The organism is Devosia sp. (genome assembly GCF_030689745.1).
Taxonomy (GTDB): domain Bacteria; phylum Pseudomonadota; class Alphaproteobacteria; order Rhizobiales; family Devosiaceae; genus Devosia; species Devosia alba.
Map to the genome: position 1 here is coordinate 1 of NZ_JAUYGL010000079.1, position 54148 is coordinate 54148.

Consider the following 54148-nt stretch of genomic DNA (forward strand, 5'->3'; position numbering starts at 1 on the left):
GGAATCAACCCTGCGAAGCGCCTCACAAGGGCAAAACCCTGCATTTGAAGGTGAAAAATGACCTGATTTTCGATTGAGACGCTGTTTTTTCAAATCATTGAGAAAATCAGCTCGGAAAACGGGACTACTTCAGACCTTCCCTAGGGTTGCTTACCGGTTTCTCCTCACGGTACCAGACGACGATGCCGGTATACCCGACGTCATCCACGCGTGTAGTTATCTGGTGATGCTGAACACGGTGCTGGCGGCTTAATGGAGCTCCCGGAAATGCTTTTCCCTACGAAAATGAGCGCGATACGAACGCCTGCTAAGGGGCACCGTAGGCCAACACTTTCAGCAACTGGTCGATTTCGGTCAGTTGCGATAGGCCGAAACCGACCCTGAGCTGCCGGTGGGAACCGGCAGAAATCGGCCAGAAGCGGATTTTCAATGGTGTCTATCAAGCCAGAGACGATTCAACCACCCAAACCCAACTGGTTTGTGTTGTTGCAAGGCTCCTGCGCCATCACTGTGCTACCATCTATGGTTCACAGCCGGCGTCAGGAACGTTCGGCATTCATAGTCACTACGGACGAACATGCCATGGATGATCAAGCACAAACTACACCTCATCCTAATACTGATACAGCGGTTAAAGCTTCTGAGGTTAAGTCGCTCGTTGTGTTGAACGCATGTGCCGCGAAGTTTTTCAAAAAAACGCTTGGTGGGCTGACTTTCTACGATAGCAACAGAGGCAACGACTGGGATCTCAAATCTCCGGTATGCGTTGACTTTGTAAATCACATTGGCAAGAAGTTTTCCAGGAGCGGGAGAATCTACGGATACGTAGACCCCAATATGCTCGCCGCTGCCGATAATTTTTCCAAATACTCTAGCAATCTCGATTTCAATGCCTTTGTCACCGGTGTTATGGAGCGGCTGTGCCATGAGGCGAACGACCCGGCCCGCCGCTCTCTCACTGAGGGCTATGTTGTATTTTCACACTACCAAGATTACCGGCAGGTAGATCATCTCTTGATTGTCATGCTTGGCAAAAGAGGTGGATATGATTTTGACGATGACAACAACCTCAACCCAAGAGGAACGGAAAGCCTAAACCTCCAAGATTTCCGTCAGGCCGCCTGTATGGACTTGACAGAGTTCAAAAAAAGCTTTCCACAAAACACAAGTGATTCCTACCTTTACTTTATTAAAGGGAATTCCAAAAGCGAATTCTTCAACGTCGCACTGGGTTGCTCTGATTCAATACCAGGAAAAGTCTGTGTTGATAACTTGAAAAACGCGCTTAGCGCATATTTTTCAGAGGAAGCAAGTACGCTGTCCTTGTCAGAGCGACGCACAATTCACACGCGCGTAGTTAGCTATATTGAAAATAAAGCAGGCGAGCGGGTAAATCTTTCAGAAATTCAGCACGTGATTAACAAATGCCTGAAAGAAGATTCGCCCCATCTCGGCGGGCTCATCAAATTCATCTCAGAAAACTCTGAACGTTTTAAAGTGAGTGAAGAGTTTCAGCCTTCTGGTGTCACCGCTAAAAGCATGGGGTATGTGGATCTTAAGCTTCCCTCCGGAGAATTCGTGGGTCGTTTGAAACTAGACGCTGTGGCCGTTGGTGACAGCGCTGCTGATCTTAGCGTCGACAAAGATTTCGTGTACCTGAAGGTGAAGCTCCCAAGCGACGTATCAAACAGGCTGAAGGGTATAAATGCTGACGATCCATCGTCAGGATCCCAGGATGCTTGATCGAATCTCGCTGGATGATGACCAGCTCATATTTGACACGCAGTCGCTGGATATGAAGGACGTTCATGAGTTCCTCAAAATTTATGGCTGCCATAGTCCCGAAAATCTGGACCTGATTAGGCATGACCTTTTCCTGCTGGAGCCGTCGGCATGGGATGAAGGATACGTGCCCTTCTTTGCCAGTGCTGAGGCAATGTGGCATACCCTACGGACGCGTAACAAAAAACCTGAACACATGCACATCATCGGCATGGATGAGGATCAGTCTGCTTCTATTTCCCGACTAACTGACCTGTATTTTTTGCTTAGAGAAACGCTCAAAACGCTTTGCCATAACAACGGCGACGAAAGCCAGACTCTCAAATACGTGTTCTACAGTTCGAAAGAATCACTTCTTACAAAGTTAGAAATATCGTACCTGATAGCATGTGACGATCTAATGGCCATCATTGTCGATGAAAAGGGGATTAAACATGCTCAAACAATGCATGCGGCAGTGATGGCGGATGAAGATGTTCATTGCGAAGAAAGGCGTCACGTTATGCGAGAAACGCTGACGGATTTCTTGAAAGATGAAAAAGACTGCAACATTCGCGTAATAATGGCATCCATTTCGAATTTCTACAAAAAATACAATGAGCGCTATAAGGTTTATGTAAGCAAATTTTCGGTAAACAAGATTCTCACTGAAATCGAAACTGATTGCGTTAGTTTTCTGGGCAAAGTCCAAGATGCAATCATGGCCCAGCAGACAAAGGCGTTTGCTATTCCAGGTGGTATCGTTGTGGCGGGCGCTATCTTGAAACCTGCTACCACCGCATGGGATTATCTCGTCATACTTGTGGGGCTAATTATTTCGACCTGGATGATCATTTCCTTAAATAATAACGTCGTCACCCATATCAACCTGCTTGCAGACGAATTTGAGCGCTCCACTAAAAAGTATGACGACATTGTTGTAGGCGTAGAGGAGATCCAAGAGAAACTTGAAGATTCACGAAAAAAACTTTCAACCTCATCTAAGTCCGCTGAATCCAAGCTTAATACGCTAACTCGCGTATGCTGGCTAATACTCATACTGGTAAGCCTGGTTTTGTTCAAACGTTTCTTGGAGACTTAATACCACTATTTTGGTCAAGTCACATGCAGGGCCGGTTCTTCTGTTTATGGCCAAAGCTGACTTAGTTTTGATCGTCTGCTTTTGGCCGTTTTCTGCCTGTCCCACCGCCAGCTTCGGAAGCGGACGCCCGAAAGCGTCCGTTTATGGCCCGCAGCGCTTAGATAAATGCCTGCCGAGCTACGCCGCGCGGGATGCGGTTTCTACCTGGCAGTTGCTCCAGACGTTGCTGCCATTCGGCGCGAGGGGTCAGGGTAGAGGTCGGCTTAGCCATTTCAGCAGTTGCGAGGACAGCCTTCGCTGCTTTTGCCGCGGCTCTAAGCTCAGCGAGGCTTGGTGTCTTACGTACAGGCTCAATAGCTCCCTTTTCAACGGTGCGAAGGCAGAGCTTGCATGAGACCTGAGTAACATCCTGGGTGCTGTTCAGGTTCGAGCCAGTGCGTCCGCATACAACATTTGCCTGGGACGCGGAGTAATGAATTGCCAACGTGTTGTCTCCTGCATTTTCGGGCGCAGGATTTTACACGGCGTCGATGGTGCCGCAAGCTGTTTGGGCATGAGCGAAGTCACGATCACGCAGAATGTCTCAGCGAAATATCGAGGCTCCCCTCGGCATAACGTGTGCGATCAAACCAGCCATTTTCTGCGCCAGACACTCGGAATGGTGCCGATCGCTAAGCAACTGGAGCAGCGGTGATCTGCCGTAAGAACACCTGCAATCGCAGATGTGTGTCCGCATCGAGTTGTCCGTCTCCGGCCAGAATCGGTCGTCGGCTCGTCTGTTAAATATGAGCTTTAGGCATGAGATACTCGTTCAACTTGCATATGACAAGCATCTAGAGACCGTATGATGCCAGTTTGGCAGTATGCTCCGGGCGCATCGCTATACGCGAAAACGGAATTGGAGGGTTGCAGTGGTCGAATATCAGGGAATGCGCTGGTTTAAAGCCGACTTTCAGGTACAGACACCTGAAGACAATCGGCATTGGGCCGACGACGATCTACGCCTTCACAACCGCCGCCCGATAGTCGACGGGAAGCCATGTGAGCAGAGCATTCAAGCAAAGGCCAAACAGTTCCTCCGGCGCTGTCATGAGCTCGACCTAGAAATGATCGGCATCACTGACCACAACTTCTCGGAGAAAACAGATCCGCGCGATTGGTTTCTTACCCACTTGGTGGAACAGAACAAATCAGTTGCCAGAGAGCTTGATCGAGCCCCCATCGCTATTTTTCCTGGTTTTGAAGTCGATATTGGCTACCACGTTCTTTGCCTGTTCAACCCAGCGACGAAGCAGCGACACGTTCAACGCATCAACATGATTCTCACAAAGCTTGGTTTGGCTGAGCATGAACGATTTCGGGCCGGTGAGCCGGTAAAACTCCGCCGCGGTGGACAAAATATCAGCTTGAAAGAGTTGCTTGAGGCCGTTCAAAAGGATCATGACGGGATAGTTATTGCTGCTCATGCTGACCAAGTAGATGGGATGTTGTCATCACCAAACAACATAGAGGATTATCAGTTACCTGACCTCCTCGCAGTTGAGGTGACAACCTACCCGATGCCACCAAAGTTCGAGTCGATCTTGGAGGGGCGTAACCCGCACTGGTCAAGGCGTGGCCGCCAACCAGCCTATGTTCAGTCATCCGATGCGAAATCGCTGAAGGTAGGCGATGACGGCCGTCCTACCGCCAATGCTTTAGGATACCGCTGGACATGGCTGAAAGCCTCGAAGCCCTCGGTCGCGGCACTACGACAAGCGTTTCTTGATGGAGCATCACGCTTACGGCTCCAGAACGCCAGGCCATCAGAAGAGCAAACCCACCCTAGAATCGTTTTCTTGAAATGCCGCGGTCTGAAGTTTCTCGCGGATCAAGAAATTGCCTTCTCACCGAATTTGAACACTGTAATTGGTGGGCGTGGAACCGGTAAGTCGACGCTGATGGAGCTACTTCGCTTCGCGTTTGCTAGGGACACGGGGGGGCAGTTTTCCGCTTCTACTAAGGCGAAGTTCGAGCGGCTCAGAGGGACGTTCTCGGGAGATGCAGAAATCCAGGTCGGCTGGGAAAGCGTACCCGGCCAGATTGACATCATCTCGCTTCGCCCCGATGCCCCTCACGAAATGCTGCAGGGTGAGGTGCACGATATCGCGGCCTACCTGAAGCAAGTTCCCATTCAGTTCTATAGCCAGCAGCAGCTCAGTGAACTTACCGACATCGGTGGTGAAGGTAGCTTGCTGGACATGGTGGATGAGGTCAGTAGTGCAGAGTTTCAAGCTTTGAAGGGGCGTGAAAATACCCTTCGAGCCGAAATTGTTCAGGTGTTCGCAGCTTCCGACCAGCTAGAGGAATTGCGAAAAGTAGAAAAAGAGCTGGCCCAAGAGCTGCAGGAGCTGAACCGGCAATGGCAGGCTCGAAAAGAGGTGCAGGCGGAGGCGCTTCAATACCAGCGGGCCGAAGCGGCACGGCAATATTTCGAAAAAGCGAAAGTACAGCTTGTTGAAGATACCGAATCGCTCAATGAGTTGGCTAAAGAGCTGTCTGACCGAGGTGTGTTGAACGATGGCAAGGTCGAGGCCTGGCCCAGAGCTGATTGGTTCAACGACTACACACGGGAAGCCGTAGCGCTTCGACAGAAGTATTCAGAGAAGATCGCCGCCCTAGCTGCCGCGATGCAGAAAGACGCGGATGAGCTGGAACAGCAACTCGGAGGCTGGGACTCTGTATCGGAAGAGCTGAACGCGATAAGGAGCGGGTTCCTGCGCGCCTGCCAAGAAAGAGGCCTTCAACCCCAAGACGTGGCACGCCTCCAGGAAATCGACAGGCTTCGTAAGATCAAACAAGGCAACCTTGAGGATCTACTAAAGAAAATCGAAGCCCTGACACCCGAGGTGGGGAGGCTTGGATCAATGCTGGACGAGTTACATGCGCTTTGGTCTAAACAGCTTGCAGTTCGCGTTCGAACTGCTCAAGAGATCACATGGAAGGCCAACCGCTCTATCAATGTGCTTCTTCAGCCGATGGCAGATGAAGTGCATTTCCAAGAGGTCTGGGAGGGCATGGCACCTGACGGCCGCGCCCGAATCGGCAGAGCATGGGCGCAAATCGGAACAGTGCTGTTCGCAGATTTTCAACAGCATCTGTCAGCCAGTAAGCCGGCATCATACTCTCCATGGCTGCATATCAAGACTGTGCTGATGAGCGAATCACCTATTCCACAAGAGTTGGCAGGCCTAACAGATGATATTCGCAAGCATTTCGTTGAGCAGAAAAGCAAGTGGCGGGCGGCACGTCTCACTCGCATAGAAGACACGGTCGATGTAGAGCTGTATCGCGCGGATGGAGCGCTCGTGGGAAGCATCCAAAACCGGGTGCTCTCAGAGGGTCAGAGAAATACCGCGATTCTCAAGCTCCTTCTCGCTCAAGGTGACGGCCCGATTGTGATCGACCAGCCTGAAGACGAGTTAGACTCAAATTTCATCTACCACGAATTGGTTCCTTTACTTCGCAAGGTGAAAAACCGGAGACAGCTCATTCTGACCACACACAATGCAAACCTGCCGGTGAATGCGGATACCGATCTGGTGTTCGCCCTGGATGTAAAGGATGGCCGCGGAACACAGCTAGCAATAGGCGGGCTTGACCAAACTAACTCGGCAAATGCGGTGCTGAACATTATGGAAGGCTCCGCAGAAGCCTTCAAAAGGCGCTTAGATAAGTACCATTTTTGACCTGACTATGCCTACTCGGCAGGGTGATGAATGCCTGAAGCTCATATGGGCCGGAGGCGGACCTTCACGACCGGCAGCAGTCGACGCCAAAGCGTGCGGACGTAGGGTTGTGCCTACAACCAACAATCATCCACCGTGGATTTCCCGTCGGCGACGTTGAGTGGGCGGTCCTTGAACGCGCTATTGATAGACACCGTATTCAAGGCGGGTCAGGAAGTCGGAAACAATTTCATAACCAAATGGGTTGCTCAACAGGTCTATCGGCGCATATCCATCAAGCCCCAGCGCGGGTGCTGTGATCCACCGTTGCGCTATTTGATGGGGACCGATTATTTCTTCAGCACGAGCGAGAACGTCCAGAAAATACCAGACGCATGTACTTTGGTACCCGCTTAATACCTTTTGAGAGTCACGTGCCGCTCGCCGTACCGTGTTTGAAGACATCCCAAGGACTTTGGCAACGATTTGCTCGTTACTTATCAGACCTAGGGCAGTGAGCGCCCGCGCGGCGTTCTTAACCGGGATGCCTTTCTCGATCAGATGAAAGAGGTGCATGGGCTCGCGTATGCACTCATCGCCCAGAAAGACTGCCTTCGCACTGAGTTCCTGTGGATGCTGATCTGACGATGTGGTTGTGGTCATCGGTGAGTACCTGGGGGAGGCAAACTGCCTCGCGTTCGTTCTGCCGTGCGGATGCCTAATGATCGGAGTTGTCCGAGCTATCGGGGCGGATGCGCCCGGCCATAGGGCCTGCGGGTTCCGTCCCCCGGCCTGTAGTAGCCGCAATGCGGAACATCCGGCGTTGCCAACCCGGCCCGCACACCCGGCAGGTCGTCGAGTACCAACTAACCCACAAACCGCACCTGTAGATGGGCTATCGCGCCTGCCTGGGCCTGCTCTCGCTGGCCCGCCAGTACGGTAATGCGCGCCTGGAAGCGGTGGTCAGCCGCGCTCAACTGCGCGCATTCAACGGCCGCACCGTGCGCAACCTGCTCAAGCAAGGGCTCGACTAGCAACCACTGCCCACGCCTGCTACGCCCGCGGCGCAGCCCACCAGCCACGAGAACGTCCGTGGCGCCGATTACTACACCCAAGAGGAGCTGTTCTATGATCACCCAACACACTCAGAGCCAGTTGCACCAACTTCGGCTCAAAGGCATGGCCCGAGCGTGGGAAGAGCAGTGGACGCTGCCGGCCAGCCACAGCTGAGCTTTGCTCGACCGCAAACTGGCATGGCGCGATAACAATCGGCTGGCGAGACTGCACAAACAGGCCACGCTCAAATACGCCAGCGCCTGCCCGGAAGACCTCGACCGCCGTCGAGGTCGTGCGCTGGACGAGCGCCTGATCGAGACCCTGGCCAGTGGCGACTGGATCCGCCAACAGCACACCCTGCTGCTGACCGGCCCGACCGGCGGCGGCAAAAACTGGATCTCCTGCGCGCTGCGCAACCAGGCCTGCAGCCAGGGCTGCAGCACGCTGTGCTCGCGCACCCCGCGGCTGCTGGAGCAACTGCACATCGCCCATGGCGACGGTAGCTTCGGGCGCACCCTGCAACAGCTGGTCAAGATCGAAGCATTGGTTTTGGACGACTGGGGGGCGCTGGAGGAAAGCGCCCGGCATGACCTGCTGGAAGTGATCGACGACCGCGCTGGCAGCCGCTCCACCATCCTGACCAGCCAGCTTCCCGTCGATCACTGGCACGGTTGGATCAACGACCCCACGCTGGCCGACGCCTTGCTCGTTCGCCTGGTGCACAACGCCTACCGAGTCGTGATGAATGGCGAGTCACTGCGGCGGAAAAACACGGAGGAAGAAGCCGCATCGTGATCGATGCGGCTATAATCCAAAACCCGCGCAACCGGGGGGAAACACCGATCACGAGTTAGCGAAATGAGCGGTCACGTTCACCGAAATCCGCATTTGTTCGCTCCCCACGGCTCGGCGACATGCAACGGATGGTCCTAAGGCCATCCGTTGCGGTCCGATACTCAGCGTTCTTGCGCGGGTGCAGTTTGGGTGTGGGCTAGATGGCCTGTCTTCACCCAAAGCCTACATCCTTGCGCGCCAGTCTTTGCCCTGAGTGTTTCGCCATCGGGTAACCGCAGCCATGACAGTGCGCTGAAGCGTTCGCTTGCGTCGCAGAACGCGCCATCCAGCACTAGGACTTCGATGCCACCGGGCGCTTCGAGGGAAATCACCGAGTCGGGTTCCCAGCGCTCCAGCCGCACCTGCTCACGGTCGTCACGAAACAGCGAAACTTCAGCCACGCCCGGTCTGTCCGACACGGGTTGGAATTGCATTTTGCTGGTATCGACCCGTACCTGCGCGCGGTCTTCGGGCGCGAACTGCCAGAGCTTGACGAAGATGATACAACCCTCTGCCGAGCGCGGAGTATGGCGCGAAGTCGGCGGATTGCGGACGTAAGAACCCGCCGGGTAATCACCACTTTCATCCTGGAAGACGCCATCGAGTACCAGGAATTCTTCTCCGCCATCGTGCGTGTGCGGGGAAAAACAACTGCCAGGGGCATAGCGGACGATGGTGGTAGCTCGCGCCACTTCGGCCCCTATACGATCAAGCAGGCGGCGCTCGACGCCGGGCATAGGGGAAGGGACCCACGCGAGAAACGCAGCATGTACAGCGGCGTGGAGGTTGAAATCAGCGTTCAGTTGCATATCTACTCCCTCCAGTCAGGAGTAGGCGATGCTGGGCCTGGCCGCAACCCGCTCATGCCACCTGATCAGGTGCTGAAGTTCTCCCGGAATCTTGAGTTTGACGAAGTCGGCAAAGAGGAGCCCGGCGAAGGCGGTTATATCAGCTACCGAGAACTGGTCGCCGGCGAGGTACTTCTTCTCGGCCAGCACCTGGTTGAGGTAGCTCATGCAGGACACGGCGCGCTCCAGGCTTTTCTCACCCCACTCACGATTTTGATAGGTCTCTATCACCGGCCCCAGCCCTGGCGTTGCATGGTGGAAATAGCTGGCGACCGCGTCCAGCAATCCGCTCTCGGCACGGCGCTGCATCATATGAATTACTGCCCGCTCCCGTGCGCCTTGACCTGTCAGTGACGGGCGACCGTCGAGATTGTCTATGTACTCGGTGATCGCAGAGCATTCGGCAATCATCGTGCCGTCGTCCAGTTCCAGTACCGGGACCGCACCTGCGGGATTCTTGGCGAGGAACGCAGGTTGTTTGTGCTCCCCGGCGGGAACGTCGACGGAAATGAACTCTGCGAGGTCGAAGAGACCTTTCTCGGCCAAGGCGATGCGAATGCGTGCGGGGTTGGGAAAGCCTTTGTACTCATGGATTCTTAGCATGGCTGTGGTTCCTTGATGAACTGGCAGGTGGTTACGAGGTCACGCGGTTTGGACAGTCGAACTGGCGGCACAAAAGTGATTCATGTCATGATCATCTTCCTACTAGTTGGTAGTCTGTTGGGGCAAAAAATTTGTTAACCCTCTGGCACGCGCAGGCGATCCAACAGCCCTGCCACCGCCTGCTCGAAGACCTCGGGATCATCGAGTGCCAAGGCCAGCGACATTGCACCTTGCAGGGTGGCCAGCACGGTTCGGGCCTCGCGATGCGCCACGATGAGTGGATGCAGTTGGCTTTCCTTGTGACCGAGATCCAGTACCTGCTCGAGCCAGCGAAGATTGAGATTGAAGAACTGGCGAACGCCTATCTGCAGGCGGGGAGGCAGTATGGCCATTTCTCTTGCCAACACACCGCACAGACAGCCCTCCCTGGTTTCTATGCCCAGCCGATACATCGCCGCATAGGCGTTGAGTCGACCGACGGGGTCCTGATGCTGAGCTGCAGCTTGTTCCAGCAAGGTCGCGAAGCGTTCCGTGTACGCCGCTACTATGGCTACCCCGAGATCTTCCTTGCTGGGGAAGTGGTGGTGGATTGAGGGCTTGCGAATGCGAACCGCCTCCGCGAGATCGGCATAGGAAAAGCCAGAGTAGCCCTGCCTGCGTACCAGGCTGGTGGCTTTCTCGATCAGTGCACTTCGGGTGTCTAGGCTCATGTTGGCAAAGCTACCTATCAGAAGGTAGGCGTGTCAACATCTGGATAGCTATCCACCCAGATCGTACGAACGGTTGCGCCTAGTCGCAGGGGAATGGCGCGATGAAAAAGTGCGCAGGGGCATGCACATTTCCCTGCAGTTTGAGCGAGCTGCTCACTGCAGTTGGGGTTGACGGGGCTGGTTGAGGCCACGCTTTCCTCAGGTGCTGTAACAAAACCCAGGTGACCGCTTCGAGCAGGTCAGTAGCGGTTGGGCTGGCATCGGAAAAACAACCAGCGTTCACCCCGTAGGGTGGCAAAACCGCCTACGCAAGAGGGGTATCCAATGCGTTTGTTTAAATTCGGTCTTTTAGGCCTGGCAGTTGCCGCAGCCACAAGTATCGAGGCTCACCCAATTAGATCGACGGTGATGTGGACGAGGTGCGTTTCATCGTCGAGTGCCCGTTGAGTGTTCTTTGACGTTTTTACTCACGGATGAGTGAGGTACAGGGGTTGCTCCTTGCCTCCCCGTCCTTTGGGCTGCAGTCGATGCAGCCCTTTTTCAGTAACCCGCTCAGCTTCCCACGACGGCCGGAGACGAGCAGCAGTTTTATATTCAGATTGAAAGCTGCATCGGCGGGCCATCGATCAGCATGCCCGCCTGGCTCAAGCCGTTGCCGGCGATGGTGCACCCGAAATTCAGCGCTCGCTATTACGGCAGCGGCTTGGTCGCACCAGAGCTGCTCATGGGGCGCCGGGTGCTCGACCTGGGCAACGGCTCGGGCCGTGACTGCTATGTCCTGGCCCAACTGGTCGGGGCAGGGGGCTCGTTACTAGGCGTGGACATGACCGCCGAGCAGTTGGAAGTGGCCAACGCTTACCTCGATTACCATGCCGAGCGCTTCGGCTATGCCAATGTGGTCTTCCGCCAGGGCTATATCGAGGGTCTCGCCGCCCTGGATCTGGCCGACGCCTGCTTCGACGTGATCGTCTCCAACTGTGTGATCAACCTGTCACCGGACAAGGACAGCCTGCAGCGTGAGGCCCATCGCCTGCTCAAGCTGCGCGGCGAGCTGTATTTCTTCGACGTCTATGCCGACCGTCGTCTGGCCGACGTAGCTGCGCCAGGACGAGGTGCTCTATGGATGGCGAGGCCTGGGAGGTGCCCTGTACTGGAACGATTTCGAGAACCTGGCACGGCGCCACGGCTTTAGCGAGCCACGCATAGTCGAGGATCGCCCGATCAGCGTCGACGACCCGCATCTGGCGGAAAAACTGGGCGACGCGCGTTTCTTCTCCGCCACCTACCGGCTGTTCAAGCTCGACGGCCTGGAGGACTACGGTCAGGCGGTGATCTACAGGGCAGCATTACCGGCGCCACCCATGCTTTCATCCTCGACAAGCATCACCGCATCGAGACCGTTCGGCTATTCCCGGTATGCGACAATACCTGGCGCATGCTCAAGCACAGCCGCTTCGCCGCGCACTTCCAGTTCATCGGGGACTTCAGTTGCCATTACGGCCTGTTCGAAGGCTGCGGTGGCGGACTGCCGTTCGATCAGCAGGGTGCTGCTGAGGAAAATGAATCAGATGAGCATACGTAACCTGCTTATCCTGGCCAGCAGCCTGATGCTCCTGGCTGGTTGCGTGCAGGCGCACAAGTAGACCATCACCGTCTCGGGTTACCAGTAGCACTGGATAGGTTGCGAGAAAGCTCCGACCCCTCCCTTATTCTGCGGCTGGTTGACCGCCTGGATACCTGTCTGGCCGGTCGTGGCTGTCCGTGATGAGCTGCTGAAGCTTCACGCGATGGCCCTTACCCTCGGAGAGGGCGCGGCACTGACAGTGCCTACCGAGAATGCCCGCATCTGGTCAGTGGCCGAGTCGTTGCAGCAGGATCTTGAGGCCATCGCTGGGTGGGTGCGTTCTGCTCAAGCCGGGATAGCCCCTTGGTCAATTTGGCACCCGACCATGAGCAGTAAGCCTTTGGGAATAGGCCCCATTGCAACGGAGCCGCAGACGTAGGGCTCAGCGAGCATTCAGCAGGATGTGTTCGGCGAAGTCTGGGCTTGGGGCGTAACACAACAGAAAGCGCACGCCTGCGGAACTGAGCAACGGTTTGGCTTATGTGAGATCAGTTGAAGCCGTTGATCGAACTCACGCTTGAGCAACTTCACGGCTAAGAGTCACCATTGTCAGTGACTCGACTCGGCAAGGGGGCGAGCATTCGTGATGATGCCGGTATCAGCTCGACCGCCTGAAGCAAGCTACCAGCTGGCCGTCAGATCTCTAGCTTTAAGCGCAGTTGCTCCGCAACGACTAGCTGAATGGCATTGGAGAAAGGAATCGATTCCTGCCTCACTTTGACGTTCAGGGCTTGCCATCCCGGCAGCAATTGCGCATCGCCGACCGCGACCAAGCGGTTATGCTCTAACCGATACAGGTTACCGGTATCGAATGCGAACTGTATCTGCAGGTCAGGTCGCTGAACGGTCGAAAGAACCTCCGAACGGAGGTTGTCGAGCAGGGCCGGATTCTCTCCGTCATCGGCCCAGTAGCCCAATACCATGTGGGCCTGCTGGGTCGAAATCAGCGTGCTATAGACCAAACGCAGATGTTGCTCGGGAATACCGAGCAGGCGCAGGGTAAAGTACTTGGCGAGGGCAAAGTCCTCGCAGTCGCCGGCCCCCAGTTCAAGGGTTTCCCATGGCGAGGCCCAGTAATCGACTTGCCCCCATACCTCGGTATCTTCGCCATAACGGATATGGCGGTTGAAAAACGCATTAACCGCCTGCAGCTTTTTAGCGTCGCTCAAGTGCATCGACTGTACGATCAGCGATTGCCAGTCCTGCAGTCGCTGTGCCGCCTGTTCGCCCCGATGCACGCTTGGGGGGAGAGGCGACGCTTTGGCTGTTCCCAGGATCAGGCTGGCGCTGATGATCAGCCCCGTCAGAACCTGACGCCGGCGCCACAGCAAAAACGCGATGAGAAAGTGCAACTCTATCAAGCAGCGCTCCTGAACATATGGCAAGAGATTACCACCTGAAGCATGTCAACAGGCCTTGACACCATAAGACCTAGGGACCTCGCGGACAAGGTGCGTCCGTCGGCTAAGCGGGGCGACTGTAGTTCGGCAGGTCGCCTGTAACAAAGGGGCTCCCCAGTCATCCGAATGATGAGTAACGCATCTTTGGAGGATGACACCATGAAATCGATACTGGGCATGACGGCACTGGCCGCGCTGATGATGGGCGCTGCCGTGACCACGGTGCAGGCCGAAGGTGGCAGCGACCGCCTGATCGGCTACCGCTTGCAGCAAGAGACACTGGTGAGTGATCGCGCCAGCCGGGACTCAGGTGAGCGCTTTGTTCAGATGCTCAAGGAGCAGCCCACGGCCGCCGGTACTGCGCGCGAGCAGCAGGACCAACTGATCGAGGAGCCGAAACGTGGCATCCGGAGGGACAGAGAACTCTACGGTCCCCATTGATTGATGGCCTGCACGCTGCCGACTGAAGCAGGGGGGCGATGCCAACAAAGCCGGCATTACCCACCCCTCGGCACAGGGACGTGCCACCCAATCGCTGGGACGTGGAAGCGTTGAAGAAACGTCCTGCTAACTTGCCGTGTACTTCTGCCCCTGGCCCTGGAGGCCCGTCCCATGCGGTCTTTTCTCTCTGGTTGGTTGAGCAAGGCGGCGCAGGGGGCGAGTAGCGCTGACGACCCGTCGAAAGCCTTGGTTAGCAGCCTGCTGATGATGGCCTGGTTCGTCGAAGCCAGGGATCCCTATACCGGGGGCCATCTGTGGCGTGTGTCGCGTTATGCCAGGTTGCTTGGCGAGGCGGCCGGGTTGCCCTCAGCCGATGTGGCTCGATCCAGCCTGGGCGGTTTTCTGCATGATTTGGGCAAGATCGGCATACCCGACGCCGTGCTGCGCAAGAGCAGCGCCTTGACTGAAGACGAGTTCGCCGTCGTACGCACCCATCCGGAGATGGGCTGGCGCATGCTCGCCGGCCACCCGTTGGCCGATCTGATCAAAGAGGCGGTCTACAGCCATCACGAACGCCCCGATGGCAGGGGCTATCCGCGCGGCCTGCGGGCCGAGGAGATTCATCTGGATGCGCGTATCGTCGGTATCTGCGATGCGTTCGATGCCATGACCAGCAGCCGTCCCTACCGCGCCGGCATGAGTCGCGGGCAGGCGTTGGCCATTATCCAGAGCCAGAGCGGCAGTCAGTTCGACCTCGAATTGAGTCGGGTTTTCATCGATCTGGGCAAACGCGGCGTGTTCGACCATGTGATGGGCCACTCGGATGATGGCATCCCGTTGCAGGAGTGCCCCATGTGCGGCCCCACCCTGGTTCTCAAGCGCAGTCAGCAGGCGGGCGAACACATCTACTGCCGCAACTGCGGTGGAGAGTTTGCCCTTGAAGCCGAGGATGCCACGCTTGTCGCTCGGCCTACGGGAAGAACCGGAAGTCCAGCGGATCTGCAGCCGGACGTCGACCATGAGCTGATCCGTAAGGTGGTGGAGGAGGCCGTCGACAGGATGCCGCTCGAGCAGATGCTGGCGAGTGCCGGGCAGGCGCGCGCTCGTGGAGACGTGGGATGATGCGGGACTGGTGTTCTCGGCTATCACGTGATCTGGTATGGCGCGCGGTCAAGATCTCCTTTGTCGTGGGCAGCATCCTCAACCTGATCAATCAGGGTGAAGTGCTCTGGGGTGCAGCTGAGCTGTCCATCCCGCATGTAGTGCTCAACTATCTGGTGCCATTCGCTGTGTCTCTCTTCAGCGCCATGCAGGCTCGCGCGCAGAGCCGGCCGCTGTCGAAAGCGTTCAAAACGGCTGACGTTCGCCCTGCAGCCAGCGCCAGGAATCCAGGGCGTCGAAGTACAGGCTGAGGCCATTCACTGCCAGAACCAGGCAGACATACATGACTTCAACGGCAGTGGGCGTGCTTGCCACCAGATACATCAGCAGCATCACCTCAAGTGGTCCCCACACCAGCAGATGGGGCAAGGCCATCAAGCGAGTGAACCCCGCATACCAGTACATCAACAGCATATTGCTGCCCAGGGCCAGCAGGGCAGCCAGCGCGATCATGCGCGCGCCGGGGTAATCGAGCAGCAACAGGCTGAGCAGGTTGGCGGGCAAGAGGATGGCGGCCATCCACAGCTGTACCCACAGTGGCAGGCGGCGAAAGGATTGCCAGAGGCGCTGGTGCAGTTCGACGAATGCGTTCATGCCATCCCCTTCATATCCATATCGGTGTGCAGGTGCGCGCGCAAGGAGTCGGGAACGCCCGTTTGCTCGAGCCCACCAGTGTCCAGCCAGGTCTGGGTCTGCAGGCGGGCACGCTCGATCAGGCTGCGCGTCTGGGTGAAATCGAATACCGAAACGCCCAGGGGGCATAAGGGGGCGGCCACATGGATATGGGCCTGCGGGGCATACAGCTCGATGTCGCGTACCAGCTGGCGCATGCTCATCAGGTTGAGGGTATGCAGGGCCAGCGCCACGAACCCCTTGGGCGGCGCTTTGCAGGCACAACCAAAACCGGTGGGCAGCACCACAATGCGCTTCGCGCCCAGTGCCACGGCACTGGCGATCGGGGTATTGCTGGCTACGCCGCCGTCCATCAGCAGGTGTCCGTTGATTGCGATCGGTGGATAGACCAGCGGAATGGCGGCGCTGGCCAGCAAGGCCTGGAGGATGTCGCCCTGCGACTGCAGCACCTCGGCACCACTGAGCAGGTCGGTGGTGACCACATGCAGGGGCAGTTCGCAGTCTTCCAGGCGACTGATCGGCAACGCAGACAGAATCATCCGGCGCAGGCCGGCGTTGTCGAGGATATGTCCGCGGCGTAGCAGCAGGGCCTTGGTCGCGCCCAGCAGGGAAAAGGGAAAAATGTCCCGCCTGCCAAGCGCGCACCAGATGTCAGCCAGCTCAGCGGCGCCTTTGGCGCTCGGTTTGCTGGCGAAATGGGCACCGTTGATGGCGCCGACCGACGCCCCGACCACCAGGTCGATCGCAACCTCTGCCGCTATCAACGCCTGCAGCATGCCGACCTGCACGGCCCCCAGGCTGCCGCCGCCGGCGAGTACCAACGCGGTCTTGTCTGTCATCGTGTGCGCTCCGGGTCAATGGGCTTGGTTGAGTGACCAATCGTAGTCGAGGAACTCCACTTTGCCTGTGCGCTGAGCTTGTTCCAGCTGCTCTGCGGTTGCCAGCAAGGTCGCCTGTTTTTGCAGATAGGCTTGCAGCGAGCCCGATTGCTTGGCGAAGTCGTCGGCGTACCAATCGAAAATTTTCGAGACCCGGAAATGGTCGCCGGCTGCATCGAAACGGTTGCGGCTGCGATCACTGAGAAAGCGCCGCTGGCTGTCCTGCAGCTGCGCATCGAGTGCGCTGGCAACGAAGGCCTCGGGGCGCAGGGCAGGGCAGCCTATGGAGGCACAGTTAACCGCGAAGTGGATGCGCGGTTCGTCGAATTCGCCAGGTTCGCGGATCATCGAGTGCTCGATCTGATTCAGCGTCAAGGTCTGGCCAAACAGCGGGATGAATGCCTGATTCCAGGGGCTGGCGAACAGTCCGCCAATCTCCTTGATCGAGTCCAGGGGGTAATGCTCGGTGACCAGCTTCAACGTGAAGGCGTTATAGGCATTGATCAGAAAGGCCAGGCGCTGGTCGCGGTTCCAGCTATCATATTGCTGGCGTTGCACACTCGAGAGAACGGCCAGATAGCGTTCAAGCTCGGCCTGATCCTGTTGCAAGCCCTGGTAATCGACTTGACTGGCAAAGCCGGGCTTGACCCAGGTGACATGGCGGCTCAGCAGGGCTGTCCATTGCGGGTGGTCATGCTCGAATGCGTTGGCAAACGACAGACCGCTCAGGCACAACATGACCAGGAATAACAAGGCGCGCATGAGGGATCCTAGGGTTTATTGGCGGGGATTGTGGATGTTGGGTTGGAGCGGCTGTAGCGTCGAGCCAGATGAGTGGCCGGTACACCGAGAAAATGTGCCAGCGCGAGCAAGCGGTTGTGCAGCGAGCGGCGCCACCAGCCGTCGCGCTGCCAGCGTCTGGGGTCGACTTTCAACCCCTGTGCAATACGCTCAAAGCGGCCCAGCCTGCGCAGTCGCTTGACCAGCTCCACCTCTTCAAACAGCGGCCAGGGGCTGTGCTGCCCACAGGCATGGTAGGCACTGACTTCAACAAAGATGCCTTGATCGCCATAGGGCACCCCGAAATGGTTGCGCCAGGCAATCAGCTGTTCCAGCAAGCGGCTCTGCCAGCAGGCTTTGCCGCTGAAGCGGAAGGCGAAGTAACCGCCTACCACACCTGAAGCCATCCTGGCCTGAAGGTCGGGTAGTGGGTTGCCCTGGAGCTGGGCATCGGCATGCAGAAACCACAGGATCGAAGACCGGGCGTGCATCGCGCCCAGGCGCAGTTGCGCGCCTCTGCAGGGATCGGCCGGTATCCATTGCGCCCCGTATTGCAGACACAGTTGGCGGCAGTTTTGACAGCCCGCGGCATCTACCACGATGAGCTGAAGTTCTTGCCTGGATCGTCGCGCCAGTTGATTGAGCCGCGACAGCAGATGCTCGAGTACGGCGGTATCCTGCCAGCAGGGAATGATGACGCTGATCGGCGGGTTAGCTGGCATTGGCAGGCACTCCCAGTTGCTGCAGGGCGTGACCCAGGCTCAGCCGTGCGGGGCGGCCGTGCTGCGCGAGCAGGCCGGGCAGCGCATACAGATCATCCTTGTGGTCGATATCGAACAGCTCGCCCGCCCAGACCACTGAGTGACCTGCCCGCTGGCAGCAGTCGAACAGAGCCGTGCCCAGGCGTGCTGTGCTCCAGGGCAGTGCGCTCAGGTCGGGCCAGGGGCGGTTCGAGGCCATCAGCACCACGCCGCCATCTCTGGCTCCGAGCAGCACCGTATCACTGGCCTCGAGCAGGCAGGTCACCCGTCGATAGTCACTGGGCTGCAGTGCAGGGCAGTCACTGCCGATATAGAGCAAGCGTTGCAGGCCCAGGTTGCGCAATCGACGATCCAGGTCGTTGAGGCGCTGGCCCAGATTGCCGTCATGCTGCGCCACCCCCAGCGCCTGCGGGCAGAGTGCCTGCGCCCAGGGCAAATGGCGCGAATGGTCGGGAGCAATGACCTTGGGCGCGGGCCACTGCTGAATATCCTCCAGGGCGCAGTCGAGCAGTAACTGAGCGATCTCCAGTGCCGGTTGCAGGCCTATTTGCTGCGCCAGGCGCTGCTTGGAGTGCCCCAGCGCTGGTCGCTTGCATAGCAAGACCAGGCAGGGGGCACTAGCTGTGGGGGCTTCGGCTGCAGTGCTGTCAGTCAAGCGCGTACTCCAGATTCATGGTCAGGTCCGCCCCTCGTTGAGGCTGTACCCTTATGAGAATCTGCTCGCGTTTTTGTTACAGCGCTGACCCGTTCTGTTATTTATCCCGCTCTTGCAGTTTTTCCAGGATGGCCGCGCTATCAACCGCTGTGGTGTTTAGCGGTAGTTGTTGTAGTACTGCAGAGGTGAGTTTCAGCTGTTTGATGTACAGCGTGCAGCGCGAACACATTTTCAGATGCATGAACACTGCCCAGCGAGTGCTTAAGCGCAGATCACCCTCAATGATGTCGGAGCCGAGTTCGGACATCTCACGGCAGGTCAGCATGTTCCTACCTCCTCGAAATGATTAAGCATGGCATGCATCCGTTGCCGGCCGCGGTGCAGTAATACGCGGATGTTGCCCTCCGCCAGATTAAGCGCCCGGGCTATCTCGCCGTAGTCCAGCCCGCCAAGCTCGCGCATCATCACCACGCTTTGCTGGTCTTCAGGCAGCTTGTGCAGGTGTTTTTGAATGCACTCGTAGAGTTCAGCTTCGGTCAGAAGCTCGTCTGGCGTTTCATGGTGCCATTGGGTGGGCGGAACATCCCAGGCGCCTTGCTCGTTGAAACGTGCGCCTATGGGCGAGCCGGTATCGCTACCCCAGCCATCGAGGGACACCTCACGGCCTGTTTTGCGGCGCATGGCATGGGCTTCGTTGATAGCGATCCGGGCGAGCCAGGTGCGCAGTTTGGAGCGGCCTTCGAATTTGCCGATCGCGGCAAAAGCCCTCAGCCAAGTTTCCTGTGCGACATCGTCGGCGAGGTCATTGCCCACCAGTGGGGTGGCCATGGCAACCAGGAAGGCATGGTGCAGTTTGATCACCGCCTCCAAGGCGCTCTTGTCACCCTGGCGCAGCCGCTTGACCAGTTCCTGTTCATCCATCGGTTTCTCCCTCGGTGGCCTGAAAATGCGAATTGCAGGCCGCTACCATCTGATTAATTAGAAGCCTGCCAGGTTGCATTGTTACAGCGCAGTTGTAATCGCTTGTCTCGGACATGGCTGTACGCCAACCGGGGCGTTACTCGCTATCCCGTTGCTTGGCCGCGGAGAATAGCCGAGGTCAGCGCATAACAGTACGTGAGTGTGCGTTGAGCCAGGGCGAGCTTGTAACAAATCAGCGCTCCCTGCATCTGAGTCAAGCGAACGGTGATTGGCCCGTAAACAAAAGGGGTCATCCGGCGTTCGCAGGCCCAGGGTGGAGCAACATCTACGTTCCCTGCCCGTACTACTAGATACCCATAATAAATTTGAGGAACTGATATGACTCACCAACTGAAAAACAAAGCCAACGCCGTCGCTCGCCGTCCCCTGGCCGCCATGCTGTGTGCGGGTGCTCTGAGCATGGCGTTGGCAGGGCCGGTGCTGGCTGCAAACCCTTGTTCGCCTTGTGCCGCCAAGTGTGCACCTGCGGCCATGAATCCTTGTGCGGCGAACCCCTGTGCAGCAAACCCATGCGCGGCGAAGAACCCCTGTGCCGCCAAGAGTCCTTGTGCGGCGAACCCTTGCGCAGCAAAAAATCCGTGCGCAGCCAAGAATCCTTGTGCCGCCAAGAGCCAGTAGTCACTTGGCTAAGACGCTGCGGATCAGTGCATTTTGCTGAGGACCAGTTCCTCTGCCAGAACCAGCTCTTGCTGGCAAAGACGTTGGTTGATCTGCCCGGCCGTCACGTCAGCCATCGGCGGCTTGCTGCATGCCGCCGATGGGCTGCGGCAGGTGTGGCGGCATAGTCATCTGCCTAAATCAGAGGGGCTGGCGCTGTAACAAAATCGGCCGATTTGCTTCTTAGTTTTGTTGGGCGAACAGATGCAGGTGCCACCTGTGGGAGAGATCCATTGCTTATGGCGCCTGGTTCGGCAATGACTCGGTTTCTTGCCGCTATTGTCGAAGGGCGAAGACCACCTCGATGCCCGGTGCCCATAGGTAAATCCACAACGTACCGTTACTACATGGATTGAGGAAATGACCATGCGCCACATATGCCCCGACCTTCCCGCTTCACACTGTTATCGCCCCCTTGCCAGCATGGTGTCGGCGACGGTGCTGGCCATGGCGCTTTCAGGCCAGGTCATGGCCGCCAACCCGTGCAGTCCCTGCGCGGGCAAGTGCGCACCAAGCAGCTTGAATCCCTGTGCCGCGAAAAATCCCTGCGCAGCTAAAAACCCGTGTGCGGCGAAGAATCCCTGCGCCGGCAGTAACCCCTGCGCCGCCAATCCTTGCGCCGCCAAAATGAATCCCTGCGCGCTCAAGTCGGTCAAGCGCCCGGCCAACTACAAGCCCTATAAAGGTGCTCAGGGCGAGCTGAAGGCCTATGGTGAGAAGCTCTACAAGGATCCCAAACTGAGCAGTAACGGCATGTCTTGCGCTACCTGCCACCAGGGCGGCAACCTGTTCCAAGCCAGTTTTGCCAAGGCATACCCCCATGAGGTGGCCATGGCGAAGAATCAGTTCGGTATGTCCCAGGTGTTTCTCGACGAGATGATCCAGATCTGCATGGTCGCGCCCATGGCATCCAAGGCCCTGGGCTGGGAGTCGAAGGAGCTGGCGGCGCTGGTTGCCTATACGGCAAGTCTGCAGACGAGCTTCAAGCCCAATCCCTGCGCGGCCAACCCTTGCGCCGCCAAGAACCCCTGTGCCGCGAAAAATCCCTGTGCGGCCAAGAACCCCTGCGCGGCCAAGTGCGCGCCCTGCGCAGCCCAGTAAGAAATGTGCCTTGACCGGGGCGGCTGCTCCTCCGCTCCGGCCCTTTTTCGAGATCCAGCGATGAACGCCCAACTTCCTGCTTTCGATACCGCACTGCCCGACTGTGCGATCGAGTTGCCGCATGCCGAGCGGTTGAGCGCGGCAGAACGATCGGCTCAACTGGCTGCCGCAGAAGAAATCCAGCGCTGTCAGCGGGCCTTGAGCAAAGCCGGTCTCAATGTGGTCGGCGAGCTGCTCAAGGGCCATGACGGCTTCTACGAGATGAATCATTACCCCGATGGCGACGTGTTCGACCGCGATAGGCATGCGCAGTACTACTACCACGCTCACCGTGAAGGTGGCCTGGAACATGGTCATTTCCATACGTTTATCCGTGGTCAGGGCATCCCCAGTGGGTTGCAACCGCTGTCGGCGCCAGCGGGGAGTGAACCCTGGCCGAGCGGCGATGAGGCCATCGCCCATCTGATTGCCGTGTCCATGGATGCCTGGGGCCAGCCGATTGGACTGTTCGCCTGCAATCGCTGGGTGACGGGCGAGACCTGGTATCCCGCCGCAGCGATGAAACAGCTGCTGCCGAGGTTTGGCATCGATCATGCCCATCCATCCTGGCCGGCCAATCTGTGGCTGACTGCACTGCTGCAGCTGTTTCGCCCCCATATCCAGGTGCTGATCGAGCACCGCGATCAGGTGGTCGCGGCTTGGCAGGCGGCCCATCCCGGTGAGGATGTGTTCGAAGACCGCGCGCTGGAGATCACCGGCTATTTACCCATTTCCGTCGACAGCTGGGTTCAGGCCCTGAACCAGGCCCAAGGCGTTCGGCCCTGACCCGGCATAGATTGTTCCGTGAGCATGCGATGAATATTCTGTTTCTCTGTACCGCCAATAGTTGCCGCAGCATCCTCGCCGAGGCCATCTTCAACCATCTGGCCCCTGCGCATATGCATGCCTACAGCGCGGGCAGCAAACCCTGCGGCCGGGTTCATCCGCAAAGCCTGAGGGCGCTACAGCGCGCCGGCATCGCGATCGATGGGCTGCACAGCAAGTCCCAGGCAGAGCATCGGCCGCTGCAGCCGGATCTGCTCATCAGCCTGTGCGACAACGCCGCCGCCGAACCCTGTCCGGCCTACTTCGGGAGTGCATTGAGAGCGCACTGGGGGTTGCCCGACCCGGCAATCGAAGGCGGAACTCAGGCGGACATCGATGCGCTGTTCGATGCAGCAGTGGCAAGCATCGTGTATCGAGTCGACAAGTTTATCGCCTTGCCGCTGCCTCAGCTGAGTTCGCAGGAACTCGAGGTGGCGCTGATCTCTATTGGCCGCAGCTGAGCGCTTGTGAAAGGCTAGGTGTGAAGGCATTCGATATTTGCACCGCGGCCTATCGAGCCAAGAGCGTTTCCAGGCGGGCTGCTTGGTGTGGTGGTTTTCACCACTGATTGTCCGCACATGACGGCTGCATTTTTCGCGGAGGAAAGAACATGCTGACCTGCCGAGAAATGGCACAGTTAGGCTCGGATGTTATCGATAAGCAGCTGAGCCTTGGAAAACGCATCGCTGTCTATGTGCATCTGCGGCAATGCAAAAACTGCCGCACCTATATCAAGCAACTGGCTCTGACGTCGGCTGTCTTGCAGGCGTTAGCAGTGCCGACGGACAGTGCAGAGGTAGAGGCCACGCTTGGTCATATCCAGCACGCAATCGAGAAGCGCTCGGGTTAAGTCGAGGACATGGATTACCTGTTGATCGATTGCGCGCTCAAGCCTGGCCGCAATCGTCCGTTTCCGCGCTCCGCGGGTGCCCTCAATCCGTGACCGGTGTGGCAATGATCATCTGTCAGGTGCTCGCATCCAGCTGGAATGCGGGCTGTTTTACCTGTGATGTTGGTTCGCCGCGATGCTTTGAGGGGGCAGGGCTAGACAGTCTTGCTGTCGCTCTCTACCTGTAGCGCCGGCCTGCCAGCTACTATTCCTGCCAGCCCCGCGTGGGTAGCGGCCAGCCAGCCATATAGCTCGTGCACCGGCATCGGCCGGCCGATGCCAAAGCCTTGTGCCAGATCACAGCGATTGACCTGCAGCCACTCCAGTTCGCTGGCCGTCTCGACGCCTTCGGCGACAACCGACAAGCCGAGTTCACGGCACAGCACGATGGTCGAGCGCACGATGGCTGCACTTTTACGTTGCTGGTCAACCCGGGTGATGAAGGATCGATCGATCTTCAGTTCATGGACCGGCAGCGTTCTCACATAGGCCAGTGAGGCATGGCCGGCGCCATAGTCGTCGATCGATAGCTTGACGCCCAGCCGAGCGAGCGTGAGCAGGTGCGTGTGCGCCCGTTCGGGGTCGTCCATCAGGGCGCTTTCAGTTATTTCGAGACAGAGCATTTCAGCCGGCAAGGACGTCTGGATCAGCAGCTGTTGTAGCCCATCGATGAGTGCTGGATTGAGCAGGTCGAGTGCCGACATGTTGAGCGAGGCCACGAGTTCCACACCATCGCGCCGCCACTGCGTGGCGTGACCAACCACCTCACGAATCAGCCAGGGCGTGATCTCGCGAATGAAGCCGGTTTGCTCTGCAAACGGGATAAACAGATCAGGTGCAAGCAAGCCCCTGAGCGGATGGTGCCAGCGCAACAGTGCTTCAACCCCGCTGATGCGAGCGTCGGCAAGATTCAATTTTGGCTGGTAATGAATGACGAATTCATTGCGCGCCAGGGCATCGCGCATCTCGCCGAGCAAGGTGAGTTGCGCATGCTGCACCACGTCCTTGAATTCCGCGGCAAACGCATAACTGTCGTGCCGGCGTTTGGCCGCCTTGATTGCCAAGTCGGCGCGCCTGAGCAAGGCGGTGGGGTCATTACCATCATCCGGATAGAACACGATGCCCAGGCTTGCATCGATATCCAGTCGCTGGCCATCGAGGCGCATCGGCCGGCGTAGCGCGTCCAGAATCATCTGTATGTGCCCAGTACTGGCGGATCTATCGCTGCCTTCGTACAGAATGGCGAACTCGTCACCGCCAAGTCGCGCGACCAGGTGGGGCGCGGCAACGCAGGCGCGCAGGCGAGCCGCTATTTCGCCAAGCATGCGGTCGTCCACTGCATGGCCCAGGGCGTTATTGATCGGTGCGAAGCGATCGATATTGAGGATCACTAGGGCGCCATGTTCACCTGCGCTGGCTGTGGCGAGTGCCTCCATGAAATGTGCCCTGTTGGGCAGGCCGGTCAAGCTGTCGACATAGGCCAGGCGGGTTATCCGCTCTTCGCGAATCACGATGTTTCTGCGCATCAGAGCCAACGCGCGCAGCAGTACCTGCACTTCCGGGCCTCTACCGTGAGGAATGCGCTCGTTGTAATGGCCAGCGGCGATTGTTTCGGCCACGGCGACCGCTTCACCTATGGGCATGACGATGGAGCGCGAGATCAACAGGGCCAGCAGGGCGCCGAGTAGCAGCGCGCTGGCCGTGATCGCGACTATTTGCAGGCGTGTGGCACTGGCGGACTGCTCAAAACGCTCGACCTCCAGGTTCATCAGTGCTTGTTGACGCTCCGCCAGGCGCAATGTCTCATCCAGTAACGCATTCAGTGCAGCGTCCGTGTGCCGTTCGAAGTGCGCTCGAGCCTGAGTCAGGCCCTGGATTTCGATGAGCTCGACCGTCTCCTGAAACAAGGCACCATAGCGTTGACGCAACTCGGTGGCATGGGCGATATGCGCTTGCGGGTAGGCCCGATTATCCGCCTGCGCCAGGCCGGCGATTGCAGCATCCGATGCCGTCATGGCGGCATCCATCTGCGCATAAAGCGGGATTCGCTGATCCCGCTCGGGGGTTTGCAACAGGCGCAGCAGCTGGATGGCGGCGTGTTGCGCGTGCTGGTTCGCGCGCTCGGCGAGCAGGGCGAGTCGGGCGGGCTGATCGACCAACTCGTGCATGCTGACGCCCAGTGTTTCGAGGCGGTGCGAGGCCATCACCGAGAGGGCCAGCAACAGCCCGAGCAGGGCGGAGAACGCCAGGATCAATCGGCTGCGAATCGAGGCGAGCTGGGCGAATCGCTGCAGGGTGTCACCGATCATGCTGGTGTGCCTCCTTACTGTGCGGGGCTTGCTTGCGCCCGGCTACAGGCGGAAGGCGGCAACCGAGGCCTGCAATCCTGCGGCTGTTTGCAACAGTTCGCCGGTGATCGTTGAAAGCTGTTCGGTAGCCTGTTTATTGGTCCTGGCCATCTCGACGATGGTGCGCACGTTGCCGGCAATCGCCTCGCTTTCCCGGGCCTGGTCAGCCGCCAGTGCAGTCAGTTGTTCAAGGTTGTCGAGGGAATCCTGGGCATCGGTCTGTAATGCCTCCAACGGGGCGGCTATGCTCTGTATCAAACCCATGCCGTGCTCCATGCCGCGCTTGCCCGCGTCTATGTCGCGGGTCGCATTCTGGGTCTGTTGATTGATCAGGGTCATCACCCGGTCAATTTCTTCGGTGACATCCGCGGTGCGGTTGGCCAGCGTACGCACTTCATCGGCGACGACCGCGAAGCCTCTGCCACTGTCACCGGCCCGTGCCGCCTCGATGGACGCGTTCAGCGCCAGGAGGTTGGTTTGATCGGCGATCTGACGGATCAGGCTGACCGCCCCCGCGACTTCTTTGGCGCTCAGGCCGAGCCGGGCGACCGACTGGGCCGAGCCATCGACGGCCGTGGCGATCTGGGCGATTTCCGCGGCAACCACGCTGATGGCCCGCGCACCTTCCTGCGCCAGGTCGCGGGCCTTGAGGGCCTGGTCGCGGGTGGTCGAAACGTTGCCTGCCATCGCGCCGATGCCCTGGGATAACTGGGCGATGGAACGATCGATAGAGCACGCCAGTTCGTTCTGCAGTGCCGAGTCCGCCTTGACCTTGGCTGCGGGCACCCGCAGTTGCTCGGCCGCCGAGTCTACCTGTGCTGCGCTGCTCAGGATCGAGCCGATAACAGTACGCAGGCGTTCGCACATGCTGCGCATGCCCGCCAACAGTTTGCCGATTTCATCCTTGCCGGCCTTGCCGGCCTTGCCGGCCTTGCCGACCTTGTCGATCGTGAGGCTGAGGTCGCCGCCGGAAATCCGATCAGCCGCCATTCCCGCGCGATCCAGCGGCTGGGTGATACTGCGGGTCATATAAATCGCCATCAGCAGGCCCGCGATCAAGGCGCTGAAACCCAGGGCGAGCAACAGCTGGATAGAGCGTTCGGATGCCTGCACTGCCTGTGCCTGGCGTGCCTGCATGGACAGTTGCTGCTGCTCTGCCAATGCCGCTGTTTGCGCCAGCAGGGCATTGAGTGCGCTGAGAGTCGGCCCCGTCATAAGCTGCACGGCCGAGGCTCGCTCGCCCACTTCCAGCTCTTCTACCGTGGCACTGAAGTGCGTTTCATAGGCATTGCGCAGGCTTTCCAGGCGGGCGAGCATCGCCTGCGACTCAGGCTCGCTCATCAGTGCGCGAAAGCCCTGCAGGGCTTGATCGATCTCGGCGTTCTGCGCGTCGATCTCCTGGTAGATGGCGGTTCGCTGTTCGCGGTCTTCAAGGACGAAGAGCAGCAGTAAGCGACTGGCTGCCGTTTCGGCGTGCAGGTTGATGGCTGAGGCAAGCTTGGCACGCGCGGCATCCCCTTCGACGACGTCATGCATGCTCTGGGCCTGCTGATCGAAGCGTTGCAGGCTGATGAGGACAATGGCCAGAAGAAATACCAGGACGATGGCATAGCTGGTCGTCAGGCGCTGGCGAATGCTCATCGCAGTGTGTCTTTATGCATGTCGTTGTCGCTCCATGAGGCTTGAGCGGTGCAGGGCGCACTCGCTTGCAGCCTTTATCAGCTGAATTTCCGTGCAATGAAGCGATCCAGGGCGACAGCGCCAGGACCTTTCGCCAGCAACAGCAGCAGCACCGTGGCCCACACACCGTGTGTCGGGTAGGCATCGGGGTAGACCAGCAACTGGATGATCAGGGTCATGAGTAGCAGCGCCAGGGCGGAAAAGCGCGTGGCCAGGCCCAGCAGAATCAGGGCCGGAAAAATGTGTTCGGCAAAGGCCGCCATGATGGCCGCCGGTTCGGGCGCGATCAGCGGCAGGTGATATTCCTCCTCAAACAGATAGACCGCCGAGTCGGAGAGCTGTGGCATACCGAATTGAAACTCGCCGGAGACGATATCGAGGGCAAAGCCTTGCACCTTGGTCTGTCCGGACTTCCAGAAAACAGCCGCGATGGAAAACCGTCCGAGCAAGGCAATCAGCCAATAGGGAGTTCGTTCGAATAAGGCAATCAACCATTTGATCAGCTGTACCGGACGGGCCTGATGCATAGCGGGTTATTCCTGAAGAGTGAAGTGGGTGATGGCGCCGCCGCGGATCAGCAGCGCCAGTGCGTTACTCAGGTCGAAAGGCGCGGCGCTGTGCACCGCATCGGCGAAGCTCGCACCGCTGCGCAGGCAGTCGATGAACTGCGCGGCGCCAGCTTCAATGCGGACAATCTCCACCTCGAGGCCCTGACGGATCAGCAGCGCCGCTTCGCCAAGGTCGAGGTTTATCTCGCCCAGGCTGTTGGCTGGCGTTTGCCCCTGATGGGCGATCCAGAGCGATACCACGGCATAGCGTGAACGTACTGTCTCGAGGGCGGGGTGCAGGCTGAAACGCACATGGGCGAGGGCATTCGCATCGGCCAACAAGCCGGCCAGGTCGGCCATTGGCAACGCGCTTGCGTCTGCAGCGTGATAGGCCTGCACATAGCGCATTTCCAAGCGGGCGAGGTCGGCCAGGTAGGGCAGGCCGGAGGCCGGCGGGAAGCCTTGGACAAAGTCGGGGAACGAGTCGCCATACCACGCCAGTACCGGTGAACGGGGCGGCTCGGCGCGAACGTACAGGCGCGCCATGGCGCGGAAAAACTCTTCGCCGAGCATGGCTTGGGTCACCGGGTAGGTGTCGGCCAGAGCATCGATGAGGGAAACCGTGACGTTGTTGCGATAGACCGCAAAGCGCTGGGCCGGATCGGAGCCGTTCCAGGCACGCAAGCCCGGCGGGCAATCGCCGGTGTCGCTGAGTAAGGTGGCGGCGAAATCGTCATGGTCGCTCATGCCGGTGCCTTCTGCGACTCTGTGCCTGGCACGGAGTCCTTGAACAAGCGTTCCATGATGGCGTCCGCCTGCCGGGCTTCGTGCAGCAAAACCGCCAGCTCGGGAATAGCGTTGTCGCGTTCGATCAGTGTCGGTTTGGGCCCCGTCAGCCCCAGGGTAAAGGCATAAAGCGCCCAGACGGCTTGCGCCACGGGTGCGCCATGGCTGTCGATCAGCAGTGGCTGGCCGATGGAGTCCGTCGCTTCGGCAAAGCCGGCCAGGTGAATTTCGGCAACTGCATGCAGCGGCAGGCCAAGGATGTAATCGTGGGCATTGCCGCCATGATTGACGCTGGCCACGTGCACGTTGTTGACATCCAGCAGCAGCCCGCAACCTGTGCGGCAGACGACCTGGCTGATGAACTCGTTCTCGGCCATGGTCGAGGCAGCGAACTGAACGTAAGTGGCGGGGTTTTCCAGCAGCATGCGCCGCCCCAGGCGCTCCTGCACATGGTCTATATGGGCACACACATGCGCGAGGCTCTGCGCGGTATAAGGCAGTGGCAGCAGGTCATTGAAAAATCTGCCGGCATGACTGGACCAGGCCAGGTGTTCGGAAAACGACTCTGGCTGGTAGCGCTCCAGCAGTGCGGCCAGGCGCGCCAGATGGTCCTCATCCAGCGGGCCCTGACCGCCAATGGATAGGCCGACACCATGGATGGACAGCGGATAGCGCGCGCGAATCTTTTCCAGGTAATAGTGGAAAGGCCCACCCGCCACCATGTAATTCTCGGCGTGGACTTCAAAGAACCCCAGCTCGGGCGTTTGCGCGAGCACATCGCGAAAGTGTTCGGGCTTTAAACCGATGCCGGCACGGCTCGGCAACACGGGGGAGGCTGCGCTGGCAGCGTCCCCCATGAACGGTGTATCGCTGAGAGGTTGATTCATGGGAACGCTCCGCGACCGTTCATTCGTCGATCAGGCACTTTTTGCCTTGAATTCCTGGAGTTGGCCAAAGCCGGTGGGGGAGGTCGGTGAGGTGGTTTGTTCGCACGTACCCTTGGGCACCATGGACCAGGCATTGCTTTGATAGTCGACCTTCGAGGTGCCGGCGCAGGACGTGCCTGCACCCGCCTTGCAGTCGTTCTTGCCTTTGAGCGCTACGCCGAAGCACTTGTCTTTCTCGGCGGCGTGAGCGGTCATCGGAATGGCGGCAACTGCCAGGGCGGCGCTCAGGGCCAGGGCCAGGGAAGTGGTGGTTACGGCTTTATTCATGGGTCAATTCCTTTAGCGGGTTCAAATGGCGGGTGGATGAGAAAGCACGACGCTGGATATCAGCTCCACGCCCTTTGGAGGCATTGGCCGGTCGTTTGTTACAGCGGCGAGTTAACGCGGGAAGAGATCGACTCGATCGGTGCAGGCCAGGTGCCTGTGTGCGGACGAACAGCATGGCGCGAGCTGTAACAAGCGCGGCCACAGCAGATCAAATTCATGTCAGTCAAATTCCCCTGGAGGATGACGTCATGAAACGCACAATCCGAGTTGCCAGCCTGATCGCCGCAATAAGCCTGGTCGGTGCTGGAGGGCTGGTACATGCCGGCCAGACGCAACTGAAACAGGACATGCAACCGGGTATTCCGTCACACCTGGAGCAGATCCCGGTCGAGACCTACCACTACGGGATGAAGCTGGATATCGCGCGGGTTCTGGCCATTAGCGACACCAGCCAGGTGTGCGATGTCGTGCCCTCGGTCATGCACTACGAAGATAGTGAGGGCAAGCTGCGGGCCTTGGAGTATCTGATTCACGGTGGTGGTTGTTACGACAATTGAGCCCGCCGACAGAAGGCAGTTGCCGACAAGTGAAGGGCATTCGAGGGACGTCGATCAACAAGCGGGTTTCCGTGGCTGCTTGTCGACCGCCCTCTCGAGGGTGGGCCAAATGGGCTCAGGGCAGTGCTTGGCTCATGACCGGCTGGTGCCCAGTGGCAGTGGTTCCGTTGCGCCTTGCAACGAGGCGATCAGCGGGCAGGCAACCTTGCCCTTGCCGGCTTGGCAGGCGCACACAAGCTGGGACAACACCGCTTCGATGCGCGCCAGGTCGGCCAGCTTCGCCTGCACGTCCGCCAGCTTGCGTTCGGCCAGGCGGCTGGCCTCCGCGCAGTGGGTGCCATCTTCCAGGCGTAGCAGCTCGGCGATCTCATCCAGGCTGAAGCCCAGACGCTGAGCGGTTTTCACGAAGCTCAGCCGCGCCACGTCCGCCTGTCCGTAGCGGCGGATGCCGCCGGGCGGGCGCTGCGGCTCAGGCAGCAGGCCCTTGCGTTGATAGAACCTGATGGTTTCCAGATTGACTCCGGCGACCCTGGCAAAGGCGCCGATGGTCAGGCTTGGTCGATGGCTCTGCATAGCGCTTGATTCCGTACATGACTACGGAAGTAACCTTAAACCATCGATCAGCTACTCGAAAGGAGACAGGCATGCCGGAACAGCCAAGCGCAGGCGCCCCTCTTGCCGCCGGGGGACTCGCCGCGATTCTCGCCTCGACCTGCTGCCTGGGGCCGCTGCTGTTGATCACGCTGGGATTTAGCGGTGCCTGGATCGGCAACCTGAGCGTGCTGGAACCATACCGGCCACTCTTTATCGGCGCAGCACTGCTGGCGCTGTTCTTCGCCTGGCGACGGATCTTCCGTCCTGCTCAGGTCTGCACACCGGGCGAAGTCTGTGCCATCCCTCAGGTACGCCGCAGCTACAAGCTGCTGTTCTGGGTGGTGCTGGCATTGGTGCTGGTCGCGCTCGGTTTCCCCTACTTTCTTCCATGGTTCTACTGATCAGGCGTTAGTCATGAAAAATTTATCTGGAACAGGTTTTCGCCCCAGCCCCGAAGGGATAAGGCGCAGGGATGCGCCTTGGAAAAAGCTGCGCGCATCCATCGTTCTCGCCAGCCTGTTCTCTGCTCCAGCGTGGGCCGACAGCCAGACTGTCACGCTGTCGGTGCCGGGTATGACCTGCGCCGCTTGCCCGTTGACGGTGAAGAAGGCGCTGACCAGGGTCGAGGGCGTGACCAAGGTCGAGGTCAGTTTCGACGATAGGGAGGCGCTGGTCACCTTCGATGACAGCAAGACCAGCGCGCAAGCCCTGAGCGAGGCCAGCGAAAACGCGGGCTACCCGGCTTCGTTCGAGGAGTGAGAATGAGTAACCCCAATAGTCTGTTGAGGATTGGACTGAGCGACCGGGCGCTGGACGGCCCAGGTGTTGCAGCGCGGTGGGCGGACGGCGAGCAACCGCTGCACATCGCCGTCATCGGCAGCGGCGGGGCGGCCATGGCGGCGGCGCTCAAGGCCGTCGAGCGCGGCGCACAGGTCACCCTGATCGAACGTGGCAGCCTCGGCGGCACCTGCGTCAACGTCGGCTGCATACCGTCGAAAATCATGATTCGTGCCGCCCATGTGGCGCATACCCGGCGCCAGAGTCCGTTCGATGGCGGCTTGTCCGCCGCGACCCCGGCCGTATTGCGCGCACGCCTGCTGGCCCAGCAGCAAGGCCTGGTGGACGAACTGCGCCATGCCAAATACGAGGGCATCCTGCAGCGTACCCCGGCCATCAGCGTGCTGCACGGTGAGGCGCGCTTCCATGACGGACAACATCTGGTAGTTGCGCTGAGCGAGGGCGGCGAGCGCATGCTGGCCTTCGACCGCTGCCTGGTTGCCAGCGGCGCCAGCCCGGCCGTGCCGCTGATTGCCGGTCTCGGGGACACGCCGTACTGGACCGCCAGCACGGCGCTGGTGAGCGACAGCATTCCCAAACGCCTGGCGGTGATCGGTTCTTCGGTGGTCGCGGTGGAACTGGCGCAGGCGTTTGCCCGGCTGGGTAGCGCGGTGACGATCCTGGCACGCCATACGCTGTTGTTCCGCGAAGACCCGGCCATAGGCGCGGCGCTCGGCGCTGTCTTCCGCGCCGAGGGCATCGAAGTGCTGGAACATACGCAAGCCAGCCAGGTGTCTCATGCCGACGGCGCGTTCGTCCTGAGCACCCATCACGGCGAACTGCGTGCCGACCAGCTGCTGGTCGCCAGCGGCCGCACACCCAACACCCAGGGCATGAACCTGCAGGGCGCCGGCGTGAAGCTGGACGAACGCGGCGCCATCCAGATCGACCCCGGCATGCGCAGCAGCGCAGCGGCTATCTATGCGGCCGGCGACTGCACCGACCAGCCGCAGTTCGTCTATGTGGCAGCTGCCGCCGGCACGCGCGCGGCGATCAACATGACCGGCGGGGACGTCAGCCTCGACCTGAGTTGCATGCCAGCGGTGGTGTTCACCGACCCGCAGGTGGCCACCGTCGGCTACAGTGAGGCGCAGGCGCAGCAGGCCGGAATCGAGACCGACAGCCGCACGCTCAGCCTGGATAACGTGCCGCGGGCGCTGGTCAACTTCGATACGCGCGGCTTCATCAAGCTGGTCGCCGAGTCCGGCACGGGCCGCCTGCTGGGCGTGCAGGCGCTGGCGCCGGAGGCGGGCGAACTGATCCAGAGCGCGGCGCTGGCCATTCGCGCACGGATGACGGTGCTGGAGTTGGCCGACCAGCTATTCCCTTATCTGACCATGGTCGAGGGGCTCAAGCTCTGCGCGCAGACTTTCTTCAGGGATGTGAAGCAACTGTCCTGCTGCGCGGGATAACGGATAAATCGGCGCAATTATCAACTCGGCAACCGCTCCATCATTGCCATCTTGATTGGAGTGCGCTGATGAGCTGGCTGTATCCCACGGATGCAATGGGCTTATGCGGCGGTGCCGCTCTGCGCATATTGATCCAGCAGGGCAGCCATATCCTCGGCAAGTTCGAGTACATGCCGGGCGGGTGTCTGGCGCTGGGCAAAGGCGCGCAACCCGATGATCTGGGCCTGCAGCAGCCGAGCCAGTCGGGCGCAATCGACCTCGGGGCGCAGCTCGCCGCGCTGTTGCGCACACTCAAGAAGAGCGCGCAGTTTATGCTCGACGGCATCCAGCAACGCATTGACCTTGTGTTGCAGTTGCGGCTCCTGGTCGCCGACTTCGAGCAACGTCTTGACGAGCATGCAGGCCCGCGCAGGAGGCGCGCTGGTCGCCGTGCATGTATTGGCCAATGCCTGAAAATAGGCTTTGAGCGCCACCAGTAAAGACGGATGTGCATTGATCTGGCTCTGCAAGTCTTCCCCCATTTGACTGGCGTACAGACCCAGTGCTTCGGCGAACAACCCGCTTTTGCTGCCGAAGGTGGCATAGAGGCTGCCGGGACGCATGTCCAGTGCCTGCTCGATATGCTTCAGCGATGAGGCGAAGTAACCGCGCTCCCAGAACAGCGCGACAGCCCTGTTCAGTGCCGTGTGGCGATCATATTTTGCGACTCTAGGCATAGGGTTTCAGCTCGCGTGGTGCCGTCGACTCGGGTTTCGGCAGGCGCTTAGTTTGAGTGGTCACTCAACTATAGCTTGAGTGACCACTCAAATATAGGTAGCCTGGGCGCTATTGTTGAGCAATCGCTCAACACGCGCAGAGGCGATTTTCATGAAGAGCTTTAAACTGCACGACCAGTCTTCAGCACCGCAGGCAGCCAAGCCACTCCTGGAAGATTCCATGAACAGCTTTGGCATGATCCCAGGTTTGCATGCCGTAATGGCCGAGGCACCTGGCGTGCTGGACGCGTACAAGAAGTTGCATGCACTGTTTCTCGACAGCAGTTTCGACGCCGATGAGCAAACCGTGGTGTGGCAGAGCATCAATGTGGAGCATGGTTGTAATTATTGTGTGCCCGCACATACCGGCATCGCCAAATCGATGAAGGTATCGGACGACGTGACCAATCCATTGCGTGATGAAACGCCGTTATCCAACGAGCGACTGGAAGCGCTGCGCAGTTTTACCCTAGTAGTGCTGCGCAACCGCGGTGAGGTCGCCGATGCAGACTTGCAAGCCTTCTATGCCGCCGGCTATGAGCAGCGTCATGTACTGGAAGTGATTCTTGGCCTATCCCAGAAAATCATGAGCAATTACATCAACCATATTGCCAAGACACCGGTTGATAAGCCCTTCATGAAGTTTGAATGGCAGAAAGCGCAAAAATAGACCTTGGTCGAGTTCATGCTATGAGTTCATGGTGGTGACACTGCCAAGGTGGAGCTGCCTCGGCTGGGCGAGATAGTACTGATGACCAGAGTGGGGCGTTAATTGGTCCCCAGTACCTGTGCTCAGAGGTTGGGAAAATATCGAGCGCCGTCGCGAGGCGGTCGCAGTAGACGGGAGTTTTTCACAATCTCCCAGCGCTGCCTGGCACGACGGGCGCTAGCTTGCCGCGCTGACACAAGGAGTTCGACCGATGACGATAGATAGAGCACGTCTCTGGCATGAGGATCCGCGCCTCTGGCGCTTGGTCTTGGTGCGCTACCTGGTCGTATTCGCGCCCCTCAGCCTGCTCTGGGAACTCGCCCAGCTGCCGCTCTATACCCTGTGGACGCAGGCGTCGCCCGCATCCATCGCCTACGCCGTCATCCACTGCACGCTGGGGGACATGCTGATTGGTGTCCTGGCCCTGCTCGTCGCGCTGCTCGTCACCCGCGCCGGCCCGCTCGAGCGCTGGCGTTGGGGACGGGTAGGGGCCGTCGCGGTCGGTTTTGGTCTCGTGTATACGGCGTTCAGCGAGTGGTTCAACACGGCGGTGCGGATGAGTTGGGCCTACTCCGACTGGATGCCGCTGACGCCGATCGTTGCCCTCGGCGTCTCGCCGCTGCTGCAATGGTTGCTGCTGCCAACAGTCGCGCTGGCCTGGGTCCGGGCTGCTGCGCGCAAGGCAAACCAGGCTTGATCCTGGAGTTGGCGCCAGGGCCTATCTTCACCGGATCGCCCGAACGGTTGCTGCGTTCTGTTCGCGGTCGATTTCGGCAATAGCCGCATACACAGGTGGCGGCCGGCAAGGTCTTGAACGTGGTGTCTACGCCTGCGGGAGGAGTCCGCGACCTGTCAGGGGGCGACCCAGCGGCCGTAGACGGGATCGACTGTCGAGTAACCAGGCTTGGCGTGCTGCCTGCCAGATATGGCGGCGGCATCAAGCTGTGCGCCGAACCAAGCCTTCGCTGCGGGAGAGATGTCGGCATTGCCGGTATTCCCCCGATGCTTGATAACGCAAGGTGTACGCCATCAGTGAGGACCAAAGAGTGCCCGGTTCTTCAGAATGCCGGGTTCCGACCTTTCGATCCGTTGCGGCTGCTGTTCGCGTTCAGGGCCGGCGGCAGTGGGTTGCTCCTTGATCATCTGAACAAAGCGCTCGCCGGAGTCCTGGCTGGAGCGATTATTCACCACGGCCTGTTGCTCCAGGCGGTAGTCCATCAGCCGGTCACTGCCACCTTCGGCCTGAACCGTAGTCACGGCAGCGCCCATCATCAGTGCGGCCAGTGCCGTCATACTCAGTAGCGTTTTCATGGTGTCATCCTCTAAAGGTGCGGTATGCATCATTAGGATGGCTGGCGAGGCGCTTTGTTACAGGTGCTGTGCCGAGCGCAATGCGCTTCTAGCCGCCGCTGGTCGGAGCGCTGAGCCGCGCAGATACGCGCCGCCCGCTACCGCAAACCGCGCCAGCACGAATGCCGCGAGGCACCGGAAAAGCTGCTGCGGATCATGGTCAGCACGGGTGGTTGAGCGTCCTTGTGATCCTGCCCCTGGTCTTGCGCGGCACGGCATCCGCGCCGCGCAAGTCGGCGTGGCGCGACAGCCGGGACAAGCAACGGAAGAACTCCGCAAGGCGGTGTTGCCGCTCGATCGAATGGCCGGTGTTCCTCGTAACTGGGGAAGGGGGGATACCCAGGCCATGGGCATCTCCCCAGGGACTTTGTCGCGCACAACCTACGCCGTCAGTGAGGGCCGTAGAGTGCCCGGTTCTTCAGAATGCCGGGTTCCGACTTTTCGATCCGCTGCGTCTGCTGCTCGTGCTCGGAACCGGCGGCGGTGGGTTGCTCCTCGACCATCTGAGCAAAGCGCTCGCCGGAGTCCTGGCCGGAGCGATTCTCAACGAGTGACTCGCGCCGCAGGAAAAAGTCTGCAAGCCGGTCGCTGCCGCCTTCGGCCAGCAACAGCTGCGCGCCGTCACGAGGCCAAGGCTCGCTCACTTCGTCAGCCTGCACCGTAGCCACCGCAGCACCCATCATCAGTGCGGCCAGGGCCGTCATACCCAGTATCGATTTCATGGCGTCATCCTCCACAGATGCGTTACCCATCATTGGATGACTGGCGAGGCGCTTTATTTTCTATCACAGGGTTAAAACCACCGGCTTCCAGCCGGTCAGCTTTAGCGCCACCATACGCAGCTGGAGGGCTAGCGCATGGACTACAGATACGGAAGCCACACGGTTTACCAGATTGAATATCACTTTGTCTGGGTGACTAAGTACCGCTACAAGGTGCTGAGTGGGGAGGTGGCTGAGCGAGTACGCGAGTTGGTGAGGCAGACGTGTGAGGCGTTTGAGATCCGGATCGTGAAAGGTGTGGTGAGCAAGGATCATGTGCACATTCTGGTGAGCAGTCCGCCGAGTTTGGCGCCGAGTGAGATCATGAGGCGGATCAAGGGGCGCACGGCGAGCAAGCTTTTCGAGGAGTTTCCGCATCTGAAGAAGCGCTATTGGGGCCAACATTTTTGGGCGCGAGGTTACTTCTGCGCGACGGTTGGGCAGATGACGGAGGAGATGATCAAGCAGTATCTGGAGCACCATTTTGAGCCGAGCCCGAACGATAATTTCAAGATGGAACCGGACTAATGCGACGCGTCGTTCAGCCGACGCGTATCCGGACTTTCAGTCCGTAAGTCACTAACCCACCGACTTCAGTCGGTGGTTGTTGAGTACAGGTGCTGTGCCGACCGCAATGCCCTTTTAGCCGCCGCTGGTCGGAGCGCAGAACCGTGGGCTGGCAATTAGAGCAACCGCAGCACCCGGGGTGCGCCGCGACGCCGTTGCCAGCAGCGGCTCAGCACTAGCAGCACCAGGGACAGCGGTAGCAGCCAGGCGAACAGGCCGACGAAGGCGCCGAGCCCCGGAATGCCCAACGCCAGTAGCAGGTTGGGGGCGCAACAGGCGCCGCCGGCGAGCAGCGCCGGCCACAATCCTGCGCTCGAGGCCGCGCCCTGGGACAACGAGCACTGGGCGTTGGCACGTAGCGCCAGGGCGCCGTGCAGGTTGAGGCCCAGCAGGAGTGTCAGCACGCCGGCCAGGGCCAGGTTGGCCGGGCTGATCAGCAGTACCATCACGCTCAGTTCCAGCATGGCCACGGCCTCGAAGTGCCAGGGCCCGCGGCGCGCCAGCAGGCGTTGCCATTGCCAGTCCAGGGCCTGCCAGTTCCAGCCGGCCCGACCGATGTCCAGGTCGCCGATGGCGTACAGGTAGAGCAGGGCATAGAGTACGGCCAGGCAGCCGATCAGCAGTTTGTCAGGGGCCGTGCGAACCATCGAGCAGCACCGTTTGCGGGTAGAAGGCGTACCAGGCGAACCACATGGCGTCGAAGGCGTTGAGTGGCTCCAGGCCTTCGAGTTCGGCAGCCTGTGGCCCTTCGGCGCTAAAGCGCAGGTTGGCCGGATCCAGCTCGATCGGCGCATCGGCGCGGTAGACCCAGCCGGTATCCAGTTGCTGGTCCGCTATGATCAGAAAGTATTCGTCGCCATGGCGGTAGTGCAGGACTGCCTGTTCGCTCAGGTGCGCCTTGTCGACGGCGATGGCCACCCGTTCGCTGCGAAAGCCCAGAACCATCCGCTTGGCCGGCAGGCGGCTGTCCTGGTGCATGACCGGGAACATTACACCGGGGTCGGCATAGTAGCCCTGCAGCGGCAGGTAGCTGCCGTAGGGGTCGCGGTTGTAGTTGCGCAGGGCGCCGGTTGCACGGGTCAGCACCTGGGTCTGCGGATGGCGTGCCTGCCACCTTGCCCAGGTGGTCCAGACTACCCGCACTTCCTCCAGGCTGCGGCCCTTGGCCGGGCCGTCGATGGCCACGCCGGCGATCTGCGACCAATGGCTGTCGCTGGCGCGGTCGTACATCACCACGTTGCTGTTGAGCAGCTTGCCGGAAACGCCGAGGCTGGTGGCGCCGCGCTTGAAGCCGACGGCAGTGGCGGTGAGCGGGCAATAGCTGATGCTCAAACCATCCTCGCCGAGGCGGTCGTTGACGATCTCGTGCCAGACCAGGATGCGCTGCGGGTAGGCGCGCGCCTGGCCCTGGTGATAGACGCCGAAGACGATGTCCTGGGGCTCGAGATAGGCATCGGCGCTCGCGGCGTCGCTGAAGCGCGGGCTGTCGATGGCCGGAATGCCGTCCTTGCCGGGGCCGCCGGAAAGCATTGCGTTCGCGTACTCCTCGTGACTGGCCGACAGCAGGCGGGCCGGCCCCTCCGGCGGCATGGCCAGGGCCGAACTGCTGATGCACAGACAAAGCACCGCAGCAGTCCATCGCCTTTGCGCTTGCATCGAGGGGCTCGCGTGCATGGGCACTCCGGTTCGCCTGGAAGTCCAGTCGATGCCTCCAGCTATTGGCATGCCGCCAACAGGGGGGACAACTCGCCCGCGCTGTCGAGCCGCGCCAGATCGTCGTAGCCGCCGACATGCCGCTCGCCGACGAAGATCTGCGGCACCGTCCTGCGGCCGGTCCTGGCGATCATTGCGCTCAGGGCCTGTGCGTCGAGGTCGACGCGGATCTTGTGCAGCGGCCCGGCCGCACGGCGCGCCAGCAGCTGCTCGGCCATGCGGCAATAAGGACAGTGCTGACTGGTGTACAGGGTGATCTGACTCATGGCTCTACCTCTCGACTAGCCGGATACGAAAACTGTTCTTGCCTAAGATGAACGCGACGGCACTTTGTTACAGCCCGAGAAAAGGGCGCAGATCGAGGGCGGCGAGCAGCACGAGGATGAGCACGCCGGCCGTGAACACCTTCCTGCGCAACGCGACCAGGTTGGCGCCGACATGGATGTAGGCGTGTGCCAGGCGTGTGCCGACGAAGCCCCAGCAGAGGGATAACAGCAGCCAGTCGATCCCGTCGTTGGCCCAGGCCATGAATGACAGGACGTAGAACAACACGGGGGTCTCGAACTGGTTGTCGATATTGTTGGCGACCTTGAGCACGTAGTCGGGCCAGGCGTCCTTATGCAGCGCGCGGCGCCGCTCGTCGACTTCGCCGAGGCGCATGGCGCGGGATTTCACCGCCCCCAAGCGGATGAACATGAACAGGGTCAAGGCGACTTGAACCAGCACCGGCAGGAAAATCAGATTTCTATCCATGGCGCACCTGGTCCTGGTTAACGTTGGGCTACGGCTGCTCGCTCGCTGCTCGGAAGCAGCAGGGTCAGCACGGAAAGCAGGAAGACAGCGCCGAAGGCAAAGGCGCCGAGGTTGAGGCCGAACAGCAGTTTCTCGCTACCGTCCGACAGCACCATCGAACCGCCATAGCCCTCGCGCATCAGGTAGGCGAACAGGAAGCCACCGGTCACCAGCATGGCCAGGATGCTCGGCAGCCTGATGTTATTGCGCGCCCAGGCGAGCCACAGCGCCAGCAATGCCAGGGCTGAGTTTGTCGCCAGTTGCCACACCTCGTGCAGGCGCATGTGGGGCTCCCATTGCGGATTGAACACATGGGTCTGGTTGATTTCCAGTAGGGGGACGCCAAGCCCATAGAGCAGCGCGCCGAAGGTGATGATGAGTTTTGCCAGCATGCTTGGAATTCCTCATGGAGTTGCAGTTATGGCTCTTGGGCCGGACAAAGCCTTACTCGCCGGCTTTGGTAATAGTGTCCTGAGCGCCGGCAGCTCGTTTTTCTTCCCCATTTGCCAGGGCGAAAACCTCGCACAGACAAACGGCCTGCCATTTTCCGGCGGTCAGGACGCTGGCTCTGGCAATCAAGCGCTCACCGATGGCCGGGCGCAGGTAATTGATTTTGTACTCCACGGTGACCGAGTCCCCCAGCGTGGGGTCGTCGGCATAGGTCAGGGCGTTGTCGGTCAGGTGGCTCACCACGCTGCCATGCACGAAACCGTGTTGTTGTTTGAGCTCATCCCTGATTTCGAGGGAGAGCACCGCCTGCCCGGGTTCGAACCGTTCCAGGCTCGTTCCCAATAGCCATTCTGAATGGCTGGTTATGCAGAATCTCTTGTCCCAGTTGAAACAGCTCGTTGATGACCTGTCTTTCTTGCTCGCAGACTAGAGTTATGGATCTATCGGCGCTGCCCAGCGTGACTGGTGGACTCAAGTCCCTTTGCGTTAAAGGTCGACAAATCGATTCAGTGCCTCCATTACCTAGGGCGCAGTAAGGATTCTGTTGTGGCCGTAACCCTGGGTTTTCATAAGCTGCGCGCTGGGCGAGAGCCCGACCAGCCTGTCGCCTTCGCTGTGATTTACGATGCGATCGTCCTGGTCATAGATCAGCAGGGTTTTCTCGTTTAACCCGCGGTAGAGGGTGCCGGCCTGCATATCTTCCCAGGATGCGCCCAGTTGTTCGGCGATCAATCTCTGATAGCGGCTGATGACGGCTGGTCGCGGGGCCAGCTTGCGCCGGATCACCTCGATCGGCGGGAAGGGATGGGAGGGCGCGCAGATGCAGGTATAGCGGCTGGCCCTTATTTCGCCGGCATGACGGGCGGCCATCATGGCCAGGGCTCCGGCGGAATGGCCGATCAGGGTATGGATGTCCTGGTCGAGGCCGTTGACCAGCTGCACTAGATCGCGACGAAAGAAATGCCACTGGGTTCGCGTGCCAGGGGAGTCGCCGTGGCCGGTGATATCGGGGGCCACTACGCGGTAACCGCGCGCGGCAATTTGCCTGGCCAGAGGCGCCATCTGCGCCGCTCGACCACTCCAGCCATGTACCAGCAGCACCAGTGGACCCTCGCCCCAGCACCAGGCCGTATGAGTGGCCCGTTCGCCGTAGCGAATGGCTTGTGCCTGGCTTATGGCGGCGCGCTGGGCCTTATCCATAGGAGGGCGCTGTGTGCGCGATGCCAGTGAGGCGACCAGGCGCAAAGCCAGTGAGTCGGAGGTGATGTTGAGTGTCAGTTTGGCCAAATTGAGCAGCATGATTCCCCCATATCACCCCACGGGGTGTTATTGGCGTTGCCCACACCTGAGGCTTTCCCAGGTGCGGTGCAGCGCTGTCGGTGTCTTTACTTCTGCGTCCAGGCGCGTCCGCTGAACATCTCATCGAGCGGCGTATGGAACAGATGGTTGGCATAGTTGCTGAGGGTCTTCACCGCCAGCGCCAGGACGATCTCCAGGATCTGGCGCTCGCTGTAACCGGCGGCGAGGAAGGCTTCGACCGACGCCCGCGAAGGCAAACCGCGGCTGTGGAACAGGGTGCGGGTGAACTCGGCCAGCGCTGCCAGTTTGGCGTCCCCGACAGGAGTACCATCGCGGATCGCGTCGGTGACCTCAGGCGCCAAACCGGATTTCATATCGGCCAGGAAGCTGTGCGCCGAGACGCAGTATTCGCAGCCGTTCTCGCGGCTGATCACCAGGAACACCAGTTCCTGTTCGGCCGGGGTAAAGCCCGATTCGTTGCGAAACGCGCTGTAGCCATCCAGGTAGGTTTCCAGCAGGCCGGGGGAGTTGACCATATTGGCGTACATGTTTGGGATGAAGCCGACCTGTGCCTTGGCCTTCTCCAGGACGGCCTGGCCGCGGGCGTCGGTGCTGGTCGGGTCGAGTGCGGGCAGGGTCAGTTGGTATTCGCTGAGCATGGTGATTTCCTCGTTATATGGACTGAATGGTCTTTTAATCTGAAGCCGAAGCGCCTGCTGCCAGAGGTGGAGCGATAGTGGGCTGCGTTTCAGTGATTCGGCTTATTCTGGACTGGTCGGTTCGGATGTCAATCCAGGCAGCCTGCTAGCTGTACCGGGCTGCTCGACTCTGATGTCGACCAAGAGCTTTTGTTACAGCTTGAGGACGCCCGCGCTGTGAATTAAATAATGATCGGTCCATAATGCGCGGCATGAACCGCGGACGCCCAAGAACCTTCGACCCCGACCTTGTCCTGGAAAATGCCATGCAGCTTTTCTGGAGCCAGGGTTATGAGGCCACCAGCCTGCAGGATCTGCTGATGGCTACCGGGCTGTCCAAGAGCAGCCTGTACGAGAGCTTCGGCAACAAGCAGAGCCTGTTCGAGGCCGCCTTCACCCGCTATTTCGAGACCCGCGCCAGGCACATGCTCGAGCGCCTGGAGCAGGCCGAGTCGCCGCTGGGCTTCGTCCGCGAGTGCCTGCTGTCGGTGCTCGAGGATGCGCAGCGGGGCACACCACGGGGCTGCATGCTGGTCAACGTGGCCAACGAATTCTCCACCACTGACCCTGCGGTACAGCCCTTGATCGAGTTGGCCACACGGCGTTTTCGCCAGGTATTCGAGCGCGCCTTCGCACAGGCCCAGGCCCGCGGCGAGTTGTCGGATAGACAATCGCCCGCTGCCCTGGCGCTGTACATGCACTGCGCCATGAGCGGTTTGCGCACTCAGACCAAGTCCGCCATCACCCAGAAGGATCTGCTGACCGTCATCGAGCTGGTGATGGCGAGCTTGCGCTGAATTTTTTTGCCTTATTTTGGACTTTTCAGTCCGTAAGTGAGCGGCATAACCAGGAGCTCCCCCATGAACAACGCTGTGGCCTTCGACATCTATGGCACCCTGATCGATACCCAGGCCGTGCTCGCCAGGCTAACCGAACTGCTCGGCGACAAGGCTCCGGCCGTCTCGCGCTCATGGCGACAGAAGCAGCTGGAGTACAGCTTTCGCCGGGGCCTGATGCGCGACTACTGCGACTTCTCGGTGTGTACCCGGCAAGCCCTGGTGTTCGCCTGTCGCGAGCACTCGGTGGCGATCGGCGAAGAGGCGATCGAACTGGCCATGCAGGCCTATGCCGACCTCGATGCTTTCCCCGATGTGCTGGCCGGCTTGCAAGCGCTACGCAGTCGCGGCACGCGTTTGTATGCCTTCTCCAATGGCAGTCGCGAGGCCGTGGAGCGACTGCTGAAACGGGCCGCAATTCGTGACTGTTTCGAGGCGGTGGTGAGCGTCGAGGAGGTGCATTCCTTCAAGCCCGATCCACAGGTCTATGCCCATCTGGTGCGCAGCTGCGACGTGCCGGCGGCCCAGGTGTATCTGGTCTCGGCTAATCCTTTCGATATTCTCGGCGCCGCCCATGCCGGCCTGCGCACCGCCTGGTTACGCCGCGATCCTGGCACGCCGTTCGACCCTTGGGGGGTTGAGCCGGAGATCACGCTCGAGAGTTTGCGCGACATTGCCCGCCGCTTGCCTGCCGGCGATTAATGCCTGGCGTTGCCCAACCGCCGTAACGAATGATCGCTTCGCGTCTCAAAAGCATAGTTCTCCACGAGTTTTAATCCTCATGCATGCCACTTTACCCCTGCTCGACGCGCTGAGCTTTCCCGCGATCACCCGAGGCCAACTGCAAGCGTTGCAGGTCAATCTCACCTACTTGTGCAATCAGCGTTGCCTGCATTGCCATGTCAACGCAGGGCCAACCCGTACCGAAGCCATGACCGACGAGAGCCTGGCGCTGCTGCATCGGGTGATCGACGCCCATTCGGTGCAAACCCTGGACCTGACCGGCGGTGCGCCCGAGATGCATCCGCGCTTTCGCGAACTGGTCAGCCACGCCCGCCGTGAAGGCTTGCGCGTTATCGATCGCTGCAACCTGACCATCCTCAGCGAGCCGGGCTATGCAGACCTGGCCGGTTTTCTCGCCGAGCAAGGGGTGGAAGTCAGTGCCTCCTTGCCGTGCTATTCGCGCGATAACGTCGACAAGCAGCGCGGCGATGGCGTGTTCGACGCCAGTATTGCAGGCCTGCTGCAGCTCAATAAGCTGGGCTATGGCCTGGATGGCAGCGGTTTGATTCTGAATCTGGTGTACAACCCGCAAGGTGCCAGCTTGCCCCCGCCACAAGCGCAGCTCGAGGCCGACTACAAGGCTCACCTGGCCGAGGACTTCGGCATCTATTTCAACAATCTGCTGTGCATCACCAACCAGCCGATCGCCCGTTTCGGCAGCACCCTGGTGAGCAAGGGCAGCTTCAATAGCTACATGCAGCTGCTGCGCGACAGCTACCGCCCGGAAAACCTCGACGCGCTGATGTGCAAAAGTCTGGTCAGCGTCGACTGGCAGGGCTACCTGTACGACTGTGATTTCAATCAGATGCTCGAATTGCCCCTGGTCGTGCCCGGCCTGATCGGCCGTGACCGCCCCCATCTGCGCGATCTGCTCGGCTCATCAAGCCTGGCAGGCAACCCTATTGTCACCCGCGATCATTGCTACGCCTGTACGGCCGGGCAGGGATCGAGCTGCGGCGGCGCGCTGGATAACCATTAAGGAACTCTTCACATGGACAAGCGTAAAGCGGCCCTGCTGGGCATCATTCTGCTGCTGGTGGCAGGTTTCTTCCTGTTCGACCTGGGTCAGTACCTCAACCTGGCGACCCTCAAGGCACAACAGACCGCCCTGAACGCACAGGTATCCGCCAACCCGCTGCTGGCAGGTGGCTTGTTCTTCCTGCTGTACGTGGTGGCTACGGCGCTATCGCTGCCTGGCGCGGTGTTGTTGACGTTGGTTGCGGGCGCCTTGTTCGGCCTGCTCGGCGGCACCCTGCTGGTGTCGTTTGCCTCCACCCTTGGGGCGACCCTGGCCATGCTGATCAGCCGTTTTCTGCTGCGCGACTGGGTCCAGGCCCGGTTCAGCCAGCGCCTGGCCGGTATCGATCAGGGCATCGAGCGGGAAGGGGCGTCCTATCTGTTCGCCCTGCGTCTGGTGCCGGTGTTTCCGTTCTTCCTGATCAACCTGGCCATGGGCCTGACCAAGTTACCGGCGCGTACTTACTGGTGGGTCAGCCAGCTGGGCATGCTGCCCGGCACCCTGGTGTTCGTCAATGCCGGCCGTGAGTTGGGCCAACTGGACTCGCTGGGCGGGATTCTTTCGCCGGGGCTGGTCGGCGCCTTCGTCCTGCTGGGTTTGATGCCCATTGCCTCGCGCAAGCTGGTGGATCTGTTCAAGGCGCGCAAGGTCTACGCCGACTGGATCAAGCCCAAGGTGTTCGATCGCAACATGGTGGTGATCGGTGCGGGCTCCGGCGGGCTGGTCTCGGCCTATATCGCCGCCGCGGTGAAAGCCAAGGTCACCCTGATCGAGAAGCACAGGATGGGTGGCGACTGCCTGAACACCGGCTGCGTGCCGTCCAAGGCGCTGCTGCGTTCGGGAAAATTTGCCAATGAACTGAAGAAGGCCGAGGCGCTGGGCTTCAAGCCGGTAACAGCCGAGGTCGATTTCGCCGCGGTGATGCAGCGCGTGCAGCGGGTGGTGGCCGACGTCGAGCCGCATGACTCGGTCGAGCGCTACACCGGCCTGGGCGTGGAAGTGATCGAGGGCGAAGCGAAGATCACCTCGCCGTGGACGGTCGAGGTCAATGGCCAGAGCCTGAGCACCCGCGCCATCGTGATTGCCAGCGGAGCCCGACCCTTGGTGCCGAAGATCCCGGGTATCGAACTGGTCGAGCCGCTGACCTCGGATAATGTCTGGAACCTGCGCGAGCAACCCAAGCGCCTGCTGGTGCTCGGCGGCGGGCCCATCGGTTGCGAACTGGCCCAGGCCTTTCAGCGCCTGGGCAGCGCCGTGACCCAGGTGGAAATGACCGAGCGCCTGCTGGTTCGTGAGGATCTCGAGGCCAGCGAGGCGGTGATGGCCAGCCTGCGCCACGATGGGGTGCAGCTACGTTTGAGTCACAAGGCCGTGCGTTTCGAGGTGGTCGAGGGGCAACGGCAACTGGTCTGCCTCGACCTGGCCGATGACAGCGAAGTGCGCATCGCCTTCGATCGGGTGCTGCTGGCCCTGGGCCGGGTGGCCAACGTCAAGGGCTTTGGCGCCGAGGAGCTGCAACTGCAAGTGCGCGCCAATGGCACCCTGGAGGTCGATGAATACCTGGCCACGCGCTTCCCCAATATCTTCGCCGTGGGCGACGTGACCGGCCCCTATCAGTTCACCCACACCTCGGCGCATCAGGCCTGGTTTGCCGCTGTGAACGGACTGTTCGGCGGTTTCAAACGCTTCAAGGTGGACTACCGCGTGATTCCCTGGGCCACCTTTACCGACCCGGAAGTGGCCCGGGTGGGCCTCAACGAACAGGAGGCCAAAGAGCAGGGCATCGCCTATGAGGTGAGCCGTTTCGGCATCGACGAGCTCGATCGGGCCATCGCCGACGAGGCCGCCCATGGCTATATCAAGGTGCTGACCGAGCCGGGCAAGGACCGCATCCTCGGCGTGACCATAGTCGGCGAGCATGCCGGCGAGCTGATCGCCGAGTACGTCGCGGCGATGAAGCAGGGCTATGGCCTGAACAAGGTGCTCGGCACCATCCATATCTACCCGACCATGGCCGAAGCCAACAAGTACGTGGCCGGCGAGTGGAAGCGCGCCCATACCCCGCAGGCGCTGTTGCATTGGGTCGCGCGTTACCACCAATGGCGTCTGGGCGGCGCCAAGGTGGATGCCCTCCCTGCGCTCAAGGTGAGCGAGAAAGCCTCGTGAATGGCCGTTTCGATTTGTTGCTCGCGGGAGCGGGGCATGCCCATCTGGGCGTGTTGCGCCTGTGGTTGAACGGGCAACGGCCGAAGGGGCGTATCGCCCTGGTCAGTGAAGGCCCGCATGCCTGGTACTCGGGCATGTTGCCTGGCCTGTTGGCGGGCCTCTACCGTCCGGAGCAGTGCCGGATCCCTTTACAGGCATTGTGTACGGCTATCGATGTCGAGCTGCTGCAGGGCCGCTTGCTTGGCCTGGATCCGACCAGCAATAGCGTCGAACTGGCAGATGGCCGGCACCTCTCAGCCACCTGGCTATCGCTCAACCTGGGTTCGCAACCCAGGGTGCCAAGAGGTGCCGGCGCGGCGCTGGAGGTACTGCCGGTGAAGCCTTTCGAGGCTTTTCTCAAGGGCTGGGAGCTGTGGCAGCAAGCGCCACAAGCACTGGCCATCCTCGGTGGTGGCGCCGCCGGAGTCGAGTTGGCGCTGGCCCTTACGCCTCTGGTGCCAGCACTCACCTTGCTCAGCAGTACACAGGTCTTGGTCGGCCACCCGCCGGCGCTGCGCAAGCGCGCGGTGCGCCGCCTGGCCGAGGCCGGCGTGGTGGTACGGGAGGGTATTGCCGTGGATGCAATCGATGGCGATGCGCTGCTGGCCGGCAACCAGGTTGCCTGGCGTGGCGGGCGGGTAATTCTCGCCACGGGTGCCAGTGCCTTGCCCTGGCTAGGCTCGTCCGGGCTGGCCTGCGATAAGCGCGGTTTCGTGACGGTGGGCAAGACGCTGCAGAGCCTTTCTCATCGGCAGGTTTTTGCCGCGGGCGATTGCGCAAGTCTCGGCGCAACACCGCGCAGTGGCGTGTATGCCGTGCGCCAGGGGCCTGTTTTGGCTGCCAACTTGAGCGCAGCACTCAGCGGTTCTCCCTTGACCCTGTTTTTGCCACAACGCCGCTCACTGGCGCTGTTGGCCGACGGCCAGGGCGGAGCCATGCTCAGTTGGGCGGGTTTTACCGCCGAGGGTGAACTACTCGGCTGGTGGAAAGACCGCCTCGACCGCGCTTTTATCAGTCGGCATATCGGCAAGCCGTGAGTTCCCATACTCGCCCGACCAACCCGGTCGCGGCGGACAACCCTGGCCGGGGCACGAGCCCGGCCGTTACCAGGAGACGTTGTAATGAAAATCTGGACTCTGATGCTGCTGCGCGTATCGCTTGGCTGGCTGCTGGTTATCTGGGGCGCCGACAAGCTGTTCAACGTCGAGCACGGCATGGCGGTGGCCAACACCTTCTACTTCGGCTTTCTCGCCGCCGAGAGTGCGCTGCGGGTGGCGGGTGTGCTGCAGATGCTCATTGGCCTGGCCGTAGTCGTGGGTTTTGCACGGCGTTGGGTCTACCCGGTGCAGGTACTGTTCAACGCGGCCTCACTTTTTGCCGTGCTGCAGTCGGTAATCGATCCCTGGGGCTGGGTATTCACGGGCAGCAATGCCTTGTTCTACCCCTCGCTGATCATCTTCGCCGCCAGCCTGCTGCTGATTGCCTATCGCGATGAAGACAAGCTGGTGTTGGCTCGATACTGAGCTGTAACAAAATCTCGGTACCCAACTCGAAGTAGGTCAGCCGTTTGCGCTGGCATTGGTAGAACAACAAGCGTCCACCCTGTGGGGTGGCGCATCGCCTACGCAAGAGGGGTACCCAATGCGCCCGTTCCAACTCAGTTTATTCAGTCTGGCCGTTGTCGCGGCCATCAGTCAGTCGGCTCTGGCCAGTCAGCAATCCGAGTCCCAGGGCTTTATCGAGGACAGCAGCTTCAACCTGCTCAATCGCGCCTTTTACTTCAACCGTGATTTCCGTAACGGCGGTTTCAACGGCGCCGGCACCAACGCCAGCAAGCCCGGCCAGGAGAACGGTTATCGCGAGGAAGCTGCCTACGGCATCATGGCAGTCTACGAGTCCGGCTTCACCCGAGGGCCTGTGGGTTTCGGGGTCGATGCCTATGGCTTTCTCGGCATCCGCCTGGACAGTGGCGGCGGTCGTACCGGCACCTTTCTGGTCCCGGTCGGCAGTGATGGCGAGCCCGAGAAGGACTGGAGCGAGGCGGGCGGGGTGGTCAAGCTGCGCTGGTCGAACACCGTGCTCAAGTATGGCGAGCAGCGCTTCGGCAACCCGGTGGTCGGCACCGGCGATGCCCGTCTGCTGCCGGAAACCGCCACCGGCTTTGTCCTCACCAGCGAGGAGATCGACGGCCTGGCCCTGGACGCCGGTCATTTCACGGCGATGAACAAGTTCGACAGCACCAACTCCGACGACGAACTGCTGATCCAGTACGCCGGCGATGTCGGTGACGCCATCAGTTGGGTGGGGGGCTTCTACACGCCAACGGATAACCTGACCCTGGGCCTGTACGCTTCCCGCGTCGAGGATACCTGGGATCGCTACTACACCAATCTCGGCTACACCTTCGACCTGGGCGAGGAGCGGTCGCTGAATGTCGACCTCAACCTCTACCGCACCGACGATGAAGGCAAGCGCCTGGCCGGCGAAATCGACAACACCGACTGGTCGTTGGCCGCCAAGTACAGCGCCGGTGCCCACGGCCTGACCCTGGCCTTCCAGCAGATCGATGACGAGGCCGGCTTCGATTACATCGGCTTCGATGGCATCTACCTGGCCAACTCGGTGCAGTACTCGGACTTCAACTCCCCAGGCGAAGAATCGGTACAGCTGCGCTATGACCTGGACTTGGCCAGTTATGGCGTGCAGGGCCTGACCCTGATGGCGCGCTATATCCGCGGCAGCGGCATCGACAGCTCGGGCACCGATCCCAACAATGCATTTGCCGGGGCCGATGGCAAGCATTGGGAACGCGATATCGAGGCCAAGTATGTGGTGCAGGCAGGCGCGGCCAAGGACCTGTCGTTCATGGTTCGGCAAGCGACGCATCGTGGCACCGCCGACCAGATCGACGGCGATATCGACGAAGTCCGCCTGATAGTCGAGTACCCGCTGAGTGTTCTGTAAGAATTCACTCGTGGCTGAGTGAAGTACAGGGGTTGCTCCTTTCCTCCCCGACCTTGGGGCTGTATCTCCGATACAGCCTCTTTTTTAATCAAGTTTTAGCTACATCAGCCATTCTGTCCGGGATGGATCGCGTCTTGGCTACATTTGGCCGCTATAGGCGCATCACCAGCAACCCGACACAGATGATCAGAGCGCCGCACAGGCGCTGGCGCCAGGCTTGGCGTTCAGCGAAGACGAAGATCGAGATCAGGCTCGCCAGAATGATTCCCGCGTTGCTGTAGGCCACCGCTTCGGCGGCCGGCATGAAGCGCATGGCGTGTATCACCAGCGCATAGGCCAGGCCGATGCTCAAGCCGCCGATCAGCAGGGCCGGCCAGGCAATGCGTTGGCGTGGCATGCAGAGTCCGGTTTCGCGATACAGCTCGACACTCATCACCAGCCATGCCATGCCATAGCCCACGCTGATAAAGCCCACCAGCCCGGCAAAGCTGTTGATCGATGCGCTGGCAGCACGGTCGCTGAGTGAGTAAATGCTGGTGCTGAACATCGCCAGTAGCGCCCAGGGTATGGCGCGCGCATCGCTGCCACCGCGCTGACCGCCCGCCATCAGCCCCAGGCCGACGACACTCAGGCCAATCCCGAGCCAACTCATGGTGGACAGTGTTTCGCCAAGCAGTAATGTGCTCCACAGCGCAATCAGCAGCGGGGAACTGCGCACCAACGGGTAGACCAGGGCTACGGGGGCATGCGTGTAGGCACGCCGCAGACCAATGAAATACAGCACATTGGCTGCCGCCGAGGTCGCCAGCAGCGCGACGAAAGCCGGCGTCCACTGCACCTCGCGCAGCAAGGCGTTGAGCCCCCAGGGTGCCAGCAACAACAGATGCGCGGCCAATGCCCACCATAAGGCAAAGGCATTGCGTGGTTGCTGGCGGGCGATCAGGTTCCAGGTGACGTGCATCAGCACCGAGGCACCGAGGGCAAGCCCTGCCTCGCTCAGCATGGTTGAGGGGCTGAGCGCACAGCGGCGCTGATCTCGATGATTGCGCCATCGTGGGCGATATGGATGTCCGGTGCTAATTCAGGCGGCTGCTCAATCAACCAGCTGTCGAGGCCATGACCAATATGCGTGAGCCAGGCATGCCGGGGTGCGACGCACTGGATGCTGGCCAGCGCACGTGACCAATCGTTGTGGTTGCCCGGAATCTCGGTTGGTGCGCTGCTGCAGTCGATCGCCAGACCGTCGGCCTGCCAGGCGGCAAGAAAGGCCTCGGTCTGCGCTGGCAGGCCCAGGGTGTCGGTGAGGTAGGCAAAGCGCGCGCTACTGGTGGCCTCGATGGCGTAACCGAAGGTCGGTTTCGAGTGGTTCAGTGGCAGCGGGGTGATCCGCAGCGCCCCCAGGGTGAAGGGTTCGAAGGCGCGCAATGGACGAAATTCGAGCAGCCCCGGATGCTTGTACAGGTCCGCGCAACCCTCGGCATCCGGCGGCGCATAGACCGGGATGCGCGCACCCTTGCCCCAACGCAGGTGGAACAGGCCCTGAACGTGATCGGCATGAAAGTGGGTCAGAACGATGGCGTCCAGTGTGCCGGCCGGGAAGCGCTCGTGCAGATCCATCAGCCCGGCATCGAGGAGGATGCGCTGGCCGTCGGCCTCGATCAGTGCCGAACAGGGTAGGCGTTGCCAGGCAAGATCCGCCCGTGCCCGCGTACAGGCCCGGCAGTCGCAGCCATAACGGGGAACGCCACCGGCACCCGCCGTGCCGAGAAAGGTTATGCGCATGGTTTGCCCCTGCGTTGTTGGCAAATAAGTGTCAGCAACTGCTGGCCGGCGACAGGCAGCGGGCCATCGTTGTTGATCTGCACCGCGTCGCCGGGCACGGCATGCAGGCGCTGGTGTTGCTCCAGACGCGCCTCGATGGCACTGGCGTTTTCCCGTCCGCGCGCCGTCAGGCGCGCGCGCAGGACCTCTGGTGCCACCTCGATCGACACTGGTAAAAGCTGCGCATAGCGCTGCCGCGCCTGGGGCAGGTAGCCCCGCGAGCCATTGACCACCACGCAGATATCGCGCTCCAGCCACTGGTCGATTTCGACGCCGATAGCGTAGTGCAAACCATGGCTGCACCAGTCGAGGGCGAACAGCCCGGCGGCCTTGCGTGCAGCGAACTCCTGCGCGCTGAGCGCCACATGATTTTCCCCCCCGGCTGCTGCAGGGCGGGTGATGTAGCGGTGGGCAAAGACCACCGCCGGGTCGCTGGCAAGCGCGTCACGGGCGTACTGCAACAGGCTGTCCTTGCCGCTGCCGGAGGCACCCATCAGGTAGATAAGGCACGCAGTCATCAGGTTGGCTCCTAAGCGTGGTCAAAGTGTGCCGACAAAACCTGCACACCCTTGACCCACACGCGCTCGGCCTGTGGCAGGCCGCCGAGGTCTTTCACCGCAATCAGGTCGGCGCGTTTGCCAACGGCGATTTCACCACGGTCATCCAGGCCGGCGGCCCGCGCCGGGTTGCGGGTGACCAGCGCGACTGCCTGGGCCAGGTCGATACCGGCCAGCTGTGGCAGGCGCATGACCGAGGGTAGTAGGGCGGCCGCCGAGTAGTCGCCACACAGGCAGTCGGCGACCCCTGCCAGGACAGCGTCGAGTGCACGCATGGAACCCGATTGCGAGCGGCCGCGGAGGATGTTCGGTGCGCCAAAGAGTGTGGCCATGCCGCGGACCTTGGCGGCCTGGGCGGTTTCCAGGTTGACCGGGAACTCGGAGATCACCGCGCCCAGGTCAATCAGGGTGGCGATTTTTTCCGGCGAGTCATCGTCATGGCTGGCCAAAGCGATTCCCTGCTGGCGCGCCAGCTTGGCCAGGGTGGACATGCGCGTCATGGCACTGGTCGCCGCTTCGGCCTTTTGCGCGAGCAACATGTCCAGTGCCGCGTCTGTAGTCTTGTAGGCACGCGACAGGTATGCACGGTAGGCGGCGACATCCTTGAACTGACCCTGGCCGGGGCTGTGGTCCATGAAAGACAGCAGGTGTGCCATGCCGCTTTCGAGCAGTTCGGCCAGCAGCGGCGGGGCGCTTTCGTCGGTGACTTCGTAGCGCGCATGAATCCGGTTGTCGATCAGCGCATGGGGTTGGAACGCCGCCATGGCCCGGGCAATCTCGGCGGCGAAGGCGTTGTTGCGCACACCCAGTTCATGGTTGGCGAACGACAGCGCGTGGAACACCGTGGTGATGCCGGCGGTGGCGTTACGCCGATCGGCCTGGGCGCAGGCGAAATCCAGGGGGAAGTGAACGCCGGGGCGCGGTTCGACTTCTTTTTCCAGGGCATCGCAGTGCAGGTCGATCATGCCCGGCATCAAGGTCCGGCCGCTGAGGTCGAGCTCACGCGCGCCGTGGCCATGGGCCGGGTCAATGGCGGTAATACGCCCCTCTTCGAGCAACAGCGCGCAATCGTCGAGAACTTCATTGGCCAGTACCACGCGGGCATGGGTCAGCAGGATTGAGTTCATGCGCAAGTCTCCAGCAGGTTGGTCTGGGTCGTCATTTTCGGTGGGCTCAGACGAACCGCCTGTTCAGCCAGGCGTGTGACCAGTTCGGGTTGGTGGAAGATGGCCAGCATGGCCACGCCTTCGGCTTTGATCGATTGCAACAGGTCGATGACCCGTTCGGTGGTTGCCGGGTCGAGGCTGGCGGTGGGTTCGTCGAGCAGCAGCAGGCGCGGGCGGGCAATCAGGCCGCGGGCCAGGTTGATGCGCTGCTTCTCGCCGCCGGAAAAGGTCGCCGGCGGTACGTGCCACAGGCGCTGCGGAACATTGAGCAGTTGCAGCAGT

Annotated in this window: 59 protein-coding genes and 3 pseudogenes (1 of these 62 cut by a window edge); 27 read left to right on the forward strand and 35 right to left on the reverse strand. The window is 60.4% G+C overall.

Features of this window, described 5'->3' with window-relative positions; all coding sequences use genetic code 11:
• The first annotated feature begins 429 nt into the window (after positions 1-429).
• The 3 genes from Q8O80_RS06710 (at position 430) to Q8O80_RS06720 (ending at position 6591) form a co-directional block, all read left to right on the forward strand.
• Entirely contained in the window at positions 430-1743 is a 1314-nt protein-coding gene (locus Q8O80_RS06710; protein WP_305578244.1) for a nucleoid-associated protein, read from the forward strand.
• The gene (locus tag Q8O80_RS06715; RefSeq protein WP_305578246.1) at positions 1736-2863 is read left to right on the forward strand and encodes a hypothetical protein; all 1128 of its coding nucleotides are present in this window, start codon (positions 1736-1738) and stop codon (positions 2861-2863) included. Before Q8O80_RS06710 ends, Q8O80_RS06715 begins: the two co-directional genes overlap by 8 nt.
• A 911-nt stretch (positions 2864-3774) precedes the next feature.
• Positions 3775-6591, forward strand: coding sequence for a TrlF family AAA-like ATPase (locus tag Q8O80_RS06720; protein WP_305578248.1), 2817 nt, complete (start codon positions 3775-3777; stop codon positions 6589-6591).
• Between the two features lie 180 nt (positions 6592-6771).
• Here Q8O80_RS06720 and Q8O80_RS06725 read toward each other — a convergent pair whose 3' ends face one another.
• Positions 6772-7233 carry an antitoxin Xre/MbcA/ParS toxin-binding domain-containing protein gene (locus Q8O80_RS06725; RefSeq protein ID WP_305578250.1) on the reverse strand — a complete coding sequence of 154 codons (462 nt, stop codon included), beginning with the start codon at positions 7231-7233 and terminating at the stop codon, positions 6772-6774.
• 170 nt (positions 7234-7403) lie between these two features.
• Between Q8O80_RS06725 and Q8O80_RS06730 the strand changes: the two are divergent.
• Together Q8O80_RS06730 and istB are read left to right on the forward strand one after the other, a co-directional pair.
• Positions 7404-7796 (forward strand): annotated as a pseudogene (locus Q8O80_RS06730) (IS21 family transposase); the annotation flags it as partial.
• Positions 7699-8421, forward strand: a pseudogene (gene istB, locus Q8O80_RS06735) (IS21-like element helper ATPase IstB). The pseudogenes Q8O80_RS06730 and istB, both read left to right, overlap by 98 nt.
• Positions 8422-8582: 161 nt before the next feature.
• On the opposite strand, the gene Q8O80_RS06740 reads toward istB, so the two are convergent.
• From Q8O80_RS06740 to Q8O80_RS06750, 3 genes are all read right to left on the reverse strand, one after another.
• Positions 8583-9269, reverse strand: coding sequence for a cupin domain-containing protein (locus tag Q8O80_RS06740; RefSeq protein ID WP_305578252.1), 687 nt, complete (start codon positions 9267-9269; stop codon positions 8583-8585).
• Positions 9270-9284: 15 nt separating this feature from the next.
• On the reverse strand, positions 9285-9911 hold the full coding sequence (locus Q8O80_RS06745) for a glutathione S-transferase family protein (RefSeq protein ID WP_305578254.1): 627 nt from the start codon (positions 9909-9911) through the stop codon (positions 9285-9287).
• A gap of 134 nt (positions 9912-10045) precedes the next feature.
• A complete protein-coding gene (locus Q8O80_RS06750) occupies positions 10046-10621 on the reverse strand; it encodes a TetR/AcrR family transcriptional regulator (RefSeq protein ID WP_305578255.1) in 576 nt (191 codons plus the stop codon).
• Positions 10622-11252: 631 nt separating this feature from the next.
• Between Q8O80_RS06750 and Q8O80_RS06755 the strand changes: the two genes are divergently transcribed.
• Both Q8O80_RS06755 and Q8O80_RS06760 read left to right on the forward strand, forming a co-directional pair.
• Positions 11253-11813 (forward strand): methyltransferase domain-containing protein, encoded by a 561-nt coding sequence (locus Q8O80_RS06755; RefSeq protein WP_305578257.1) that lies wholly within the window; start codon positions 11253-11255, stop codon positions 11811-11813.
• A gap of 243 nt (positions 11814-12056) precedes the next feature.
• Positions 12057-12203: a hypothetical protein gene (locus tag Q8O80_RS06760; protein WP_305578259.1), complete on the forward strand. Its 147-nt coding sequence runs from the start codon at positions 12057-12059 to the stop codon at positions 12201-12203.
• A gap of 677 nt (positions 12204-12880) precedes the next feature.
• On the opposite strand, the gene Q8O80_RS06765 is transcribed toward Q8O80_RS06760, so the two are convergent.
• On the reverse strand, positions 12881-13606 hold the full coding sequence (locus tag Q8O80_RS06765) for a transglutaminase-like cysteine peptidase (RefSeq protein WP_305578261.1): 726 nt from the start codon (positions 13604-13606) through the stop codon (positions 12881-12883).
• Positions 13607-13804: 198 nt separating this feature from the next.
• Here Q8O80_RS06765 and Q8O80_RS06770 point away from each other — a divergent pair, with 198 nt between their 5' ends.
• Both Q8O80_RS06770 and Q8O80_RS06775 read left to right on the forward strand, forming a co-directional pair.
• Positions 13805-14086: a hypothetical protein gene (locus tag Q8O80_RS06770; protein WP_305578263.1), complete on the forward strand. Its 282-nt coding sequence runs from the start codon at positions 13805-13807 to the stop codon at positions 14084-14086.
• Positions 14087-14257: 171 nt separating this feature from the next.
• Positions 14258-15208 carry an HD-GYP domain-containing protein gene (locus Q8O80_RS06775; protein ID WP_305578265.1) on the forward strand — a complete coding sequence of 317 codons (951 nt, stop codon included), beginning with the start codon at positions 14258-14260 and terminating at the stop codon, positions 15206-15208.
• A 225-nt stretch (positions 15209-15433) separates the two neighbouring features.
• Here Q8O80_RS06775 and Q8O80_RS06780 read toward each other — a convergent pair whose 3' ends face one another.
• From Q8O80_RS06780 to Q8O80_RS06810, 7 genes are all read right to left on the reverse strand, one after another.
• A complete protein-coding gene (locus Q8O80_RS06780) occupies positions 15434-15841 on the reverse strand; it encodes a hypothetical protein (RefSeq protein ID WP_305578267.1) in 408 nt (135 codons plus the stop codon).
• Positions 15838-16719 carry a patatin-like phospholipase family protein gene (locus Q8O80_RS06785; RefSeq protein WP_305578270.1) on the reverse strand — a complete coding sequence of 294 codons (882 nt, stop codon included), beginning with the start codon at positions 16717-16719 and terminating at the stop codon, positions 15838-15840. The genes Q8O80_RS06780 and Q8O80_RS06785 overlap by 4 nt, the downstream gene beginning before the upstream one ends.
• 15 nt (positions 16720-16734) lie before the next feature.
• On the reverse strand, positions 16735-17520 hold the full coding sequence (locus tag Q8O80_RS06790; protein WP_305578272.1) for a DUF547 domain-containing protein: 786 nt from the start codon (positions 17518-17520) through the stop codon (positions 16735-16737).
• A gap of 8 nt (positions 17521-17528) precedes the next feature.
• Positions 17529-18260, reverse strand: a complete 732-nt coding sequence (locus Q8O80_RS06795) for a glycosyltransferase family 2 protein (RefSeq protein WP_305578274.1) — start codon at positions 18258-18260, stop codon at positions 17529-17531.
• Complete coding sequence (locus Q8O80_RS06800; RefSeq protein ID WP_305578276.1) at positions 18250-18954, reverse strand: DUF2064 domain-containing protein; 705 nt, start codon at positions 18952-18954, stop codon at positions 18250-18252. The genes Q8O80_RS06795 and Q8O80_RS06800 overlap by 11 nt, the downstream gene beginning before the upstream one ends.
• A 97-nt stretch (positions 18955-19051) precedes the next feature.
• Positions 19052-19279: a hypothetical protein gene (locus Q8O80_RS06805; protein ID WP_305578278.1), complete on the reverse strand. Its 228-nt coding sequence runs from the start codon at positions 19277-19279 to the stop codon at positions 19052-19054.
• On the reverse strand, positions 19273-19875 hold the full coding sequence (locus Q8O80_RS06810; protein WP_305578280.1) for an RNA polymerase sigma factor: 603 nt from the start codon (positions 19873-19875) through the stop codon (positions 19273-19275). Before Q8O80_RS06810 ends, Q8O80_RS06805 begins: the two co-directional genes overlap by 7 nt.
• Positions 19876-20952: 1077 nt before the next feature.
• Here Q8O80_RS06810 and Q8O80_RS06815 point away from each other — a divergent pair.
• The 4 genes from Q8O80_RS06815 to Q8O80_RS06830 all read left to right on the forward strand — a co-directional run bounded on the left by Q8O80_RS06815 (position 20953) and on the right by Q8O80_RS06830 (position 23407).
• Positions 20953-21693, forward strand: a complete 741-nt coding sequence (locus tag Q8O80_RS06815) for a c-type cytochrome (RefSeq protein WP_305578282.1) — start codon at positions 20953-20955, stop codon at positions 21691-21693.
• 60 nt (positions 21694-21753) lie between these two features.
• The gene (locus Q8O80_RS06820; protein ID WP_305578284.1) at positions 21754-22518 is read left to right on the forward strand and encodes a hypothetical protein; all 765 of its coding nucleotides are present in this window, start codon (positions 21754-21756) and stop codon (positions 22516-22518) included.
• A 29-nt stretch (positions 22519-22547) separates the two neighbouring features.
• Entirely contained in the window at positions 22548-23018 is a 471-nt protein-coding gene (locus tag Q8O80_RS06825; RefSeq protein ID WP_305578286.1) for an arsenate reductase ArsC, read from the forward strand.
• Between the two features lie 149 nt (positions 23019-23167).
• Complete coding sequence (locus Q8O80_RS06830) at positions 23168-23407, forward strand: hypothetical protein (RefSeq protein ID WP_305578288.1); 240 nt, start codon at positions 23168-23170, stop codon at positions 23405-23407.
• Between the two features lie 194 nt (positions 23408-23601).
• Here the strand turns inward: Q8O80_RS06830 and Q8O80_RS06835 are convergent, their stop codons facing one another.
• From Q8O80_RS06835 to Q8O80_RS06860, 6 genes are all read right to left on the reverse strand, one after another.
• A complete protein-coding gene (locus Q8O80_RS06835) occupies positions 23602-25755 on the reverse strand; it encodes a bifunctional diguanylate cyclase/phosphodiesterase (RefSeq protein ID WP_305578290.1) in 2154 nt (717 codons plus the stop codon).
• Positions 25756-25797: 42 nt separating this feature from the next.
• Positions 25798-27435 carry a methyl-accepting chemotaxis protein gene (locus tag Q8O80_RS06840; RefSeq protein ID WP_305578291.1) on the reverse strand — a complete coding sequence of 546 codons (1638 nt, stop codon included), beginning with the start codon at positions 27433-27435 and terminating at the stop codon, positions 25798-25800.
• Positions 27436-27512: 77 nt separating this feature from the next.
• On the reverse strand, positions 27513-28001 hold the full coding sequence (locus tag Q8O80_RS06845) for a DoxX family protein (protein ID WP_305578293.1): 489 nt from the start codon (positions 27999-28001) through the stop codon (positions 27513-27515).
• A gap of 6 nt (positions 28002-28007) precedes the next feature.
• Positions 28008-28769, reverse strand: coding sequence for a DUF2063 domain-containing protein (locus Q8O80_RS06850; RefSeq protein ID WP_305578295.1), 762 nt, complete (start codon positions 28767-28769; stop codon positions 28008-28010).
• The gene (locus tag Q8O80_RS06855) at positions 28766-29695 is read right to left on the reverse strand and encodes a DUF692 domain-containing protein (protein WP_305578297.1); all 930 of its coding nucleotides are present in this window, start codon (positions 29693-29695) and stop codon (positions 28766-28768) included. Before Q8O80_RS06855 ends, Q8O80_RS06850 begins: the two co-directional genes overlap by 4 nt.
• 30 nt (positions 29696-29725) lie before the next feature.
• A complete protein-coding gene (locus tag Q8O80_RS06860) occupies positions 29726-30022 on the reverse strand; it encodes a DUF2282 domain-containing protein (RefSeq protein ID WP_305578299.1) in 297 nt (98 codons plus the stop codon).
• Between the two features lie 248 nt (positions 30023-30270).
• Here Q8O80_RS06860 and Q8O80_RS06865 point away from each other — a divergent pair, with 248 nt between their 5' ends.
• Positions 30271-30579, forward strand: coding sequence for a DUF2790 domain-containing protein (locus Q8O80_RS06865; protein WP_305578301.1), 309 nt, complete (start codon positions 30271-30273; stop codon positions 30577-30579).
• Positions 30580-30711: 132 nt separating this feature from the next.
• Here Q8O80_RS06865 and merR read toward each other — a convergent pair whose 3' ends face one another.
• Entirely contained in the window at positions 30712-31152 is a 441-nt protein-coding gene (merR, locus tag Q8O80_RS06870) for an Hg(II)-responsive transcriptional regulator (RefSeq protein ID WP_305578303.1), read from the reverse strand.
• Positions 31153-31223: 71 nt separating this feature from the next.
• On the opposite strand from merR, the gene merT reads away from it, so the two are divergent.
• The 3 genes and pseudogenes from merT to merA all read left to right on the forward strand — a co-directional run.
• Complete coding sequence (gene merT, locus Q8O80_RS06875; RefSeq protein WP_305578305.1) at positions 31224-31574, forward strand: mercuric ion transporter MerT; 351 nt, start codon at positions 31224-31226, stop codon at positions 31572-31574.
• Positions 31575-31587: 13 nt separating this feature from the next.
• On the forward strand, positions 31588-31932 hold the full coding sequence (gene merP, locus Q8O80_RS06880; RefSeq protein ID WP_305578307.1) for a mercury resistance system periplasmic binding protein MerP: 345 nt from the start codon (positions 31588-31590) through the stop codon (positions 31930-31932).
• A 26-nt stretch (positions 31933-31958) separates the two neighbouring features.
• Positions 31959-33422 (forward strand): annotated as a pseudogene (gene merA / locus Q8O80_RS06885) (mercury(II) reductase); the annotation flags it as partial.
• A 101-nt stretch (positions 33423-33523) separates the two neighbouring features.
• Here merA and Q8O80_RS06890 read toward each other — a convergent pair.
• The gene (locus Q8O80_RS06890; RefSeq protein WP_305578309.1) at positions 33524-34138 is read right to left on the reverse strand and encodes a TetR/AcrR family transcriptional regulator; all 615 of its coding nucleotides are present in this window, start codon (positions 34136-34138) and stop codon (positions 33524-33526) included.
• Between the two features lie 151 nt (positions 34139-34289).
• Here Q8O80_RS06890 and Q8O80_RS06895 point away from each other — a divergent pair, with 151 nt between their 5' ends.
• Positions 34290-34847 carry a carboxymuconolactone decarboxylase family protein gene (locus Q8O80_RS06895; RefSeq protein ID WP_125024889.1) on the forward strand — a complete coding sequence of 186 codons (558 nt, stop codon included), beginning with the start codon at positions 34290-34292 and terminating at the stop codon, positions 34845-34847.
• A 307-nt stretch (positions 34848-35154) separates the two neighbouring features.
• Positions 35155-35583 (forward strand): hypothetical protein, encoded by a 429-nt coding sequence (locus Q8O80_RS06900; RefSeq protein ID WP_305578314.1) that lies wholly within the window; start codon positions 35155-35157, stop codon positions 35581-35583.
• 332 nt (positions 35584-35915) lie between these two features.
• Here the strand turns inward: Q8O80_RS06900 and Q8O80_RS06905 are convergent, their stop codons facing one another.
• Together Q8O80_RS06905 and Q8O80_RS06910 are read right to left on the reverse strand one after the other, a co-directional pair.
• The gene (locus Q8O80_RS06905) at positions 35916-36197 is read right to left on the reverse strand and encodes a hypothetical protein (protein WP_305578316.1); all 282 of its coding nucleotides are present in this window, start codon (positions 36195-36197) and stop codon (positions 35916-35918) included.
• Positions 36198-36625: 428 nt separating this feature from the next.
• Positions 36626-36958, reverse strand: coding sequence for a hypothetical protein (locus Q8O80_RS06910; RefSeq protein WP_305578318.1), 333 nt, complete (start codon positions 36956-36958; stop codon positions 36626-36628).
• Positions 36959-37093: 135 nt separating this feature from the next.
• Between Q8O80_RS06910 and tnpA the strand changes: the two genes are divergently transcribed.
• Positions 37094-37525 carry an IS200/IS605 family transposase gene (tnpA, locus tag Q8O80_RS06915; RefSeq protein ID WP_305578320.1) on the forward strand — a complete coding sequence of 144 codons (432 nt, stop codon included), beginning with the start codon at positions 37094-37096 and terminating at the stop codon, positions 37523-37525.
• A gap of 155 nt (positions 37526-37680) precedes the next feature.
• On the opposite strand, the gene Q8O80_RS06920 is transcribed toward tnpA, so the two are convergent.
• From Q8O80_RS06920 to Q8O80_RS06955, 8 genes are all read right to left on the reverse strand, one after another.
• Positions 37681-38211 (reverse strand): hypothetical protein, encoded by a 531-nt coding sequence (locus tag Q8O80_RS06920; RefSeq protein ID WP_305578322.1) that lies wholly within the window; start codon positions 38209-38211, stop codon positions 37681-37683.
• The gene (locus Q8O80_RS06925; protein ID WP_305578324.1) at positions 38192-39238 is read right to left on the reverse strand and encodes a DUF3179 domain-containing protein; all 1047 of its coding nucleotides are present in this window, start codon (positions 39236-39238) and stop codon (positions 38192-38194) included. The genes Q8O80_RS06920 and Q8O80_RS06925 overlap by 20 nt, the downstream gene beginning before the upstream one ends.
• Positions 39239-39279: 41 nt before the next feature.
• A complete protein-coding gene (gene grxC, locus Q8O80_RS06930; protein ID WP_305578326.1) occupies positions 39280-39543 on the reverse strand; it encodes a glutaredoxin 3 in 264 nt (87 codons plus the stop codon).
• Positions 39544-39610: 67 nt separating this feature from the next.
• Positions 39611-40030, reverse strand: coding sequence for an MAPEG family protein (locus Q8O80_RS06935; protein ID WP_305578328.1), 420 nt, complete (start codon positions 40028-40030; stop codon positions 39611-39613).
• A gap of 17 nt (positions 40031-40047) precedes the next feature.
• Positions 40048-40461, reverse strand: a complete 414-nt coding sequence (locus Q8O80_RS06940) for a hypothetical protein (RefSeq protein WP_305578330.1) — start codon at positions 40459-40461, stop codon at positions 40048-40050.
• Positions 40462-40513: 52 nt separating this feature from the next.
• Complete coding sequence (locus Q8O80_RS06945) at positions 40514-40861, reverse strand: PaaI family thioesterase (RefSeq protein ID WP_305578332.1); 348 nt, start codon at positions 40859-40861, stop codon at positions 40514-40516.
• A 180-nt stretch (positions 40862-41041) separates the two neighbouring features.
• Positions 41042-41818 (reverse strand): alpha/beta hydrolase, encoded by a 777-nt coding sequence (locus Q8O80_RS06950; RefSeq protein ID WP_305578335.1) that lies wholly within the window; start codon positions 41816-41818, stop codon positions 41042-41044.
• A gap of 86 nt (positions 41819-41904) precedes the next feature.
• Positions 41905-42477, reverse strand: a complete 573-nt coding sequence (locus Q8O80_RS06955) for a carboxymuconolactone decarboxylase family protein (RefSeq protein ID WP_305578337.1) — start codon at positions 42475-42477, stop codon at positions 41905-41907.
• 305 nt (positions 42478-42782) lie between these two features.
• Here Q8O80_RS06955 and Q8O80_RS06960 point away from each other — a divergent pair, with 305 nt between their 5' ends.
• The 7 genes from Q8O80_RS06960 to Q8O80_RS06990 all read left to right on the forward strand — a co-directional run bounded on the left by Q8O80_RS06960 (position 42783) and on the right by Q8O80_RS06990 (position 50322).
• Positions 42783-43313, forward strand: coding sequence for a TetR/AcrR family transcriptional regulator (locus tag Q8O80_RS06960; RefSeq protein ID WP_305578339.1), 531 nt, complete (start codon positions 42783-42785; stop codon positions 43311-43313).
• Positions 43314-43376: 63 nt separating this feature from the next.
• Positions 43377-44054, forward strand: coding sequence for a haloacid dehalogenase type II (locus Q8O80_RS06965; RefSeq protein WP_305578341.1), 678 nt, complete (start codon positions 43377-43379; stop codon positions 44052-44054).
• Positions 44026-45114, forward strand: coding sequence for an arsenosugar biosynthesis radical SAM (seleno)protein ArsS (arsS, locus tag Q8O80_RS06970; RefSeq protein WP_305578343.1), 1089 nt, complete (start codon positions 44026-44028; stop codon positions 45112-45114). Before Q8O80_RS06965 ends, arsS begins: the two co-directional genes overlap by 29 nt.
• Before the next feature lie 12 nt (positions 45115-45126).
• Positions 45127-47319, forward strand: coding sequence for an FAD-dependent oxidoreductase (locus tag Q8O80_RS06975; RefSeq protein ID WP_305578345.1), 2193 nt, complete (start codon positions 45127-45129; stop codon positions 47317-47319).
• A complete protein-coding gene (locus tag Q8O80_RS06980) occupies positions 47316-48395 on the forward strand; it encodes an FAD-dependent oxidoreductase (RefSeq protein WP_305578347.1) in 1080 nt (359 codons plus the stop codon). Before Q8O80_RS06975 ends, Q8O80_RS06980 begins: the two co-directional genes overlap by 4 nt.
• A gap of 84 nt (positions 48396-48479) precedes the next feature.
• Complete coding sequence (locus tag Q8O80_RS06985; protein WP_305578350.1) at positions 48480-48881, forward strand: DoxX family membrane protein; 402 nt, start codon at positions 48480-48482, stop codon at positions 48879-48881.
• Positions 48882-48999: 118 nt separating this feature from the next.
• Positions 49000-50322 carry an OprD family porin gene (locus Q8O80_RS06990; RefSeq protein WP_305578352.1) on the forward strand — a complete coding sequence of 441 codons (1323 nt, stop codon included), beginning with the start codon at positions 49000-49002 and terminating at the stop codon, positions 50320-50322.
• A gap of 151 nt (positions 50323-50473) precedes the next feature.
• Here the strand turns inward: Q8O80_RS06990 and Q8O80_RS06995 are convergent, their stop codons facing one another.
• The 5 genes in view from Q8O80_RS06995 to phnL are tightly spaced (at most 11 nt apart) and all read right to left on the reverse strand, a layout consistent with a single transcriptional unit that may run on beyond the window.
• The gene (locus tag Q8O80_RS06995; protein WP_305578354.1) at positions 50474-51325 is read right to left on the reverse strand and encodes an EamA family transporter; all 852 of its coding nucleotides are present in this window, start codon (positions 51323-51325) and stop codon (positions 50474-50476) included.
• On the reverse strand, positions 51319-52104 hold the full coding sequence (gene phnP / locus Q8O80_RS07000) for a phosphonate metabolism protein PhnP (protein WP_305578356.1): 786 nt from the start codon (positions 52102-52104) through the stop codon (positions 51319-51321). The genes Q8O80_RS06995 and phnP overlap by 7 nt, the downstream gene beginning before the upstream one ends.
• Positions 52095-52661: a phosphonate metabolism protein/1,5-bisphosphokinase (PRPP-forming) PhnN gene (gene phnN / locus Q8O80_RS07005; RefSeq protein WP_305578358.1), complete on the reverse strand. Its 567-nt coding sequence runs from the start codon at positions 52659-52661 to the stop codon at positions 52095-52097. Before phnN ends, phnP begins: the two co-directional genes overlap by 10 nt.
• An 11-nt stretch (positions 52662-52672) precedes the next feature.
• Complete coding sequence (locus tag Q8O80_RS07010) at positions 52673-53827, reverse strand: alpha-D-ribose 1-methylphosphonate 5-triphosphate diphosphatase (protein ID WP_305578360.1); 1155 nt, start codon at positions 53825-53827, stop codon at positions 52673-52675.
• A protein-coding gene (gene phnL / locus Q8O80_RS07015; protein ID WP_305578362.1) for a phosphonate C-P lyase system protein PhnL crosses the window boundary here: on the reverse strand, positions 53824-54148 show its end. Its footprint extends 401 nt past the window's final position; the window shows 325 of its 726 coding nt (coding positions 402-726); its start codon lies beyond the right edge, outside the window; it ends in the stop codon at positions 53824-53826. The genes Q8O80_RS07010 and phnL overlap by 4 nt, the downstream gene beginning before the upstream one ends.

Excerpts from the sequence above, each read along its gene's own strand:
- Q8O80_RS06710 (WP_305578244.1), top strand. The coding sequence starts at position 430 with ATGGTGTCTATCAAGCCAGAGACGATTCAACCACCCAAACCCAACTGG.
- Q8O80_RS06715 (WP_305578246.1), top strand. The coding sequence starts at position 1,736 with ATGCTTGATCGAATCTCGCTGGATGATGACCAGCTCATATTTGACACG.
- Q8O80_RS06725 (WP_305578250.1), bottom strand. The coding sequence starts at position 7,233 with ATGACCACAACCACATCGTCAGATCAGCATCCACAGGAACTCAGTGCG.
- Q8O80_RS06740 (WP_305578252.1), bottom strand. The coding sequence starts at position 9,269 with ATGCAACTGAACGCTGATTTCAACCTCCACGCCGCTGTACATGCTGCG.
- Q8O80_RS06745 (WP_305578254.1), bottom strand. The coding sequence starts at position 9,911 with ATGCTAAGAATCCATGAGTACAAAGGCTTTCCCAACCCCGCACGCATT.
- Q8O80_RS06750 (WP_305578255.1), bottom strand. The coding sequence starts at position 10,621 with ATGAGCCTAGACACCCGAAGTGCACTGATCGAGAAAGCCACCAGCCTG.
- Q8O80_RS06755 (WP_305578257.1), top strand. The coding sequence starts at position 11,253 with ATGCCCGCCTGGCTCAAGCCGTTGCCGGCGATGGTGCACCCGAAATTC.
- Q8O80_RS06760 (WP_305578259.1), top strand. The coding sequence starts at position 12,057 with ATGCTCAAGCACAGCCGCTTCGCCGCGCACTTCCAGTTCATCGGGGAC.
- Q8O80_RS06770 (WP_305578263.1), top strand. The coding sequence starts at position 13,805 with ATGAAATCGATACTGGGCATGACGGCACTGGCCGCGCTGATGATGGGC.
- Q8O80_RS06775 (WP_305578265.1), top strand. The coding sequence starts at position 14,258 with ATGCGGTCTTTTCTCTCTGGTTGGTTGAGCAAGGCGGCGCAGGGGGCG.
- Q8O80_RS06780 (WP_305578267.1), bottom strand. The coding sequence starts at position 15,841 with ATGAACGCATTCGTCGAACTGCACCAGCGCCTCTGGCAATCCTTTCGC.
- Q8O80_RS06785 (WP_305578270.1), bottom strand. The coding sequence starts at position 16,719 with ATGACAGACAAGACCGCGTTGGTACTCGCCGGCGGCGGCAGCCTGGGG.
- Q8O80_RS06790 (WP_305578272.1), bottom strand. The coding sequence starts at position 17,520 with ATGCGCGCCTTGTTATTCCTGGTCATGTTGTGCCTGAGCGGTCTGTCG.
- Q8O80_RS06795 (WP_305578274.1), bottom strand. The coding sequence starts at position 18,260 with ATGCCAGCTAACCCGCCGATCAGCGTCATCATTCCCTGCTGGCAGGAT.
- Q8O80_RS06805 (WP_305578278.1), bottom strand. The coding sequence starts at position 19,279 with ATGCTGACCTGCCGTGAGATGTCCGAACTCGGCTCCGACATCATTGAG.
- Q8O80_RS06810 (WP_305578280.1), bottom strand. The coding sequence starts at position 19,875 with ATGGATGAACAGGAACTGGTCAAGCGGCTGCGCCAGGGTGACAAGAGC.
- Q8O80_RS06815 (WP_305578282.1), top strand. The coding sequence starts at position 20,953 with ATGACCATGCGCCACATATGCCCCGACCTTCCCGCTTCACACTGTTAT.
- Q8O80_RS06820 (WP_305578284.1), top strand. The coding sequence starts at position 21,754 with ATGAACGCCCAACTTCCTGCTTTCGATACCGCACTGCCCGACTGTGCG.
- Q8O80_RS06825 (WP_305578286.1), top strand. The coding sequence starts at position 22,548 with ATGAATATTCTGTTTCTCTGTACCGCCAATAGTTGCCGCAGCATCCTC.
- Q8O80_RS06830 (WP_305578288.1), top strand. The coding sequence starts at position 23,168 with ATGCTGACCTGCCGAGAAATGGCACAGTTAGGCTCGGATGTTATCGAT.
- Q8O80_RS06835 (WP_305578290.1), bottom strand. The coding sequence starts at position 25,755 with ATGATCGGTGACACCCTGCAGCGATTCGCCCAGCTCGCCTCGATTCGC.
- Q8O80_RS06840 (WP_305578291.1), bottom strand. The coding sequence starts at position 27,435 with ATGAGCATTCGCCAGCGCCTGACGACCAGCTATGCCATCGTCCTGGTA.
- Q8O80_RS06845 (WP_305578293.1), bottom strand. The coding sequence starts at position 28,001 with ATGCATCAGGCCCGTCCGGTACAGCTGATCAAATGGTTGATTGCCTTA.
- Q8O80_RS06850 (WP_305578295.1), bottom strand. The coding sequence starts at position 28,769 with ATGAGCGACCATGACGATTTCGCCGCCACCTTACTCAGCGACACCGGC.
- Q8O80_RS06855 (WP_305578297.1), bottom strand. The coding sequence starts at position 29,695 with ATGAATCAACCTCTCAGCGATACACCGTTCATGGGGGACGCTGCCAGC.
- Q8O80_RS06860 (WP_305578299.1), bottom strand. The coding sequence starts at position 30,022 with ATGAATAAAGCCGTAACCACCACTTCCCTGGCCCTGGCCCTGAGCGCC.
- Q8O80_RS06865 (WP_305578301.1), top strand. The coding sequence starts at position 30,271 with ATGAAACGCACAATCCGAGTTGCCAGCCTGATCGCCGCAATAAGCCTG.
- merR (WP_305578303.1), bottom strand. The coding sequence starts at position 31,152 with ATGCAGAGCCATCGACCAAGCCTGACCATCGGCGCCTTTGCCAGGGTC.
- merT (WP_305578305.1), top strand. The coding sequence starts at position 31,224 with ATGCCGGAACAGCCAAGCGCAGGCGCCCCTCTTGCCGCCGGGGGACTC.
- merP (WP_305578307.1), top strand. The coding sequence starts at position 31,588 with ATGAAAAATTTATCTGGAACAGGTTTTCGCCCCAGCCCCGAAGGGATA.
- Q8O80_RS06890 (WP_305578309.1), bottom strand. The coding sequence starts at position 34,138 with ATGCCTAGAGTCGCAAAATATGATCGCCACACGGCACTGAACAGGGCT.
- Q8O80_RS06895 (WP_125024889.1), top strand. The coding sequence starts at position 34,290 with ATGAAGAGCTTTAAACTGCACGACCAGTCTTCAGCACCGCAGGCAGCC.
- Q8O80_RS06905 (WP_305578316.1), bottom strand. The coding sequence starts at position 36,197 with ATGAAAACGCTACTGAGTATGACGGCACTGGCCGCACTGATGATGGGC.
- Q8O80_RS06910 (WP_305578318.1), bottom strand. The coding sequence starts at position 36,958 with ATGAAATCGATACTGGGTATGACGGCCCTGGCCGCACTGATGATGGGT.
- tnpA (WP_305578320.1), top strand. The coding sequence starts at position 37,094 with ATGGACTACAGATACGGAAGCCACACGGTTTACCAGATTGAATATCAC.
- Q8O80_RS06920 (WP_305578322.1), bottom strand. The coding sequence starts at position 38,211 with ATGGTTCGCACGGCCCCTGACAAACTGCTGATCGGCTGCCTGGCCGTA.
- Q8O80_RS06925 (WP_305578324.1), bottom strand. The coding sequence starts at position 39,238 with ATGCACGCGAGCCCCTCGATGCAAGCGCAAAGGCGATGGACTGCTGCG.
- grxC (WP_305578326.1), bottom strand. The coding sequence starts at position 39,543 with ATGAGTCAGATCACCCTGTACACCAGTCAGCACTGTCCTTATTGCCGC.
- Q8O80_RS06935 (WP_305578328.1), bottom strand. The coding sequence starts at position 40,030 with ATGGATAGAAATCTGATTTTCCTGCCGGTGCTGGTTCAAGTCGCCTTG.
- Q8O80_RS06940 (WP_305578330.1), bottom strand. The coding sequence starts at position 40,461 with ATGCTGGCAAAACTCATCATCACCTTCGGCGCGCTGCTCTATGGGCTT.
- Q8O80_RS06950 (WP_305578335.1), bottom strand. The coding sequence starts at position 41,818 with ATGCTGCTCAATTTGGCCAAACTGACACTCAACATCACCTCCGACTCA.
- Q8O80_RS06955 (WP_305578337.1), bottom strand. The coding sequence starts at position 42,477 with ATGCTCAGCGAATACCAACTGACCCTGCCCGCACTCGACCCGACCAGC.
- Q8O80_RS06960 (WP_305578339.1), top strand. The coding sequence starts at position 42,783 with ATGCAGCTTTTCTGGAGCCAGGGTTATGAGGCCACCAGCCTGCAGGAT.
- Q8O80_RS06965 (WP_305578341.1), top strand. The coding sequence starts at position 43,377 with ATGAACAACGCTGTGGCCTTCGACATCTATGGCACCCTGATCGATACC.
- Q8O80_RS06975 (WP_305578345.1), top strand. The coding sequence starts at position 45,127 with ATGGACAAGCGTAAAGCGGCCCTGCTGGGCATCATTCTGCTGCTGGTG.
- Q8O80_RS06985 (WP_305578350.1), top strand. The coding sequence starts at position 48,480 with ATGAAAATCTGGACTCTGATGCTGCTGCGCGTATCGCTTGGCTGGCTG.
- Q8O80_RS06990 (WP_305578352.1), top strand. The coding sequence starts at position 49,000 with ATGCGCCCGTTCCAACTCAGTTTATTCAGTCTGGCCGTTGTCGCGGCC.
- Q8O80_RS06995 (WP_305578354.1), bottom strand. The coding sequence starts at position 51,325 with ATGCTGAGCGAGGCAGGGCTTGCCCTCGGTGCCTCGGTGCTGATGCAC.
- phnP (WP_305578356.1), bottom strand. The coding sequence starts at position 52,104 with ATGCGCATAACCTTTCTCGGCACGGCGGGTGCCGGTGGCGTTCCCCGT.
- phnN (WP_305578358.1), bottom strand. The coding sequence starts at position 52,661 with ATGACTGCGTGCCTTATCTACCTGATGGGTGCCTCCGGCAGCGGCAAG.
- Q8O80_RS07010 (WP_305578360.1), bottom strand. The coding sequence starts at position 53,827 with ATGAACTCAATCCTGCTGACCCATGCCCGCGTGGTACTGGCCAATGAA.